The organism is Colwellia asteriadis (assembly GCF_039523295.1).
In the GTDB taxonomy this organism is placed as follows: domain Bacteria; phylum Pseudomonadota; class Gammaproteobacteria; order Enterobacterales; family Alteromonadaceae; genus Colwellia; species Colwellia asteriadis.
In genome coordinates, this window is the sequence record NZ_BAAAFA010000004.1 from 1 (window position 1) to 57,671 (window position 57,671).

At 37.1% G+C, this 57,671-nt stretch carries 53 protein-coding genes and 2 pseudogenes (1 of these 55 running past the window's edge); 27 read left to right on the plus strand and 28 right to left on the minus strand.

Annotated elements, in window-relative coordinates; genetic code table 11:
- The first annotated feature begins 679 nt into the window (after window positions 1–679).
- Window positions 680–2,641: a molecular chaperone HtpG gene (gene htpG, locus ABD005_RS06475; RefSeq protein WP_343816400.1), complete on the plus strand. Its 1,962-nt coding sequence runs from the start codon at window positions 680–682 to the stop codon at window positions 2,639–2,641.
- Here htpG and ABD005_RS06480 read toward each other — a convergent pair.
- A pseudogene (locus tag ABD005_RS06480) lies at window positions 2,634–2,858 on the minus strand (hypothetical protein). The gene htpG and the pseudogene ABD005_RS06480 overlap by 8 nt on opposite strands.
- A gap of 285 nt (window positions 2,859–3,143) precedes the next feature.
- Here ABD005_RS06480 and adk point away from each other — a divergent pair.
- Window positions 3,144–3,788, plus strand: a complete 645-nt coding sequence (gene adk / locus ABD005_RS06485; RefSeq protein ID WP_215978610.1) for an adenylate kinase — start codon at window positions 3,144–3,146, stop codon at window positions 3,786–3,788.
- Window positions 3,789–3,879: 91 nt separating this feature from the next.
- On the opposite strand, the gene ABD005_RS06490 is transcribed toward adk, so the two are convergent.
- The 12 genes from ABD005_RS06490 to ABD005_RS06545 form a co-directional block, all read right to left on the minus strand.
- Window positions 3,880–4,359, minus strand: coding sequence for a GNAT family N-acetyltransferase (locus tag ABD005_RS06490; RefSeq protein ID WP_343816403.1), 480 nt, complete (start codon window positions 4,357–4,359; stop codon window positions 3,880–3,882).
- A gap of 9 nt (window positions 4,360–4,368) precedes the next feature.
- Complete coding sequence (locus tag ABD005_RS06495; RefSeq protein WP_343816406.1) at window positions 4,369–4,668, minus strand: DUF6559 family protein; 300 nt, start codon at window positions 4,666–4,668, stop codon at window positions 4,369–4,371.
- Between the two features lie 104 nt (window positions 4,669–4,772).
- Window positions 4,773–5,576 carry a hypothetical protein gene (locus tag ABD005_RS06500; RefSeq protein WP_343816408.1) on the minus strand — a complete coding sequence of 268 codons (804 nt, stop codon included), beginning with the start codon at window positions 5,574–5,576 and terminating at the stop codon, window positions 4,773–4,775.
- Window positions 5,577–5,914: 338 nt separating this feature from the next.
- A complete protein-coding gene (gene hisIE / locus ABD005_RS06505) occupies window positions 5,915–6,538 on the minus strand; it encodes a bifunctional phosphoribosyl-AMP cyclohydrolase/phosphoribosyl-ATP diphosphatase HisIE (RefSeq protein ID WP_343816411.1) in 624 nt (207 codons plus the stop codon).
- A 71-nt stretch (window positions 6,539–6,609) separates the two neighbouring features.
- A complete protein-coding gene (gene hisF, locus ABD005_RS06510) occupies window positions 6,610–7,395 on the minus strand; it encodes an imidazole glycerol phosphate synthase subunit HisF (RefSeq protein WP_215978605.1) in 786 nt (261 codons plus the stop codon).
- Entirely contained in the window at window positions 7,377–8,114 is a 738-nt protein-coding gene (gene hisA / locus ABD005_RS06515; RefSeq protein WP_215978604.1) for a 1-(5-phosphoribosyl)-5-[(5-phosphoribosylamino)methylideneamino]imidazole-4-carboxamide isomerase, read from the minus strand. Before hisA ends, hisF begins: the two co-directional genes overlap by 19 nt.
- Window positions 8,111–8,779 (minus strand): imidazole glycerol phosphate synthase subunit HisH, encoded by a 669-nt coding sequence (gene hisH / locus ABD005_RS06520; RefSeq protein WP_343816417.1) that lies wholly within the window; start codon window positions 8,777–8,779, stop codon window positions 8,111–8,113. The genes hisA and hisH overlap by 4 nt, the downstream gene beginning before the upstream one ends.
- On the minus strand, window positions 8,779–9,861 hold the full coding sequence (hisB, locus tag ABD005_RS06525; RefSeq protein WP_343816418.1) for a bifunctional histidinol-phosphatase/imidazoleglycerol-phosphate dehydratase HisB: 1,083 nt from the start codon (window positions 9,859–9,861) through the stop codon (window positions 8,779–8,781). Before hisB ends, hisH begins: the two co-directional genes overlap by 1 nt.
- A 78-nt stretch (window positions 9,862–9,939) precedes the next feature.
- Window positions 9,940–11,061, minus strand: a complete 1,122-nt coding sequence (gene hisC, locus ABD005_RS06530) for a histidinol-phosphate transaminase (protein ID WP_343816420.1) — start codon at window positions 11,059–11,061, stop codon at window positions 9,940–9,942.
- 1 nt (window position 11,062) lies between these two features.
- Window positions 11,063–12,394 carry a histidinol dehydrogenase gene (gene hisD, locus ABD005_RS06535; protein ID WP_343816422.1) on the minus strand — a complete coding sequence of 444 codons (1,332 nt, stop codon included), beginning with the start codon at window positions 12,392–12,394 and terminating at the stop codon, window positions 11,063–11,065.
- Between the two features lie 160 nt (window positions 12,395–12,554).
- On the minus strand, window positions 12,555–13,457 hold the full coding sequence (gene hisG / locus ABD005_RS06540; RefSeq protein ID WP_215978599.1) for an ATP phosphoribosyltransferase: 903 nt from the start codon (window positions 13,455–13,457) through the stop codon (window positions 12,555–12,557).
- 491 nt (window positions 13,458–13,948) lie between these two features.
- A complete protein-coding gene (locus tag ABD005_RS06545; protein ID WP_343816424.1) occupies window positions 13,949–15,058 on the minus strand; it encodes an NADH:flavin oxidoreductase in 1,110 nt (369 codons plus the stop codon).
- Window positions 15,059–15,178: 120 nt separating this feature from the next.
- Here ABD005_RS06545 and ABD005_RS06550 point away from each other — a divergent pair, with 120 nt between their 5' ends.
- From ABD005_RS06550 to tsaB, 5 genes are all read left to right on the plus strand, one after another.
- Entirely contained in the window at window positions 15,179–16,072 is an 894-nt protein-coding gene (locus tag ABD005_RS06550; protein ID WP_343816425.1) for a LysR family transcriptional regulator, read from the plus strand.
- A 237-nt stretch (window positions 16,073–16,309) separates the two neighbouring features.
- A complete protein-coding gene (locus tag ABD005_RS06555; protein WP_343816427.1) occupies window positions 16,310–17,581 on the plus strand; it encodes a peptidase MATCAP family protein in 1,272 nt (423 codons plus the stop codon).
- 327 nt (window positions 17,582–17,908) lie between these two features.
- The gene (locus tag ABD005_RS06560; protein ID WP_215978595.1) at window positions 17,909–18,313 is read left to right on the plus strand and encodes a hypothetical protein; all 405 of its coding nucleotides are present in this window, start codon (window positions 17,909–17,911) and stop codon (window positions 18,311–18,313) included.
- A 58-nt stretch (window positions 18,314–18,371) separates the two neighbouring features.
- Window positions 18,372–20,351 (plus strand): DNA repair helicase YoaA, encoded by a 1,980-nt coding sequence (gene yoaA / locus ABD005_RS06565; protein WP_215978594.1) that lies wholly within the window; start codon window positions 18,372–18,374, stop codon window positions 20,349–20,351.
- Between the two features lie 132 nt (window positions 20,352–20,483).
- Entirely contained in the window at window positions 20,484–21,182 is a 699-nt protein-coding gene (tsaB, locus tag ABD005_RS06570) for a tRNA (adenosine(37)-N6)-threonylcarbamoyltransferase complex dimerization subunit type 1 TsaB (protein WP_343816429.1), read from the plus strand.
- 24 nt (window positions 21,183–21,206) lie between these two features.
- On the opposite strand, the pseudogene ABD005_RS06575 reads toward tsaB, so the two are convergent.
- Window positions 21,207–21,479 (minus strand): annotated as a pseudogene (locus ABD005_RS06575) (hypothetical protein).
- 99 nt (window positions 21,480–21,578) lie between these two features.
- Between ABD005_RS06575 and ABD005_RS06580 the strand changes: the two are divergent.
- The 20 genes from ABD005_RS06580 to ABD005_RS06675 all read left to right on the plus strand — a co-directional run bounded on the left by ABD005_RS06580 (window position 21,579) and on the right by ABD005_RS06675 (window position 43,187).
- Window positions 21,579–22,019, plus strand: coding sequence for a hypothetical protein (locus ABD005_RS06580; RefSeq protein WP_343816432.1), 441 nt, complete (start codon window positions 21,579–21,581; stop codon window positions 22,017–22,019).
- 188 nt (window positions 22,020–22,207) lie between these two features.
- Entirely contained in the window at window positions 22,208–22,900 is a 693-nt protein-coding gene (locus tag ABD005_RS06585) for a M50 family metallopeptidase (protein WP_343816435.1), read from the plus strand.
- Window positions 22,901–22,910: 10 nt separating this feature from the next.
- Window positions 22,911–23,900 (plus strand): alpha/beta fold hydrolase, encoded by a 990-nt coding sequence (locus tag ABD005_RS06590; RefSeq protein WP_343816438.1) that lies wholly within the window; start codon window positions 22,911–22,913, stop codon window positions 23,898–23,900.
- A 336-nt stretch (window positions 23,901–24,236) separates the two neighbouring features.
- Window positions 24,237–25,892, plus strand: coding sequence for a long-chain-fatty-acid--CoA ligase FadD (gene fadD / locus ABD005_RS06595; protein ID WP_343816441.1), 1,656 nt, complete (start codon window positions 24,237–24,239; stop codon window positions 25,890–25,892).
- Window positions 25,893–26,443: 551 nt separating this feature from the next.
- Window positions 26,444–28,285 (plus strand): hypothetical protein, encoded by a 1,842-nt coding sequence (locus ABD005_RS06600; RefSeq protein ID WP_343816443.1) that lies wholly within the window; start codon window positions 26,444–26,446, stop codon window positions 28,283–28,285.
- 209 nt (window positions 28,286–28,494) lie between these two features.
- Window positions 28,495–29,208 (plus strand): DsbA family protein, encoded by a 714-nt coding sequence (locus tag ABD005_RS06605; RefSeq protein WP_343816446.1) that lies wholly within the window; start codon window positions 28,495–28,497, stop codon window positions 29,206–29,208.
- A gap of 158 nt (window positions 29,209–29,366) precedes the next feature.
- Complete coding sequence (gene gspG / locus ABD005_RS06610; RefSeq protein WP_343816449.1) at window positions 29,367–29,777, plus strand: type II secretion system major pseudopilin GspG; 411 nt, start codon at window positions 29,367–29,369, stop codon at window positions 29,775–29,777.
- Window positions 29,777–31,441: a GspE/PulE family protein gene (locus ABD005_RS06615; protein WP_343816452.1), complete on the plus strand. Its 1,665-nt coding sequence runs from the start codon at window positions 29,777–29,779 to the stop codon at window positions 31,439–31,441. The genes gspG and ABD005_RS06615 overlap by 1 nt, the downstream gene beginning before the upstream one ends.
- Complete coding sequence (locus ABD005_RS06620; RefSeq protein WP_343816455.1) at window positions 31,438–32,628, plus strand: type II secretion system F family protein; 1,191 nt, start codon at window positions 31,438–31,440, stop codon at window positions 32,626–32,628. The genes ABD005_RS06615 and ABD005_RS06620 overlap by 4 nt, the downstream gene beginning before the upstream one ends.
- Window positions 32,612–33,025 (plus strand): prepilin-type N-terminal cleavage/methylation domain-containing protein, encoded by a 414-nt coding sequence (locus tag ABD005_RS06625; protein WP_343816458.1) that lies wholly within the window; start codon window positions 32,612–32,614, stop codon window positions 33,023–33,025. The genes ABD005_RS06620 and ABD005_RS06625 overlap by 17 nt, the downstream gene beginning before the upstream one ends.
- Window positions 33,009–33,425: a PulJ/GspJ family protein gene (locus ABD005_RS06630; protein WP_343816461.1), complete on the plus strand. Its 417-nt coding sequence runs from the start codon at window positions 33,009–33,011 to the stop codon at window positions 33,423–33,425. The genes ABD005_RS06625 and ABD005_RS06630 overlap by 17 nt, the downstream gene beginning before the upstream one ends.
- The gene (locus tag ABD005_RS06635; RefSeq protein WP_343816464.1) at window positions 33,422–34,114 is read left to right on the plus strand and encodes a type II secretion system protein; all 693 of its coding nucleotides are present in this window, start codon (window positions 33,422–33,424) and stop codon (window positions 34,112–34,114) included. The genes ABD005_RS06630 and ABD005_RS06635 overlap by 4 nt, the downstream gene beginning before the upstream one ends.
- On the plus strand, window positions 34,098–34,952 hold the full coding sequence (locus tag ABD005_RS06640; RefSeq protein ID WP_343816467.1) for a type II secretion system minor pseudopilin: 855 nt from the start codon (window positions 34,098–34,100) through the stop codon (window positions 34,950–34,952). Before ABD005_RS06635 ends, ABD005_RS06640 begins: the two co-directional genes overlap by 17 nt.
- Complete coding sequence (locus ABD005_RS06645; RefSeq protein WP_343816470.1) at window positions 34,936–35,922, plus strand: hypothetical protein; 987 nt, start codon at window positions 34,936–34,938, stop codon at window positions 35,920–35,922. Before ABD005_RS06640 ends, ABD005_RS06645 begins: the two co-directional genes overlap by 17 nt.
- Window positions 35,915–36,460 carry a hypothetical protein gene (locus ABD005_RS06650; protein ID WP_343816472.1) on the plus strand — a complete coding sequence of 182 codons (546 nt, stop codon included), beginning with the start codon at window positions 35,915–35,917 and terminating at the stop codon, window positions 36,458–36,460. Before ABD005_RS06645 ends, ABD005_RS06650 begins: the two co-directional genes overlap by 8 nt.
- A complete protein-coding gene (locus ABD005_RS06655; protein WP_343816475.1) occupies window positions 36,457–36,951 on the plus strand; it encodes a hypothetical protein in 495 nt (164 codons plus the stop codon). Before ABD005_RS06650 ends, ABD005_RS06655 begins: the two co-directional genes overlap by 4 nt.
- Window positions 36,948–38,987, plus strand: a complete 2,040-nt coding sequence (locus tag ABD005_RS06660) for a secretin N-terminal domain-containing protein (RefSeq protein WP_343816478.1) — start codon at window positions 36,948–36,950, stop codon at window positions 38,985–38,987. Before ABD005_RS06655 ends, ABD005_RS06660 begins: the two co-directional genes overlap by 4 nt.
- 147 nt (window positions 38,988–39,134) lie before the next feature.
- The gene (locus ABD005_RS06665; RefSeq protein ID WP_343816480.1) at window positions 39,135–40,445 is read left to right on the plus strand and encodes a lipopolysaccharide biosynthesis protein; all 1,311 of its coding nucleotides are present in this window, start codon (window positions 39,135–39,137) and stop codon (window positions 40,443–40,445) included.
- A 9-nt stretch (window positions 40,446–40,454) separates the two neighbouring features.
- Entirely contained in the window at window positions 40,455–41,669 is a 1,215-nt protein-coding gene (locus tag ABD005_RS06670; protein WP_343816482.1) for a polysaccharide pyruvyl transferase family protein, read from the plus strand.
- A 108-nt stretch (window positions 41,670–41,777) separates the two neighbouring features.
- On the plus strand, window positions 41,778–43,187 hold the full coding sequence (locus ABD005_RS06675; protein WP_343816484.1) for a hypothetical protein: 1,410 nt from the start codon (window positions 41,778–41,780) through the stop codon (window positions 43,185–43,187).
- 106 nt (window positions 43,188–43,293) lie between these two features.
- Here the strand turns inward: ABD005_RS06675 and ABD005_RS06680 are convergent, their stop codons facing one another.
- From ABD005_RS06680 to ABD005_RS06745, 14 genes are all read right to left on the minus strand, one after another.
- Window positions 43,294–44,499 carry a glycosyltransferase family 4 protein gene (locus ABD005_RS06680; RefSeq protein ID WP_343816487.1) on the minus strand — a complete coding sequence of 402 codons (1,206 nt, stop codon included), beginning with the start codon at window positions 44,497–44,499 and terminating at the stop codon, window positions 43,294–43,296.
- A 26-nt stretch (window positions 44,500–44,525) separates the two neighbouring features.
- Window positions 44,526–45,770, minus strand: a complete 1,245-nt coding sequence (locus ABD005_RS06685; RefSeq protein ID WP_343816490.1) for an oligosaccharide flippase family protein — start codon at window positions 45,768–45,770, stop codon at window positions 44,526–44,528.
- Window positions 45,771–45,780: 10 nt separating this feature from the next.
- A complete protein-coding gene (locus tag ABD005_RS06690; protein ID WP_343816493.1) occupies window positions 45,781–46,863 on the minus strand; it encodes a CDP-glycerol glycerophosphotransferase family protein in 1,083 nt (360 codons plus the stop codon).
- Window positions 46,864–46,954: 91 nt separating this feature from the next.
- Window positions 46,955–47,419 (minus strand): FAD synthase family protein, encoded by a 465-nt coding sequence (locus ABD005_RS06695; RefSeq protein WP_343816496.1) that lies wholly within the window; start codon window positions 47,417–47,419, stop codon window positions 46,955–46,957.
- Window positions 47,416–48,561 (minus strand): non-hydrolyzing UDP-N-acetylglucosamine 2-epimerase, encoded by a 1,146-nt coding sequence (gene wecB, locus ABD005_RS06700; protein WP_343816499.1) that lies wholly within the window; start codon window positions 48,559–48,561, stop codon window positions 47,416–47,418. The genes ABD005_RS06695 and wecB overlap by 4 nt, the downstream gene beginning before the upstream one ends.
- A 286-nt stretch (window positions 48,562–48,847) precedes the next feature.
- Window positions 48,848–49,486, minus strand: a complete 639-nt coding sequence (locus ABD005_RS06705) for a glycerophosphodiester phosphodiesterase (protein WP_343816501.1) — start codon at window positions 49,484–49,486, stop codon at window positions 48,848–48,850.
- Window positions 49,487–49,515: 29 nt separating this feature from the next.
- Window positions 49,516–51,396, minus strand: a complete 1,881-nt coding sequence (locus ABD005_RS06710) for a hypothetical protein (RefSeq protein WP_343816504.1) — start codon at window positions 51,394–51,396, stop codon at window positions 49,516–49,518.
- Window positions 51,397–51,604: 208 nt separating this feature from the next.
- Complete coding sequence (gene rfbD, locus ABD005_RS06715) at window positions 51,605–52,462, minus strand: dTDP-4-dehydrorhamnose reductase (protein WP_343816507.1); 858 nt, start codon at window positions 52,460–52,462, stop codon at window positions 51,605–51,607.
- A 59-nt stretch (window positions 52,463–52,521) separates the two neighbouring features.
- Complete coding sequence (gene rfbB, locus ABD005_RS06720) at window positions 52,522–53,583, minus strand: dTDP-glucose 4,6-dehydratase (RefSeq protein WP_343816509.1); 1,062 nt, start codon at window positions 53,581–53,583, stop codon at window positions 52,522–52,524.
- A gap of 36 nt (window positions 53,584–53,619) precedes the next feature.
- Window positions 53,620–54,168, minus strand: a complete 549-nt coding sequence (rfbC, locus tag ABD005_RS06725; RefSeq protein ID WP_343816512.1) for a dTDP-4-dehydrorhamnose 3,5-epimerase — start codon at window positions 54,166–54,168, stop codon at window positions 53,620–53,622.
- Complete coding sequence (gene rfbA, locus ABD005_RS06730; RefSeq protein ID WP_343816514.1) at window positions 54,168–55,046, minus strand: glucose-1-phosphate thymidylyltransferase RfbA; 879 nt, start codon at window positions 55,044–55,046, stop codon at window positions 54,168–54,170. The genes rfbC and rfbA overlap by 1 nt, the downstream gene beginning before the upstream one ends.
- Before the next feature lie 26 nt (window positions 55,047–55,072).
- Window positions 55,073–56,131: a DUF1972 domain-containing protein gene (locus ABD005_RS06735; protein WP_343816515.1), complete on the minus strand. Its 1,059-nt coding sequence runs from the start codon at window positions 56,129–56,131 to the stop codon at window positions 55,073–55,075.
- Entirely contained in the window at window positions 56,124–56,840 is a 717-nt protein-coding gene (locus tag ABD005_RS06740; RefSeq protein WP_343816517.1) for an acyltransferase, read from the minus strand. The genes ABD005_RS06735 and ABD005_RS06740 overlap by 8 nt, the downstream gene beginning before the upstream one ends.
- Window positions 56,837–57,671, minus strand: the 3' portion of a protein-coding gene (locus ABD005_RS06745) for a glycosyltransferase (RefSeq protein WP_343816519.1). Its footprint extends 344 nt past the window's final position; 835 of the gene's 1,179 nt are visible here — the last part of the coding sequence; its start codon lies beyond the right edge, outside the window — the gene reads right to left on this strand; its stop codon occupies window positions 56,837–56,839. The genes ABD005_RS06740 and ABD005_RS06745 overlap by 4 nt, the downstream gene beginning before the upstream one ends.

Sequence of the window (57,671 nt, forward strand, 5' to 3'; positions counted from 1 at the left end):
AGTGAAACGCAGTAGCGCCGATGGTAGTGTGGGAGTTCCCATGTGAGAGTAGGACATTGCTAAACTTCTATTAAGAAAAGCCCGATTCGAAAGAGTCGGGCTTTTTGCTTTGTGGTTTTTAAAGAATGTGTAAAACACAGTAGTAGGATAATAAACGATAGTAGCGCCGATGGTAGTGTGACTTATATTGCAGATAAGCCCATGTGAGAGCGCAGCGAGACATTGCTAAATTTATATTAAGAAAAGCCCGATTCGAAAGAGTCGGGCTTTTTGCTTTGTGGTTTTTAAAGAATGTGTAAAACACAGTAGTAGGATAATAAACGATAGTAGCGCCGATGGTAGTGTGACTTATATTGCAGATAAGCCCATGTGAGAGCGCAGCGAGACATTGCTAAATTTATATTAAGAAAAGCCCGATTCGAAAGAGTCGGGCTTTTTGCTTTGTGGTTTTTAAAGAGTGTGTAAAACGCAGTAGTAGGATAATGAAAGACAGTAGCGCCGATGGTTGTTGACTTATGTTGTAGGTAAGCCCATGTGATTGTAGAGCATGTCTGTACTTCTATTCATTTTTAAATTAAATTTCTGCAATATTTTTTATTTGTATCCTTGAAATATTCTTCATATGCCCAACATCATTGATAAGTTATTTTTTCCCTTATTTAGATAGGAGATGTTTCAGATGTCTGAAGCCAATCAAGTAGAAACTCACGGTTTTCAAACCGAAGTAAAGCAATTATTACAATTAATGATCCACTCTCTTTATTCTAATAAAGAAATTTTCTTACGTGAATTAGTTTCAAATGCGGCAGATGCGGCAGATAAGTTACGCTTTAAAGCATTATCAGACGATAGCCTTTATGAAAATGATGGTGAGTTACGTGTACGTGTAAGTTGTGACAAAGAAAATAATACGGTTACGATTTCAGATAACGGTATTGGTATGAACCAACAAGATGTTATTGAACATTTAGGTACTATTGCTAAATCAGGTACTGCGGAGTTCTTCTCAAAACTTTCAGGTGACCAAGCGGCTGACTCTCAATTAATTGGTCAATTTGGTGTGGGCTTTTACTCTGCATTTATTGTTGCTGATAAAGTAACGGTAAGAACACGTAAAGCGGGTGACGATGCGAGTAATGGTGTTGAGTGGGTTAGTGCAGGTGAAGGTGAATTCACTACGGCTAAAATAGATAAGAGTACTCGCGGTACTGATATTATTCTTCATTTAAAAGAAGAAGAGAAAGAGTATGCTGATGACTGGCGTTTAAAGTCTATTGTAACTAAATACTCAGATCATATTTCAGTATCTGTTGAAATGCTAACCCCTGAAGTTCCTGCGGTTGAAGCTGTTGCTGAGGTAACAGATGCAGAAGGTAATGTTACTTCTCCAGCTGTTGAAGCAAAAGATGCTGTTCCTGCTTTATGGGAAGCGGTTAACAAAGCAACTGCTTTATGGACTCGTGAGAAATCTGAAGTATCAGATGACGAGTACAAAGAATTCTACAAGCACGTATCTCATGACTTTGGTGACCCGCTATTATGGGAACATAATAAAGTAGAAGGTAAAACCGAATACACGTCACTTTTATACGTGCCAACTAAAGCACCATTTGATATGTATAACCGTGAGAAGCAACACGGTTTAAAACTGTTTGTTCAGCGTGTATTTATTATGGATGATGCCGAGCAGTTTATGCCAACCTACTTACGTTTTGTTAAAGGTTTATTGGACTCAAACGACTTACCATTAAACGTTTCTCGTGAAATATTACAAGATAATAAAATCACCCAAGCAATTCGTAAAGGCTGTACTAAACGTGTTTTAAAAATGCTTGAAAAACTTGGTAAAAAAGATGCTGAGAAATACCAAGGATTCTGGGATGAGTTTGGTCAAGTGTTAAAAGAAGGCCCAGCTGAAGATCATGCGAATAAAGAACAAATAGCTGGCTTATTACGTTTTGCTTCAACTAATGAAGATACAGCAACACAAAATGTATCATTAGCTTCTTATATTGAACGAATGAAAGAAGGCCAAAATAAAATTTATTATGTTGTAGCTGACAGCTTTGAAGCCGCTAAAAATAGCCCTCATTTAGAAGTTTTCCGCAAAAAAGGCATTGAAGTATTATTAATGTCAGACCGTATTGATGAATGGTTAGTGAGTCATTTGACTGAATTTGATGGCAAGCAACTACAATCGGTAACACGTGGTGGTTTAGACTTAGGCAATATGGATGATGCTGAAACGAAAGAAGCACAAGAAAAGCTTGAAAAAGAATACGACTCAGTTGTTAAGCGTATTAAAGACTCACTTGCAGGGAAGGCTAAAGACGTTAAATTATCACAACGTTTAACTGACTCTCCAGCATGTATTGTCGCAGATGAAAATGATATGAGTAGTCAAATGGCAAAATTAATGGCATCTGTTGGTCAAGAAGTGCCAGAGTCATTACCAATATTTGAAATTAACGGAGAGCATGAGTTAATTAAACATATTGCTGATGAACAAGATGATGATAAGTTTGGTCAATGGGTAAACGTATTATTTGAACAAGCAACATTAGCTGAGCGTGGTAGCTTAAAAGACCCTGCGAGTTTTGTAACACGTTTAAACAAATTAATGCTGAGTTTAACTAAGTAGTACTGCTACTTATGATAGGGGCTGTTGAGCTTTCGAGATTGTTTTTGCAGCTTTTTGTTGGGTATTTATACAAGGCAGAGCCTTTGTCGTGTGGTTATTCCACATAAAAAGGTGATAACGCAGTAAAAATGACCAACAAACGCTGTCCGAAGGATTCGGCTAAAAGCGTTTTACGCTTTGTTGAACAGTATTTGCTTAGAATGACTAGGCAACACACTGTTCGCCGCGATTAAAACGCTTTTAGCTCGAACAAAATTTAACCGCGAAAGATCAACAGCCCCTAGTACTTTAGTCTGAAAAAGGAGGTTTTCGTTACCGAAATCCTCCTTTTTTGATCATTGGCTCTTATCACTACTTGTGTGACCATTGGCTAACTTGTATAGTGTCTTCCGCATTGTTCTTTCGATTAAGAATGATTACATTTAGATGATCAAACAATGAAAACGGATGTTCTAAATGTAATCATTGTTTTATTTTAACGCTCAATTTAAGGTTTCATATTATGCGCATTGTTTTATTAGGTGCTCCTGGTGCAGGTAAAGGTACACAGGCACAATTCTTAATGGCTAAATTCGGTATTCCACAAATTTCAACTGGCGATATGTTACGTGCAGCAATTAAAGCAGGTACTGAGTTAGGTAAACAAGCTAAAGCGGTTATGGATGCAGGTCAATTAGTATCTGATGAATTAATTATTGGTTTAGTGAAAGAGCGTGTTGCACAAGATGACTGTGCGGCTGGTTTTTTACTTGACGGTTTCCCTCGCACTATTCCACAAGCTGATGCGATGAAAGAGAGCGGCATTGTAGTTGATCACGTACTTGAGTTTGATGTACCTGATGAAGTTATTGTTGAGCGTATGGCTGGCCGTCGTGTTCACTCTGGCTCTGGTCGTGTTTATCACCTTGTTTATAACCCGCCTAAAGAAGAAGGTAAGGATGATGTTACAGGTGAAGAGTTAAGTATTCGTCCTGACGATGAAGAAGCTACAGTACGTAAGCGTTTAGCTATTTATCACGAGCAAACTAAGCCATTAGTAGATTTTTATCAAGCAGAAGCTAAAGCTGGCAACTGTTCTTATTTAACTGTTGATGGTACACAAGCTGTTGAAGCTGTTAATGCATTGTTATCTGAAAAGCTTGCTTAATAAGCAAAGCAGAAGATATATTATGTTAATAAAAAACTCGCTACGGCGAGTTTTTTATTGGGTAAAAGATATTAAGTTAACCTTTACTTAATTACGCTGTTACGTTTTTTAACATAGCGATATGCGGTATATCGTCTTCAAGGTACATATCTGACACGGTAACAAAGCCATGTTGCTGGTAGTAATCAGCTAAATGTTGCTGTGCTGATATTTTAATATCCGTATCAGGGAAGTGTTCTAAGCACAGTGTTATTGCTTTACTGATAAGATCATGTCCTAGCCCTAGACCTCTAGCTTTTTGTGCAACAGCAACTCGCCCAATACTGGCGTATTGAGCATAACTTTGACCTGGTGCCAGTATGCGAGCATAAGCCACTATTTCATCATTAATAGTACCCATTAGATGAATAGTTTCAGAGTGTCTATCTAAAGAGCCTTTAAGGCTATCTAAGTCAGGATAAAAACAGCTTTGCTCAACCACAAAAACATCAACGCGTAGTTTCAGTAAATCGTATAGTTCATTGAGCGATAGCTGTGAAAAATATTTACTAGACCAATAAACCGTTTGCATGAAAAGCCTCTATTTGCCTCTTAGTATTTCAAGACAGCCATAATACTTTCTTTGTGCTAAATAGTCTTTTATTTCTTCCTTATATTGTTGTATTGAAAGTTCAGGGTATTCACCTTTCAAGGTTACTAACAATGCTGTTTTATCTAAGAAAAGCAAGTAAGCTAAGGGTAAGTATGTAGGGTTGAAGTTGCATTGAAAGACGGTAGCGCGTATTTGTCTTGCACTATAAAACTCTTGTTCGCCGTAACGCTCTTTTAACTTAGCTGGTAAGCGATCTCCATACTTTTTTATGGCGTATTTTTTAAACATACTAACTCCCTGATAAAGTCTGTTAAGTCAATAAACATAACTATCATAACGGGCTAATATGAAGCTTAAATGAAAGGCTGAATATTTAAGTGCGCCACTTCAGTTTAAGGGTTGATGATGGTGAGGTTGTCGTTCTCTATAATAAAACCAGCATCAATATAGGCTTTTCTTATTGCTCCGCGTTGGCGTAATATTTTTAAGCCTTTATTAATCGCAATAAAGGCCTCTTCACCTTTTGGGTGTTTTTTACTAATGACAAAATTTCGAGAATCTTTAAGTAATACACCAATATTTTTTACAGGGACTAAATGAATTTTATCCATAGTAAAACTTTGATCAGGTGTCGAGTTAAAAGGCATTAATAAGAAGTCAATCCATTGTAAGTTCACCATTCGAGCCATAGAAAGCCACGAATCTTCTCGGGTTACCTTTTTAAGAGGGAGGGACTGTATTGTTTGCCAATCGGTGCGCCACAATGGGGTTGAAACAGCGGTTAAGTCTTTTAAATCATTGATACTTTTCACAGCTAAAGCTTTATGGTTATTAATGCTGGTATAGATACCAGCAATATATTCGCCATTTCTAATAACTGCATCAGAAATATAAACTTTATCTTCGATCGCTTTAGCGTCAGCAAGCCAATAGGTATCGAAACTTATTAATAGCTCACCATTTTGAAGCATTTTAGTATTTCGAAAATTGACTTTACCTGTGGCGTAATGGAATTGATGGGAAAAGCCACCTAATATAAGCGCCTGTTGAGCGATAATCATATCAACCACATCGCGACGTATGTGTTTACTTGCAAAGCTTTCAATTGACATGACATTTTTATCGACAACAAATTTTTGATAGTCGATATAAACATCATCACGAATATAAATGAGAATGTTATCACCTTTAGCCAATGCTGCTCCAACAAAGAAGAGAGGGCTAAATAGCAACAGTATTAGGTAAGAACAAAAAATTCTTTTTATGGAATATGCCATGGTTTGCCATATATTGTAGGGAAATTTTCCTGTACTTCGATTACTGCTTCCTTACCCTATTGAAGATAACAACAAACCTAAAATTAAGCAAAGATGTCGGGAGTTATGTTTCATTTAAATCATGGTGATTAAAAACCACTGAGGCCGTGATTAATGATATTGACTTGAAACAGGGAGGAGACCAAACGTCATCGCTAAATGGCTTATAATGAAAGTAAACAGACGGTTACACGCTATTTACTTTCATTTTAGTTGCGTTATTTTTTTTGATGACGAGTTTGTAATACTTCCATCACTTCAGATAATTCAATTTTTTGATCTTTAAGTAAAACCAAAGTGTGATAAAACAAGTCCGCACATTCACCTAAAAAGTCGTCTTTAGTTTCAGCCAATGCGGCAATAACAACTTCAACCCCTTCTTCACCAACTTTTTGTGCAACTTTATTGGTACCTCGAGACAATAAGCGAGCAGTATAGCTTTCTTCAATGGGGTCGTTAGCACGTTTATCAACAAAACGCTCAAGGTGACTTAAAAAGTTTTGCTGGCTAAGTTGCTCTTCAGGAAAACATGATGTGGTATTTAAATGACAAGTTGGGCCATTTGGATTTACTGCAATTAATAAACAATCTCTATCACAATCTGCTAATACTTGCATTACGTCGAGTGTATTACCAGAGCTTTCGCCTTTCATCCATAAACGCTGTTTAGAGCGGCTAAAAAAAGTCGCTTTTTCAGTATTAAGCGTTTTTGTTAACGCTTCAATATTCATAAATCCTTGCATCAGTACTGCACCGGTCGCAGAATCTTGAATGATTGCTGGTAAAAGGTTATCCATTTTTCCCCAGGCAAGTTCAGTTACGTTATCTATTGTTACAATCATGTAGTTCTCTTGTATTCTGTATGTTTAGGTTTAGCTCATTAGATATAACGGGTCAGGTATTTAGGTTACGCTTATGGCCTAATTGCAATGTTATTATCAATTAAGTACTGCTTAAGTTCATCTATAGGGATTATGCCTTTATGAAAAACAGAAGCGGCTAAAGCGCCATCAACATCAGCTTGTTGATAGACATCTCTAAAGTGCTCTATTGTACCAGCGCCACCAGAGGCAATTAATGGTACGTTACAAGCCGCACGTGCTTTTTTTAACTGCTCAATATCGTAACCCTGACGCACACCGTCTTGGTTCATACAGTTTAGAACAATTTCACCAGCACCAAGACTTACTACACGTTCAATCCAGTCAAAGGTCGTCCAACTGGTTTGTTGGGTACGGGTTTCATCCCCCGTGAATTGATAGACTTGATATTCACCTTGGCCATTATTGGCGTCTTTGTTAAAAAAACTATCAATACCGACCACAATACATTGCTGACCAAAAACGTCTGCTAAGCGACTTATTAGCTCAGGATCTCGCAGGGCAGGAGAGTTAATGCTAATTTTATCTGCGCCCATTAATAATATTTCTCGGGCATCGCTTTCGCTTTTAATACCGCCAGCAACACAAAAAGGAATATCAATTACCTGAGCGATACGGCTAACCCAGCTTTTATCAACTACGCGACCATCAGAGCTCGCGGTAATGTCATAAAAAACCAGTTCATCAGCGCCAGCGGCTGCATATTGCTGCGCTAAGGGAACAATGTCACCAATAATTTCGTGGTTTCTAAACTGTACCCCTTTAACAACTTTACCATCGCGAACATCAAGACAGGGAATTATGCGTTTGGCCAACATGCAATAGCCTCCTCGAGCGTGAATTTACCTTCAAGTAGTGAACGACCTAAAATAACACCGCTAACACCTGTTGGAATAAGCGCTTTTATATCTTCAAGGCTGCCAATACCGCCAGAAGCTTGCCATTGAATACTTGGGTAATTCTGACAAAGCTCTGTGTATAAATTAACGTTTGAACCACTTAATGTGCCGTCTTTAGAAATATCAGTGCATAAAATATGTTTGATGCCAGCATTAATGTAGTCGCTAAGTAAGTCTTCTAAATTAACACCGCTATCTTCAATCCAGCCATGTGTTGGTAGTGTCTTGTTACCTTGTTCATCAATTTTAATATCAAGGGCTAAAACAATTTTATCGCCGCCATAAGCTTTAACCCAAGCTATAACTAACTCAGGCTCTTTAATAGCAAGAGAGCCAATAACAACGCGATCTGCACCTAAAGCGAGTAATTGATCAACATCTTGTTGACAACGAATACCGCCGCCTACTTGAATGATCATCTCGGGATGATCCATAACAGTTTTCAAGGTAGATAATTGACGCTTAGTGCTGTCTTTCGCGCCATCTAAATCAACAAAGTGCATCACTTTAGCGCCAGCTTTAGCGTACGCTTGTTGTCGGTCTTGTACGGTATATTGGTAATTGGTCTTTTGCTCGTAATCACCTTGGTATAAGCGAACTACTTCACCATTAATTAAGTCGATTGCGGGGATCATCATAGTGAGATAAGTTCCTTGGGATCTAAGGTTAAAAAGTTTTCAATAATTTTACTGCCAAGCTCGCTTGAGCGCTCAGGATGAAATTGACAACCAATAAAGTTACCTTTGGCAATTGCTGCTGAAAATTCACTGCCGTATTCACAGCTAGCAATAGTGTATTCACTTAACTTTGCAGCGTAGCTATGAACAAAGTAAAAATAATCACCAACAGAAATACCCTTCATAATAGGGTGATTAGCTACCGATGTTAATGTGTTCCAACCCATGTGCGGTAAACGGTTACCTTGTGCATTTAATGGCTCGACACTGGTAGGAATTACACCTAAACAAGTGGTTTTTTCACTATCGTCACTGGCAGTATTAATGTGGGCACTCTCGGTTGAAGAGTTGGTCATTAACTGCATGCCTAAACAAAAACCGAGTACCGGTTGAGTTAGGTTTTGTAGTGTCGTAACCAGACCCTTATCCATAATATTTTTCATTGCGTGCTTAGCGCTACCAACACCGGGAAAAATGACTTTGTCGGCTTGTTGTATCAGTTCAATATTATCGGTTACTGTCACAGTAAAGCCTAAGCGCTCAATGGCAAATTTTACCGAGGCGATATTCGCGCAGCCAGTATCAACAATAACGTAGTTAGCTTGAATATTGTCAGCGCTAGCCATTACAAAGCACCTTTTGAACTAGGTAATACATCACCGTCTACTTTGATAGCTTGTCCTAAAGCACGGCCGAATACTTTAAATAAGCTTTCAACTTGGTGATGACAGTTACCTTTAGACGTTGATAAGTGTAGAGTGATCATCATTGAATCAGCGAGTGATCTAAAAAAGTGTGAGATCATTTGCGTTGACATAGTACCAACATTTTCGCTGGTGAATTCGGCATCAAACTCTAACCATGGACGACCGGATAAATCTATAGCACATTCTGCACGACACTCATCCATAGGAAGTACAAAGCCAAAACGACCAATACCACGTTTATCACCTAATGCTTGTTTTAAGGCTTGGCCTAAAGCTAAAGCGGTATCTTCTACGCTGTGGTGTTCATCAATGTGATAATCACCAGCAACTTGACATTGCATGCTAAAGCCACCGTGAGTGGCAATTTGATCAAGCATGTGATCAAAAAAACCTAAACCAGTATCAATATGGTTATTACCAACCGCATCTAAATTAACGGTGACTTTAATGTCGGTTTCTTTGGTGGTGCGAGTAACGCTGGCAAGACGAGGTTGTGAAAATTGCAATAAAATTTGCTCGGTAACTTGTGCCCAGTTTAAGGTTTCGCGGTTATATTTTATGCCAACAATACCCATGTTAGACGCTAACCCCATATCGGTTTCTCTATCACCAATAACGTACGAGTTAGTAAAGTCAACGCGACCTTGTTGTAAATACTCACTTACTAGGCCTAGATTAGGCTTTCTGCAGTGGCAATTATCTTCTTCAAAGTGCGGGCAAAGTAAAACGTCTTGAAATATCACCCCTTGTGATGCAAATAGCTCCATCATTTTATTGTGAGGAATATCGAAATCACGTTGTGGGTAACTGCTTGTTCCTAAACCGTCTTGATTTGAAACTATCACTAATTTAAAGCCTTTGGCTTGTAGTTTTAGTAACTGCGGAATAACGTTTGGTTCAAATACCAGCTTCTCTAAACTGTCAACTTGCTTATCGCTAACTGGCTCTTCAATTAATGTGCCGTCGCGGTCGATAAATAATATTTTTTCTTGCTTGCTCATAAGGTGCTCTTCTTTAATGCTTCAATTATTTTTAAGTACTATTTTTACGTACTGTTTTTTAATACTATTTATAGTACGTTAGCTTGCTGACAATAGCTGTTGTAACTGGTTTATTTCGTGCTCACTACCAATACTTATCCGTAAGCAGCTTTCTAATTGTGCTTGTTTAGATTGATCACGAATAAGTAGATTGTTTGCGACTAATAGCTCAAATAAGCGTGTTTTTTCTGCTTGGCTAGTACAGCGAAACAAAACAAAGTTTGCATCACTGGCAAACACTTCACTACACCAAGGCTGTGTAATTAACCAAGCTGATAATGACGCTCGTAAGTGGTTAACTTGTTCAACGCGAGCTTTCATTAGGGCTATATCATCAGTTAATGCTTTGCTCGCTAACTCGGCAACAGGTGCTGAAATAGGGTAAGGGGCAATCACTTTACTGAGCAAAGTAATGACAGGTTCATTCGCTAATGTAAAACCACACCTTAGTCCTGCTAAGGCAAAAGCTTTTGATAAGGTGCGTAAAATAATAACATTGTCGAAGTCAGCAAGTAATTTTGTTGTGCTTTGCTCAGGGCAAAACTCAATATAGGCTTCATCAATCACAACCATAGCGCTACCTAGAAATAAATCAATCGCCGCAAGTATTTGTTCACGCGGTAATATATTGCCTGTCGGGTTACCCGGAGAGCAAAGAAAAACCACCTTAACCTGACCAACTTGTTCAGCGAGCGCTGCTAAATTTAAGGTATTGTTAACCAATGGCACACTAATAATGCCTGCACCATGGTTTTCTGCACTAATAGCATACATGCCGTAAGTGGGTGGGCAAATTAAAATGCTATCTTGATAAGCACGACAAAAACTACGGATAATTAATTCAATACCTTCATCGGCGCCACGAGTGGCCAGTATTTTCTCTTTCGCTAGGTTGCAGTAATTGCTGTATGCATTGAGTAAGCTGGTTGGCTGAAAGTCAGGATAACGATTAATGTTTTCAGCGCTTAATTGGTATTCACCTCGACCCGAAGCTTCATTTGCGTTTAACCATATTTTTTGTTCAGCAGCATTGTTGCCTGTTTGACTTGTATCACCACTGGCAAATAATCGGCGTGCCGATTGATATGGCACCATGTCAACTAATTCTGGGCGAGCAAGCTTATCAGCAATGCTTAATGGCGTAGCGTTATTGTTGCTCATTTTACGCTCCTTGCTTATTACTTTGACTGGCACTATCGTCATCAAGTCGAATGGTTACCGCACGTTGGTGTGCATCTAAACCTTCAGCATCAGTTAACTCAATAATGCACTCTGCTAAACTAGCAAGGCCATCTTTAGTTAACTCTTGTACGGTAAAGCGACGAGAAAAGTCAGCTAGCGATAAACTCGATATTACTTTTGAATAACCGTAAGTGGGTAATACGTGATTAGTACCGCTGGCGTAATCACCTGCTGACTCAGGCGTGTAAGCGCCAACAAAAATAGAACCCGCATTACGTAGTGCTTTTAATAATGTTGTTGCATTGTCGGTTTGAATAATTAAGTGCTCAGGGCCGTAAAGGTTAGATACTTCAACAGCCTGTGCTAAATTTTTTGTTAAAATTAAACGAGATTGCTCCAGTGCTGCTAGGGCAATATCACGTCTTGATAAAACATCAACTTGCTTACTTAATTCAGCTGATACCGCATTAAGCAATAATTCACTATCGCTAAGTAAAATAACTTGGCTATCGGCGCCATGCTCGGCTTGAGAAAGTAAATCTGCGGCAATAAAAGCAGGATTAGCACTGGCATCACCAATGACTAACACTTCTGATGGACCTGCTGGCATATCAATAGCAAAACCTGCAACTTGCTGTGATAGCTGCTTTTTAGCTTCGGTGACATAACGGTTACCTGGGCCAAATACTTTATTGACGGCAGGAATACTTTGGGTGCCATACGCTAAAGCGGCAATCGCCTGCGCGCCACCTACGGTATAAATTTCATTAATACCACACAAGTCGGCTGCGGCGAGTATTTCATTAGCCAGTTGACCGTTTTTATCGGGTGGGCAGACTAATACTACGCGATCACATTTTGCTATTTGCGCCGGTACGCCCAGCATTAATACTGTAGACGGCAGGGGAGCTGAGCCTGCTGGAATATATAAACCAACACTTTCTATAGCTTCTGTTTTTAAAGTACAAGTAACGCCTGGACGAGTTTCAACGGTTATATCACTAGCCGTTTGTGCGCTGTGAAAAGCTTTAATTTGATCATAAGCGGTTTGTATTGCCGCTAAACGCTTGGGTGAAAGCGCCTTTTTAGCAGCAGCTACTTGCTCAGCACTTACCGCTAGAGTGTCTAAAGCAATACCATCAAATTGTTCTGTTAAGGTTAATATCGCTTGATCGCCTTTAGTTTTAACTTGCGTTAAAATATTGGCCACTTGCGTTGATAGTAAAGCACTGTCAGCAATCGCAGGACGTGCTAATACAGAAATTTTTTGCTGATCGCTTAATGTTTGCCATTCAATCAATTGATTAATCATTTGTTCAAAACTCTCTTCAATAACTTTTAGATACTAAATACACACAAGAATTGCTATTACAGCAAAGCTGCCAAGTTAAAGGTCGCCTGAGCTTAGTTTTTCTAAGTGATGGTGACGCTTAAAGACGGCAATGCCGATGTAATCTCAATTATGCCGTGTATTAGCCCATCATTTTTTCAATTGGCATAACGAGTATTGAATTACAGCCAAGCCCTTTGAGTTTTTCCATGGTTTCCCAAAAGAAAGTCTCAGTAGCTACTACGTGCACAGCAACAATGTCATCACGCCCCGCGAGTGGCAAAATAGTAGGGGTTTCTTTACCCGGCATTAATGCACTTACTTGTGCTATTTTATCTTTTGGTGCGTGCAACATAATGTATTTGCTTTCTTTTGCTTTCATTACACCGTGAATACGAGGTAAAAGGGTATCTAAAATACCTTGTTTATCTGCACATAAAGGATCTGCGCGTTGAATGAGTGACGCCTTTGAGTGGAAAACCTCAGCGACTTCTTTTAAGCCATTAGCCTCAAGCGTTGCGCCAGTAGAAACTAAATCACAAATGCCGTCGGCTAAGCCAACACGCGGTGCCACTTCAACAGAGCCTTTTAACAAACAAAACTCTACGTTAATGCCATTAGCTTTCGCAAAGCGGTTTAATAGTTGCGGATATGTTGTGGCAAAACGTAAACCGTTTAAACAATCTAAGCCTGTGTATTCAAACTCTTCAGGCATAGCAATTGAAAAACGACAGCCACCAAAATCAAGTGCGGTTGTACGAATATAGGCAGACTTATTTCCTTTTAATTGTCGGTCTAATTCTTCTTCTTCTAACGTATTGTCGCCAACAATGCCTAAATCACAAACACCGTCCATTACCAAACCTGGAATGTCACTACTACGCACGCGCATAATATCAATAGGCATATTGCTAACATGCGCTAATAAACGTCTGTCGCTCACATTAAGTTTTAAACCACAGCGCTTTAATAACGCTTGAGTGTCGTCACTTAAACGACCTGATTTTTGCATGGCGATGCGTAAACGTGGCTGAGATGTAGTCATAATATTATTCCTATTTTTTTGTTGTTTTGCTTAATTGTTAACGACTTAAATTTAAGAGATAACCAGCAAAACCATCATGTATATACAATTTCTTAAACGCTAAAATGCGAAAAACCCCCGAGAGAGGCAGACTCTTTCGGGGGTTTAGCAATGTAATATGCTTTAGGTAAATCCACTGAAAGGCCTGTAGCCCATCAGTGTCGGTTTATAAAACCTGAATGGGCTAATCGATGTAATGATGGTGATGTCGGCTATTCAGGTTAAAAAGCATTGTGTTACTCGCGTCTAATTAATTAACAGTAATTGTTGTACTAATTACACTACTGATTAATTGTGATAGCTGCAAGTAATAAATAGCTTATTTTTAGTGCTATTTGTTATATCTAACATGGTTAGGGTTATTACTCTAACTTTTGAGAAATACTCAAAGGCTATTTACAGCGATAGCTAACTTACAGCAACGATAACTTATTAACCTATTTAAATTAGAGCTATAATGTCTGTTTAAAGTACGCATTTGCTGTTTTTAAGTCGGCAATCGGGTTAAACATTTCAGCATTGAACGCTTTGAGCTGTTGCTGCGTTTGAACTGCATTAGGCCAATTTGGATTGGCTAAAGCTGCCTTTCCTAGCGAAACTATATCGGCTTGTTTAGCATCTATTAAGCAATTAGCATCATTCTCGTGAGTAATACCACCGTTGGCTATAACGGGAACTTTTCCATACTCTTTGGCAAGCTCTGCCAACGGTAAGCTATCTTTAAAGGCTGGCGCTTTAGCAATATATTCTGTGGTGTGAATATAATCAACGCCACAGCGACTGATAGACTCAAAGGTGTATTTTGCGTCAGCGGTTTGTTTAGGCCATTTGTATTCAGTATCGTTAACTTTTCCTTGAGAAAATCGTACACCAATAATCATGCTGCTTCCAACTGCAGCGCGAACAGCAGTTATGATTTCTTGATAAATTCTTAAGCGGTTAGCTAATTCTCCGCCATATTCATCCGTTCTTTTATTACTATAAACGGTAAGAAATTGGTCGAGTAAATAGCCATTGGCACCATGAATCTCGACCCCATCAAATCCAGCCTCTTTGGCTAATATTGCCGCGTTAACAAACCCTTTCACTACACACTTTATGTCTTCTGTGCTCATTTCTTTAGGGACTTCATAATCACCTTTACCGTAATATAATTTCATTTCTTCGCCTAACGGCTTTATTGCAGAGGGCGCACCACCATGACCACTATATTTATTGTATTGAGATAGCGCACCAGCATGCATTAATTGAGCGAAAATAAGCCCGCCACAACTATGTACAGCATCGGTAATTGTTTTCCAGCTGCTTACTTGCTTTTCATCGGTAAGCCCAGTTTGAAATTTATAACATTGGCTATAACGTTTATCTGTGTATATGCCCTCAGTAATAATGAGCCCGAAACCGCCTTGGGCAAAAGACTGGTAATAGTCTTTCATTAATGGTCCCGTTGTGCCGTCTTCGTTGCCACTGACGCGTGTAAGTGGTGCAACAGCTAACCTGTTTTTTAGGGTGATGTTTCTTATGTTATAACTTGAGAAAATTGTCGAAATGTTATCTTTCATTCTGCAACCTATGTATTAATTGATTAAGTGAAAATTTACTAAGTGAATGGTATTTTTACATAGGTAATAAACGCTGATAATATTGCTATAAATTGAATTACTATTAACTTTTTGTTGAATATGTCGAAAATAAACCAATTAGAAAGTTTGAAAGTGTTAAAAGCTGTCGTCGAAGGTGGCAGTTTTACCGCGGCGGCAAAGCGTCTTAATTTAACCGTTGCTAGAGTTTCTAAATCAGTTGAGCGCTTAGAAGCTGAGTTAAACGCAAAGCTTTTTATTAGAAGTACTCGGCACATGCAGCTTACCGATAGTGGCGAGCGTACTTATCATCATGCAATTAAGTTACTTGAGCAATGGCGTGGATTAACCGATGAGTTAACCGAAACGCTTTCTGAGCCGAAAGGGAGCATAAGAATAAGTATTCCGATGAGTTGGGGCTTGTGTGTATTTTCAAAACTGTTAGCACGGTTTATGCTTGAGTATCCCAAGATCACTATTGATGTAAATATGAGTGATCAATATGTTAATGTTATTGAAGGTGAGTATGACTTAGCACTTAGGTTAGCTCGTCAACTTGAAGATAGTTCTTTATTATGTAAAAAACTCAAAGCTTATCAATTTATAACCTGCGCATCGCCTGACTATTTAGCCAAATACGGTACACCATCAACTCCAGAAGAATTAAAAAATCACGCTGGTTTACTCTACTCCCAACAGGGAAGTAAGCTGAAGTGGCAATTCATTAAAGACAATAAAATAACGGATGTTTATATTAACCCCGACCTACAATCAAACAATAGCGCATTATTTAAAGAAACATTATTAGCAGGTAGAGGAATTGGACTAATTCCAGAATTCATTATTAAGGAAGAGCTCTTATCTGGAAAACTACAGCCTATTTTAAGCCAATATACTAACCCATCGCTAAATTTATATTCTTTAAGAGCACCGAGTAATATGCTTCCTATGCGAGTTAGGCTATTAATTGAGTTTATTGAAAAGCAATTACAATAACTGTTTACAGCGGTAGATGTGTTTGACGCTTTATGTGAAAGCGCTAAATATAATCTAGCAACAATACAGTGACTATCTGGAGATCTCGCGCTCAAATAGCTTTAATGACATGAGAGTACTTGTTTTTAGTGGCATTAATTTAATTCAACTTGTATAAGGTATAACTCGACCTTAAGATTAACAGCAGTTAATTGCTAAACTAGCTTACCTTCGTTGTTATCACGGAGTTTTACCTTAATGAATAAAATTGAAATAGAGAAAGCGCGCATTTGTCAAATTAGCTCTATTCTCTATAGTGCTAGCCAGCCTATTCGTATACTGTCTCATTTAGAGTGGAGTTCTGACGTTAAACGTCAATTTTTCGCTAATAAAGCGAAAGAGCTTCCTGCGATAAATTACCCAGTATTTGACCCTAATAAAACCTTGGCGTTACTGGCAGAAGCTCGTGCCCTAATGGGCAATTCTGATCTTGATAATTGGTTAGCACGCATTGCGAATAAACTTGAAAATGCTGCTTTTATGATGGCATTTGTTGGCACTAAAAAGTTTTATGAGTTCTCGGTAACCCTTTATGGCAAGCCGACTAATCACTTTGTTGACGGTAAATCGACCCCACTTGAATTAGCTAACATTTTTGACAAAAAAATTAGCAGTTATGCGGGATATGATTTTGGCGCGCCACCACCAATGTGTTATCTCGCTTCAGGTATTGCTGAGCAAATGGAAGTGGCAGTAAAAGAGATGTTTGGCAATGATGCCCCTAAAGTTCAAGTGGTGGATGAACTATCAGCGAATGCCCTAGCAAGTCCTAAGCTTATCCGTATTAGAAAAACCGCATGCTTTACCGACTTAGATGCACAGCAACTGATTAACCATGAAGCACATATTCATGTGGCAACCTCTATCAACGGCTTGAATCAACAACACCTTAAAATATTAGCAGCAGGTCATCCGGGCACCACCAAAACACAAGAAGGCTTAGCGGTATTTTCTGAGTACATTACCAATTCAATTGATTTGGACCGATTACGTCGTTTAGCAGACCGTATTATTGCTATACAAATGGCGATTGAAGGCGCTGATTTTTTAGATGTTTATCACTACTTCTTAAATCGTATTGGTAGCGAATCACAAGCTTATGAAAATAGCCGCAGAGTATTCAGAGGTGGCGTATTAACCGGTGGCGCCCCTTTTACAAAAGATGGGGTTTATCTTGAAGGGCTTATTCGAGTACATAACTTTTTAAAAGCAGCTGCGGTTAATGGCAGAGCTGATTGTTTAAAGCTTCTTTTCTGTGGCAAGCTCGATATAGAAGACATTCCTGTATTATATAAACTTGAAGCAATGGGGCTATGTCAACCTGCCAAATACTTACCACCTTGGATCAAAGATGCCCGTTATTTATTAGCCTACTTAACGTGTTCTGAATTTTTGAATAAAATGGATATTGACAAAATTTATCAGCATTATGACGAACTACTCCATAGTATTCCTAAAAGCTCAATTTAGTATCAGCTATTAAATCGAGTTTAGCGCTGAGTAATTTAGGTTAGGTCTTGTTATGTTAAGCTTTTTTATTTACGGCCGATAGCGTTAATAGTACTTAATAATAAATCGGTTTAAGAGATATTTAACAAATTGAAATATCAGCAAAAATTACTTTCTCAATCGCTAACTTGATAGTTTTTCTTAATTTAACGAAGAGGTGAGGAAAATAGCTGCTAGAGAAACATTTGTTAAGCCGAGCTCAGGTTACTTAGTGTTTTTAGGGGAGTAGCTTGGTACTAGTAGTTTAAATGAGACTATTTTAACGATTGGAGATTAAAGGCTATTGCTATGGATATTTTTACGACTCAATTAACACGCGTTGTACCTGTGCCGATTAAACCTACTCAGCTTAAAGTAAAGGCGCTAGTCAAAGATGCCGCCTCACCTAAGCTCAAGGAAGACCCTGATCATCTAGAAAATCATGAGTACTATTTTAAAAAAGATGATAGCGGGGCTGAAAAGCGCGATTCACATCAATCGAAAAGTCAAAAAGATAAAGAGCAAAAGGATAAAAAACCACTACCAGAGCAAGGTTTGCTCGAACAGGACTTACTTAAACAAGAATTACTTAAACAGGAGTTACTCAATAAGACAACTCCAGAAGATACAGAGTATTGCCCTAATGGTAAAAAAGATCCTACCCCTGATGACGAAGATGAACATAAAGGAAAAAACTTAGATCTTTATGCTTGAGTAGAGGTTGAGTATACTGCGCAGTATAATCATTTCTAGCTTAAGTGTTTTTTACGTAATGTCGTCTGCAAGCTCTACACCCTCATCGTTAAATATTACGCAAGCATTTTCTCTTGATGGTGCATTAGCTCAAGCTATTTCAGGGTTCTCTCCACGTCAAGCGCAAACAGATATGGCACTTGAAGTAGGTAAAGCGATAGCGCAAGAGTCATCACTTGTTGTGGAAGCCGGTACAGGTACAGGTAAAACTTTTGCTTATTTAATTCCGGCTTTTTTATCATTAACTTATCAAAAAACTACTGATGAGAATGACACCACCGCCAATAAAAAAATTATTGTTTCTACCGGTACTAAAAACTTACAAGAGCAGCTTTTTCATAAAGACATCCCATTAGTGCGTAAAGCCCTTGCCAGTAATGCGCAAGTTGCTTTGCTTAAAGGTCGTGCTAATTATTTATGTACTTATCGTTTGGCGCAATATCAGCAAACTCGCGGTCAATTAGATGCCCAAATGTTGCAAGACTTAGTAAAGGTAGCTAGTTGGGCAACGGGTACGCAAACAGGTGATATAGGCGAGTTGGTTAATGTTGGTGAAGATTCTACTATTTTTCCTTTTGTTACCAGCACCTTAGATAATTGTTTAGCGCGCGATTGTCCCGACTATGAGAGCTGTTATTTAGTAAAAGCTCGCCAAAAGGCAATAGATGCCGACCTTATTGTGGTTAATCATCATTTGTTTTTTGCTGATATGGCATTAAAAGATACTGGCTTTGGTGAGCTTATCCCTAAAGCGCAAGTGATGATTTTTGATGAAGCACATCAAATAGGCGATATTGCCAGTGAATATTTTGGGCAAAGTTTTTCAACTCGACAATTATCTGATTTATGTACAGACGTTTTACAAATTTATCGTAGCACTTTAACCGATGTTAAACAGTTATCGCGCGCCGCCGAAAAACTGCAAAAAACCACGCAAGAATTTAGGTTATTGTTTAATTACGATCCTGAGCGTGGTAATTGGCGAGAAAAATGCCATCAGCCTCAGTTCACTCAAAAATTTCAATTACTAAAAACAGATTTAGATTTTTTATATCAAGTGATTAAGTTATGTGTATCGCGCAATGAAGCGATAGACAGTTGCTTTGATCGTGTTGTGAGTTTGCTGGCGCAATATGAAGTTATGGCCAATGTAGACGCACTAGGTATTAGCTTTTGGTATGAAACTACGCCGCGTCATGTGGTGCTTCACCAAACCCCTTTAACCGTTGCCGACAAGTTTAGCGAGTATGTGAAAAACTCAGGGGCAGGGTGGATTTTTACTTCAGCCACACTTGCGGTTGATAACTCGTTTGAGCATTTTATTAATCATTTAGGATTAACTGGGGCGAGCCAATTGCACTTAGAAAGCCCGTTTGATTATCAGCAACAGTCACAATTAATTGTGCCGCGTTATTTACCGCAGGCAAACGACAAAAATAGAGCACAAAGTTTAGCTGATATTGCTATACCATTAATTGCGGCCAGCAAAGGCGCTTGTTTTATGCTGTTTACCAGTTACCGAGTAATGAACCAAGTCGCTGAAATATTATCGCAAGCTATTGAAAACCCATTGCTGGTTCAAGGGCAAATGGCTAAACGTAAATTATTAGATGAATTTGTTGCTCAAGATAGCGCTGTTTTACTTGCCACGGCGAGTTTTTGGGAGGGGGTTGATGTTAGGGGCGATAAGTTAACTTGTGTGATTATTGATAAGTTACCGTTTGCCTCTCCAGATGATCCTTTATTACAAGCACGTTGTGAAGATGTTCGCCGACAAGGTGGCGACCCTTTTGCGCAAATACAATTACCGCAAGCGGTCATTGCCTTGAAGCAGGGAGTTGGACGCTTAATTAGAGACGTGAGCGACCAAGGTATTTTAGTTATTTGTGATGACAGGTTGGTTAATCGACCTTATGGTGGCACTTTTTTGAAAAGTTTGCCTGATATGAAACGCAGCAGAGATATCACTAAAGCCGCGCAGTTTTTAACAACAATATAAAGTGGCTATTGTTAGTAAAGAATAGGTAAAATATAGCAAAGCTATCTTCAGCTAGTGTAAAATTGCTGTCAAAGGTAATAGATATAAAACAGCGTGTAATACGTCACGTGATAAAATTTAAGGTAATGTATTGTGAATTATTTGGCCATTGATGCCTCAACAGAAGCTTGCTCTGTCGCCCTTCAAGTAAATGATAATGTTTATAGTCGTTATGAGTTATGCCCGCAGTCTCATAGTTTACGATTATTGCCTATGATTGATGAGTTGCTTAAAGAAGCAGACGTAACATTACAGCAATTAGACGGTTTGATTTTTGGCCAAGGCCCTGGCAGCTTTACTGGCGTAAGAATTGGCGTTGGTGTGGCGCAAGGTTTAGCTTTTTCAGCTAATTTACCCGTTGTAGGCGTTTCTAGCTTACAAGCAATGGCGCAAAGCGCGTTTGAGCAATATCAGCAAAAACAAGTGATTGCGGCGATAGATGCGCGTATGAATGAAGTATACAACGGTTATTTTATTGTTGATGATAACAACATTATGCAAGCGCAATGTGATGAGGCGGTAACACCACCAGAAAAGCTAGCGCAACATTTCGCGAACATTGCCCCTAATGCTGCTTACGGTGTTGGTACTGGTTGGGATGCTTATTCAGCGCAGCTCTCTGTATTGAAAAGTAATGACGGCAGCCCTGAAATTTTATTTCCTAATGCGGTCGCAATGTTAACTATTGGCGCTGCTAAATTTAGCCAAGGGCTCGGTGTTAGTGCTGAAGAAGCGCAGCCGGTTTATGTACGCGATACCGTTTCTTGGCAAAAATTACCGGGGCGTGAATAAAACGACTCCTTTTCGCCAGCTACTTTATAAAATAGCTGTTCTTTTCTTAGGGACTTTTGACCTTTCGAGATTATTTTTGCAGTTTTTTGTTGGGTATTTATACAAGGCAGAGCCTTTTTCGTGTGGTTATTCAGGACAATAAGCTCCTGCATTGTCTAATAAACTACATCCATGTAGCGTTACCTAAAAAGGTGATAACGCAGTAAAAATGACCAACAAACGCTGTCCGAAGGATTCGGCTAAAAGCGTTTTACTCTTTGTTGAACAGTATTTGCTTAGAATGACTAGGCAACACACTGTCCGCCGCGATTAAAACGCTTTTATCTCGAACAAAATTTAACCGCGAAAGATCAACAGTCCCTAGTCAAAACAAGTTTTTTTTGCTAAATTGAGCTTATGCAAATAATTAATTCATCTACTCACTTAGCCGCTAACGCTGGTGTTAATCGTACCGCGTCTAATTCAGAAAATGACGTAGCGTTTGACGCTGCCCGTTCGTTAGAGCATAGAGACAATCGGGCTCGACGCGACGCCATTAATCCAGATGAAAAAAGTAATCAAACAACAGCGAAGCAAGAGCAGCAAAACTTTGAGCTTAATGACAGCAAGTTAGCGATCATAGAAAAGCACCAAGCGAGTGAGCATAACTTTCATGCAGGTAATACCCAGTTAGCATCTAACTCAAATAGCGCTTCGTTTGCTCAAACTAACCAAGGCAGTTATAAAGAGCAAGTTTCTTCGCAAAACCATATAGCGGTCTCTACCTATTCAGCCGTTAACAATATAGCGCAACGTGAAAGCGTACAAAAGCTCTTTGGCGTCGACTTATTTGCATAATGCTATATCACTTATGTATAGCTGTTATGTATAGTTGTTATGGTATTAGCTCACTACTCATGTAGTATTTAAACAATATTTAACGTGCAGTTTTCGCTATACTCGTTCATATTATTCCATTAGCTTGCCTTTTTTATCGCTCTTTTCCTGTAATTAATTTTTATAACTTACTTTATAAATAACCTTATATGACCAACTACTCTACTCACAATTCAAACAATAAAACCGTTGGCTTTTGGCAAAAATACCAATTTTATTGGTTACTCATCGCCGCGATTATTATTCGACAAATTCCCTTTGTTGCTCTTCCTTTTAATTGGCTCGAAAGTTATTTTCATGAAATAAGTCATGGTGTTGCCGCTTTAATTACTGGCGGTAATATTATACGTATTCAGTTGTTTGCTAATGGTGCTGGCTTATGTACAACGCAAGGTGGTTTTAGTTTTTTAATTAGCTTTTTAGGTTATGCCGGCGCAAGCTTTTGGGGCTGGGGAATATATCGTTTAGCACAAGCTCACCAGCGTGTCGCACAATTTTTTTCGGGTGCTATTTTATTGCTGCTACTTTGCTCTGTTATATTTTGGAGTCGCGATTTATTAACCTGGGTTATTTTAGGGTGTTTAATCACTATTTTTGTGTTAACGATTAAAGTGCAACAGCTACGTTACTTACAAGTTGTTATGCAATTTTTAGGGATAAGTATTTTATTAAATAGCTTATTTAGCCCGTTTTATTTATTAGATGGTCGCCATGTCGGTGATGGTGCAACATTAGCCTCCATGACTTTTATCCCTGAGATTATTTGGGTTGCTATTTGGTGTTTAATCGCATTATTTGCGCTGTACGCACTCGCGCCTAAAAATGCTTCTTCGTTAAAATAGGTGGTAAAAAATGACTTCGCTAAACAATACCACACCAGTAGTAACCCCACTAGTAAAGCCAATCATAGCGCCAATAGCGTATCAATTAAATGCCTTAACCTTAGCAGGGTTAACGTGTGTTAATAAAAGCAGCCCTAATAACAATGTCACGCACAGCAATGACAACCACGCTAATGCCAATCACAGTAATGAGCGTATTGTTTTATGTTTACATGGTTGGTTAGACAATGCGGCGAGTTTTTTGCCACTGCTTGAGGCTTTAAATAAAACTGACTTGTTAAATACAAAAGTTATCGCAATTGATTGGCCTGGGCATGGTTTATCAGAGCATCGTAGCCCTGGGGCTCACTATCATTTTTTTGATTATGTTTATGATCTTCTTGAGTTACTTGAAATAAATCAATGGCAAAAAGTTGATGTGGTTGGTCACTCTATGGGCGGTATGATCGCCAGTGCTTTTGCTGCTGCTTTTCCTGAAAAAGTACGGACATTAACACTCATCGATGCATTGGGCTTTATTTGCGAAGATGAAAGCCAAGCCACGCAACAATTGCGCAAAGGTATGCAAGCACGACTTAAAAATAAGCAAGCACAACAACGTAATCCTATTCGATATTTTCCTTTATCTACTGCAGTTAAAGCGCGTTTGTTAGTGTCAGATTTAACAGAAAATAACGCGACGTTATTAGTTAAGCGGGGATTACTTGAAACAGAACAAGGCATGTGCTGGCGCTCAGATAATCGTTTAAGAATTTTATCACCTTATCGGTTAACCCTCGGTCAAGCACAGCAAATGATGCAAGATATACAATGCCCCGTTAAACTTATTTATGCAGATAGAGGCATTAAAATGGTACAAGAGCATTTAGCTACGGCAACTCAGCTTATTGCTAACTTTAGTGTTACCGAACTACATGGCGGACACCATATTCATATGGAAAAGCCTAGCGAGGTTGCAAAAATTTTAAATGAGTTTTGGTCGGTTCAGCATCAAGAGTAACACCAAGTCACGCTGGCGTTAAAGTGTACGAAAAAGTATTATTTATTTGTAAAATTAAAACACTCGTTTAAAAAACTGGTACATTGCAGATAAATTTGATAAAACTTCAGTGTTCATATAATTAAAACAATAAAAATAACTATAGTTGTTATAAAAAGTACAATAATCATTAAATTATTCAAAGAAATCAGTTCATCAAATGCTATGAATTGAGGCACAGTCATCACTCAGGGGCATGCGTCTTGATTAATTACAGGTATAATAACGATAATTAAATCTGCGCTATAGTTAAAACAATAACAAATAACAGTGAAACAGCTGTCGAGGAAAGTAATTGTGGAAAAAATCTGGTTAGAAAAAAGTTACCCAAGTGACGTACCGTTTGAAATCGATGCAGATAAATATCCGTCATTGGTGGCTATGTTTCATAAATATTCCACTAAATATGCCGACAAAACTGCTTTCATTAACATGGGCGTTGGTATTACTTACCAAGAGCTAGCGACACAAGCAACAGCGTTTGCTGCGTATTTACAACAAGACTTAGGACTTCAAAAAGGCGACAAGTTTGCCATTATGGTGCCTAATTGCTTGCAATACCCTATTGCTTTATTTGGTGCGTTACTCGCTGGATTGACCGTGGTTAATGTTAATCCGCTATATACCGCGCGCGAGCTTGAGCACCAATTGAAAGACTCTAATGCTAAAGCAATGCTTATTATTGAAAACTTTGCTAGCACCTTAGAAAAAGTTATTGATAAAACACCCGTAGAGCGTGTGATTATGACATCGCTTGGCGATCGCCTAGGTTTTGTTAAAGGCGCAATTGTTAATAGTGTTGTTAAATACGTGAAAAAAATGGTGCCAGCATTTCACTTACCTAATACTATACGTTTTAATAAAGCGGTAAGTGAGGGAATGAACCTTAACTTAAGCGCTGTTGAATTATGTGGCGATGATTTAGCCTTTTTACAATATACAGGTGGTACTACAGGCCCATCGAAAGGAGCTATGCTAACCCACCGTAATATGGTGGCTAACTTACAACAAGCTAAAGCGGCTATTTCACCGTTATTAAAAGAAGGGGAAGAGCTAATAGTTACTGCTCTACCGCTTTATCATATCTTTGCTTTAACCGCTAACTGCTTAACCTTCTTCACCTTAGGCGGTAGTAATTTACTGATAACTAACCCAAGAGATATGCCTAATTTTGTTAAAGAGCTAAGTAAATATCCTTTTACGGCGATTACTGGCGTAAATACTTTATTTAATGGTTTATTAAATACTCAAGGTTTTAATGAGTTAGATTTTAGTCACTTAAAAATGTCATTGGGTGGTGGTATGGCAGTACAGCGACCTGTAGCAGAGCGTTGGCAAAATATTACCGGTACACGTTTACTTGAAGGCTATGGTTTAACCGAGTGCGCACCATTAGTCACATTAAGCCCATATAATTTAACTGCATACGACGGCAGTATTGGTATTCCAGCTTCATCGACTGACATTAAAATTATGTTAGAAGATGGCAATGAAGCACCATTAGGTGAGTCAGGCGAAATGTGGGTAAAAGGTCCACAAGTGATGCGTGGTTACTATAATTGCCCTGAAGCAACCGATGAAGTACTTAAAGAGGGTTGGCTAGCGACGGGTGATATTGCCTTTATGGATGAAAAAGGCTTTTTTACTATTGTTGATCGCAAAAAAGATATGATTATCGTCTCTGGTTTTAATGTTTATCCTAATGAAATAGAAGAAGTGGCGGTAATGCACGAAGACGTACTTGAAGCTGCGGCCATTGGCGTTCCGCATGACGTTAGTGGCGAAATGGTTAAATTATTTGTTGTCGCTAAGAATGAAACCTTAGATGAAGCAACATTAATTAAACATTGCCGTGAAAACTTAACTAACTATAAAGTGCCTAAAATTGTTGAGTTTAGGAAAGAGTTACCAAAAACCAATGTGGGTAAAATACTAAGGCGAGAGTTACGTTAATTGTCAATAAATAGAAACACTTAATTGTTTTTTTAGAATGAGGATTTTGTCAGGTTATTTACTTTTTCACTGACTCAGTAATAATGACAATGAGCTACGCTAGCGTATAAAAAAAGCGAATGTTGTATTTGAAGATGTCTAGATAAATACTAACAGGTGAATGTTTTTTGTACTTATATTGATTTAGCTATGTTTTTTACAGTTATTATCAGTCTTTTTTTATTAATAGGTTGACAATAAGCGTGCTAACCATTAAATTTTGTTTGCATTGTATAGATAGACAAATGCTAAGTCAGTTTAGTTGTTTAGGTTACGAGCTAACCTTGATTGTTTTAAATTTACAATTTATTAATGAATAGGAACGGCATGCCAATTATTTCTGTTGTTGACGAAGCGGAGAAATAAAATAACAGGGCCTGGTAACTTATAACTAAATAAACTGGCTTAACGGCTAACAATAAGTACAATGAACAAAGTTTTAATTTAATGAAACGCGTTTGATAAGTCATGTTGTTATCAACATGATAAAAATAAAATGGAGTAAACTAAGAATGAAAAAATTTAATTTAGCAGCGTTACCTTTAGCGGTAGCTGGTATTTTTGCATCAACTTCTGCTTTTGCTGGTACAACAGGTTGTTTTGAAACATACCCTGTAGCTGCAGATGGTGCAGTTGTTGATTTCACTACACTTTTCACTCAAGCCGCTTGTAACGATGTTGCGGGTAACCGTTACGCAGGTTTACAAGCTAATGACCCAATTGGTATTGCATATGAGCTTACTAATGTTAACGCTGATGGCGAAAACCAGTACGTAATTGATTACGATAACACTGATTTAGCTATTAACGTTGCTACAGGTTTAGACCAACATATCGTTTATATCCCAACATCAGATATTCCTCCAGGTACGTTAATCGAATTTACCCTTTCTGGTTCAAATGCTCGATTTGCTGGTAATAATGATATTATCCACTTAGTTAAAGAAGATGGTGCTGGTGGTTTTGAAGCTATTTCTTCAACAGATGGTGATGTAGACGGTACTAATACTATTACGTTTATTACTAAATCAGGTCTTCAAATTGGTGCAGGTACTCGTTTAGTACTTTCTCGTACATCAGTGGGTGCTGCTGATGCTGCACTTGAGCCTATTGGTATTGATGTAGGTAACTCACAGTGTACTACTGCAGAGAGTCAATCTTCTGTATCTATCCAAGTAACTCAAGCAGTTACCGATGGTGGTACAGGTTACACTATTATTGGTGCTGAAACTGTTCCTGAAGTTATTGCTGAAATTTCTCCACAGTTTTATGCATTACACGGCGGTACTACAGCTGAAGGTTTAGTTAACGCTGAAAGCTCTGATATTGCAGGTACAGCTGTTGTTGCCCGTACTGAGTTTGTATATGACTCAACAACACCAGATGACAACTTAATTGTTCAACAACAACAAGTTATTTATAAAACTGCATTTTATAACCGTGCACCTTTATTAGACCGCAACCACACGTTACATGCTGATGACGACTTAGATACTAAGTTTGTTGTAGGCACTAACCCTGGTTCAGATGTTGAAATGGGTCTTTACAATGCTCAAAACCTTACAGCAAATGCTGAAGCTGCTTTAACTCAACAAGAAGAGTTAGAAGCTGCTACTTTATGGGCTGACTTTGGTTTAACTGAAGCGGATGCTCCAGTATATGATACTGATGCTGAAGATGTATTCACTCCTCGTGTAGATGTTAGTGTTGAAACTAACCCGTTCAATGCACCAGTTGCTGACCATGTATTAAAGAACGCGCTTTACAATGAAATGTTTTATGTTGTTACAAACGAGCGTACAGCAGATTCTGATACAAAAATCATGAACTTCAACTACGTTGTTGATACGCATTACACGTTAGACTTTTCAGACGCTAGCTTACTAGATCACTGTGCTCAAGAGAAGAAAACTCATGAAATCGGTGTTAACGGTGCGGTTCTTAAAGTTCCTTACGTAACAAGTGCTTCAGGTAACTTTGTACGTATTACTAACGAACATGACGAGTCTGCTGAAGTAACATTCGACATTTTCGGTGAGTCTGTTAACGGTACTGTTGAAAATCGTAAAATGACAGCTCTATCATTAGGTACTGTTCCTGCACAATCTTCAGTAGTGTACTTTGTACCTAAACTAGTTGAAGAAGCTGAAGCTGCTGGTTACTTAGGTCAAGACGGCGGTTACGCTGAAGGTGACTTAGGTGCTAACTTCAAGTCAAGTTCAACTCGTCACACAGTAACTTTCACTGTAACTGCACCACGTGATTCAGTTCACGGTGTTGCTGTACAGAAAGTTATCGGCTCTCCAGCTGACCGTGTAATGCCTGTACTTGACCAAAACGATTGGTCACAGTAATTTAGCAACGTAGTTAATTTTTACTACATGCTTTTTTACAATTATTAAGTGTTATTAAGCGTTTATATTACGTTTACTAATTGCTAAATAATGACTAAACAGTACAATAAAGCCCCCGCAATGCGAGGGCTTTTTTTTTGTATGTTGTATATTTTATTTTTGTATATTTATTTGTATATTCAATAGGGTTTTAATAAAGAGGAAATCACGTGAAAAAACTAATGATAATCGCGTTAGCGGTATTACTCAGTGCTTGTCAAACAACGTCTAACGATAATGAAATTAATGAGTTGAAAGCGCAAATTAAAGAGCTTAAACATATTCAAGCGCTTGTAGCTCAAAAGGTAGGTTTAGGTGAGCTAGTGCGCCCAGACGAAATATCAATTGCTGATGGACAACGCGTTGGCGACGATAGCGCGAGTATTGTGCTACTTGAATTTACCGATTTACATTGCCCATTCTGTGCACGTTACCATAAAAATATTTGGCCACAACTTAAGGCTGATTATGTTGATACTGGTAAAGTGCAGTTTGTAGGTAAAGAATTACCTTTGGCGAATATTCACCCTCGTGCCGCTTATGCTGCGGTTACCTTACGTTGTGCTGCTGCACAAGGCGCTTACACTGACGCTAAAAACTTTTTATTTGAAAAAGGCGCACAATTTAGCAGTAGTGATTTAGAAACCATTGTTAGCGATAATAACCTTGATAAAGACGTTTTTGATGCTTGTCTCAAAGATGTAAGCGTGCATAATAAAATTACTAGTTCACTACATGAAGCGAAAAAATTAGGCTTTGCTTCTACACCGACTTTTGTTATTGGCAAACGTCAAGGGAATGTTATTACTGATTATGAAATTGTAAATGGCACAGGCTCTGTAGAGAGCTTTACCGCTATATTTGATAAGTTATTGGCTAAGTAGTTTATTGACTTTTTTGTAGCTACCACGTTAACTAATGAGCTAAATAGTTAACGTGTTAGCTACAAGTATAGATAAATAAAGTATTATTTAAGCGACAAAATTAGTACATAATCAACACGGTAAAACAGAAATAAAAGAGATGTCACGATAAGGTTACTATGAAATATAATATGCGTAAAATATCAGGGTTTACTTTAGTTGAGCTCCTCATTGTTATGGTTATTTTAGGGTTACTATCAGCGATAGTAGCACCGCGAATGTTTAGCAAAGTTTCATCAGCTAAAGTAGGAACAGCAAAAGCACAAATGCAAGTACTTGCAACAGCTCTAGACTCTTATCGCTTAGATATAGGCTATTATCCTGAGAATTTAAACCAATTACTTTCGTCTGAAGATGAGTCGTGGGATGGGCCTTATTTTCCACAAGCTATACCTCAAGATCCATGGAAAAACGACTACGAATATAGCCGCACTGCTAGTGAACAAAGCGGTGAAGGCTTTTCATTAAAAAGTTTAGGCCGAGATAAAAAAGTTGGTGGTGAAGGCGAAGACGCTGATGTGGAATTCTAATGTGGAATGTTAATGTTGAAAACTATGTTCGTCAGCATAGGTTAATTGATAACGGTCGTTTAGACGAAGCAAAAAACTATCAAAATAGCTCAGGTCATAACTTAGAGCAAATACTATCTCATTCGGGTTGGATTGACGAAGAGCAACTGTGTGATATTTATTGTGAATTATTAGGTTTAGTGCGCTGGTATGATGGCTTTAACTTAAGCACTGAACAACTCGTGTTATTAAGTGATGTTAATTTTGATTTTTTAGCACAGTATAAGATGACCGCGGTGAATTTAGACGATAATACGCTAACAATTGCTATTTGCTCACCACACCATAAAGAAGCCTTTGATTACAGCCGTTTTTTGACTTACGACGTGGTTTTTGTTTGTGTTACTGAAAAAGACTTTGAGCTATTTCAAGAACAATATAAGGCTATGTTGCCTAATGCTCAGCAAGTAGATATTAGTGGTGATAATGTTGAAATGCTAAAAGAATTAGCTTTAGGGGCGCCGACTGTAAATTTAGTAAATAACCTCATTAATAAAGGGGTTAAGTTAGGAGCATCAGATCTACATATTGAACCGATTAATGGTCGCTACCGTGCTAGGTATCGTATCGACGGTATCCTAAAAGAAGCTGACCCTATCCCTCATAGTTTACAGCTCGCGGTTATTTCACGTATTAAAATTTTATCGAATATGGATATTGCTGAAAAAAGGCGCCCACAAGACGGTAAAATTGAGATGCGTGCAGGGAGCACTGATCTTGATATTCGTTGTTCTAGTTTGCCATTAGGGCAAGGTGAAAGTGTAGTAATGCGTTTCTTAATACGAAATGCAGTGAAATTTGATCTTCAAAAACTCGGTTATGCTGAAGATTTAATTAATAAAGTGAATGATGATTTAAAGCGTACTTCGGGGGTTATTTTAATGACAGGCCCTACAGGGTCAGGTAAAACCACCTCACTTTATTCATTTTTAAATCAAATTAATACCCTTGATATTAAAATAATTACCTTAGAAGACCCCATTGAATATCAGCTACCAGGTATTAACCAAGTACAAGTTAACCCTGATATTGGTTTTGATTTTTCTGCTGGTTTGAGAAGTATTGTACGACAAGATCCCGATGTGATTATGGTCGGTGAAATCAGGGATAATGAAACAGCCAAAATAGCGCTGCAATCTGCTTTAACCGGGCATTTAGTGTTTAGTACTGTGCATACCAATGATGCTCCGTCAGCGTATACACGTTTAATGGAGTTAGGTATTGAAGAGTACCTATTAAATGCAGGTTTAGTGTCAATTATGGCACAACGTTTAGCTAGAACTTTATGTCATCATTGTAAAAAACCAAGTGAAGAGTCATCGGTTTTGATTGATAAATATGATTTGACCGATTTAGCCAAGCGTTATGATATAGATGACTTTACTTTATATACCGCTGTGGGTTGTACTCATTGTGAACAGTCTGGTTACTTAGGACGGGTAGCTTTTTTAGAGTATTTACCTTGCGATATTCAAGTAAAGCGCTTACCTAAAGATGAAAAACTATTAGATAATTTGCATTTGTTAATGAAAGAGAACAACTTGCGCTCGTTAAAAGAAGATGGGTTTTTAAAAGCACTACAAGGTGTTACTTCAATAGATGAAGTGCTTAGGGTGGCTGGGTGAGTCAGTTATTTCGTTATAAGGCTTATGATCGCGCAGGCAAGTATGAAACTGGAGAGCTGAGCGCTCAAACTAAAGCTGAAGCAGAGAAAATGCTTGCTAAACGTAATTTATTAGTAACATCGATTAGTGTTGTTAAATTAACGTCGGTATCAACTAAAATATCATTAGCGGATATTGAACAATCTACTGAACAGCTTGCTATTTTATTAAACAATGGCTTGAAAATAGATAAAGCGCTAGACGTTTTATCTCGAACCAATACCAAAAGCGGTATTGGTCGCGTATGGACAAGCATTCTTGAGGAATTGAAAAAGGGTAAGTCGCTAAGTGAGTCAATTGAAACGCGAGTCGATATTTTTTCATCACTATATTGTGAAATGGTAAAAATAGGGGAAAGTACCGGTAATTTACCTAAGGTTTTTACCCGTTTAAGTGAAAATTTACGCTTTCAAATAGGCTTAAGAAGTAAGGTTTTACAAGCGATAAGTTACCCGTTTTTTATTCTATTGGTATGCGTTAGTGCTATTTGGGCTATTTTCAATTTTGTTGTTCCGAGTATGTCAACTATGTTTGAGTCTATGGAAGAGGTTCCTTCGTATACTCAATTTTTACTGGATGTTAGTCAAAACGTACAGCAATATCAAATTCATGCCGTAGTCGTTGTTGCCGCATTGATTTTTTTTGGTATTTATTTTTTTAATCAACCTAAAACTCGTAATCAATTTATTAGCTTTATGGTGAAGTTGCCTTTAATTAAAGGTATAACCAATAAGTCTGACAGAATACGTTTTGCTACCGCTCTACAACTAACCTTAGAAAGCGGCGTTAATTTATCTACGGCACTAAAGCTTGCAGGTGAAACGGTTATTGATGTATCGCTTAAACAAAAGTTATTGGCAATTGCAGGCCAAGTTTCTTCTGGTAGTCAATTAAGTGATAGCTTGCAAAGTATACGTTTATTTGACGATGTAGCGCTTTCGTTAGTGGCCGTAGGTGAAGAAAGTGGCACATTAGCTAATTCTTTTCGTGAAATAGCGTCAAGGTCAAGACAAAACTTTGAGACTTGGTTAATGAAATTTACTGCGTTGCTGGAGCCGTTATTAATTTTAATTATGGGCGGTGTTGTTGGCTCAGTTGTTATTATTATGCTGCTAAGTATTGTGTCAATTAATGATGTATCTTTCTAAAAAACAACCGCTACATAAAGCTAATAAAGGCTTTACTTTGATTGAGTTGTTGATTGTCTTAGTACTTATCGGCTTAAGCTCATCTATTGTTATGCCAGCAATGTGGCAACAACTAGAGCAAACTCAATATCGTGCTGAAATAGCTAAGCTAAAATCATTATCAAGTTATTGTCGTCATTATGCTTACTTTAAAGGAGCAACTTTAGAAGTTACCGTAGAGAATAATTTGTTTACGGTAAGCGACCTCAGCAGTGGTGATACATTAAGACAGCTTGAATTTAACAACTTGATTTTTGAAAAGCAGACGTTCGCTTTTGATAGTAAGGCTACGTTTGATAATAACGTATTAAGTATTACTAAAAAGAATGGAGGTCAAGTTATTGAACTATCCATATAAACAACGAGGTATGACCCTTGTTGAAGTACTTATTGCTGGCATTATTCTTTTTATTGCCATAAGCGCTATTAGTATGGTTGCTCGTACAAAAATATTAAATGAACAACGGTTAGCAAGAGCTGTAGAGCATGCTTACCTAACTGAGTTTTCTCATGGTCGTATCAAATATTACTTAACTCATACTGATATTCGTGAAGGAAACATTCGTATTGCTAATACGCAATATCAATGGCGTGCCTTAGCAAAAAACGCTAGCCCACCCATGATAGGTTTAGATAATGGAGAAGGTATGGCAGGAGCTTCATTGCATTTACTTACTTTATATAACGTTATTGTTAGTCATGTAGGTACCAATAAGAAAGTGTACGGCTACACAGAGTTAGTTTGGACTATGCCATGATCAAATGTAAAGGTTATACGCTGATTGAAGTGCTAGTCTCTATGGTGATCTTTAGCATATTAATTACGTTGGCTGTATCATCGTATCGTTATTTTTTTTCAGCCACAGCGAGTAAAAATAGCCAAGCTCATGCGTTGTCGTTGTTAAGTCAACGTAAAATTATTAATACGAGTATTAAAGCGCTTGAGCCTTATTATTATGTTGATTATGATAATAAGTCGAGGTTATTTTTTCTCGGAGAAAAAGAACGCTTATCATTTGTTTCGTATAACCCGAGTTACCTTAATGAGCCTTTAACTATCTCAACACTCTTTTTAGCAGAGTCAGGTAATGAATTGTATTATTGTGAGCAAGCGTTAGGTACTATTTCGTTGATGAATTATCGATTTAGAGAGCGTGACTGCTTAGAGAAAAAATTGTACTTAAAGGGAGAGAATATTAGGTTTTCGTATTTTAGTTGGAAAAATGCGCTAGAGCTTGATAGTTACTTTTCAGAGTACCTTAATGTTAATGTAAAACCCAAACCGCAATGGCGTTCTCAATATGATAGCGCTGAAACACTAGCTTTACCCTTGTATATCAAAATATCTACTAGTAATGCTCTAGGTTTATTACCTAATGAGTTTATGTTTGAGGTACCACAAGAATTACCAATAGCTAAACGAGATAAACATGGCTTTGCAGGTTAAGCAGAAAAAGCAGCAAGGTGCTGCTCTTTTAATTGTTATTATGATCACCGCGATAATGTCAGTTATTATGACGTTGATGCTTCATCAGAGTCGCTTAGATATGAAATTATCGGCTTTGGTTAAGCACAGGGCGCTTGCTGAGGTAGCTTTGCACAGCAGTCAATCAACCTTTATTTATAAAATGATGTCCACACCTTTACATTTAGTTGGCCCTAATTATGTGCTTAATGGTGTTGATTTTGAAACCTTAGTTCCTGACTTTAAAGGGGCGGTAGCAAGTTATGAAAATGTGAACTTATCCGTGCAAGATTTGAGTGGTTTAGTTTCGTTATTCCCTTTTGATGAGAAGTCATTTAATCGATTACTTATTGAAAACGGTTATAATAGCGAGCAATTGCTGGTTTTTCACGATAGATTGCAAGACTGGCAAGATGCAGACTCGTTAACGCGTATAGAAGGAAAAGAGCAGGGGGATTATCAAGAGTATCCCTTTTTTCCATCGAATAGACAGTTACAAACTGTACAAGAGCTCGCATATATTATTGAGCCTGATGTTTATCGTGCAATATCTCCTTGGTTGATACTTTATGGGCATGGGCATATCAATGGACAATATGCCCCCAAGCCTTTATACTCCGCCGCTGGAATTAATACAAAAAATAGTGAAGAGTATAACTCGTTCTCAACTGGAGAAGGAGGATATAGCTACCCCACAGGCGGGTATCTCGTTACATTATCATTCGAAGATAAGGGCGTGTCTTTACATAAACAATTTCTCTTAATGAGGGGGGCTGATACTTTCCAGCCTTTTTTCGTCGCTAATGAAAAAATATTTTAGTCGCCTTTTAAGTATCAATAGTATTTTTAGTATTGATTACACTTTTAATGCTAAAGAAGGTTTAAGCTCCTTAACGAATAAAGAAAAAAAGCGTAGCTTTGCTACTGTTTGTTTGCTTGAACGTGATGTTTATTGGCGAGCAGAGCGTCAATACTCTAATGTTACGCTGTTTGATTTACCTAAAATAATTAAAGCAGAGTTGAGAAGCATTGCTCCTTTTTCTGGACATGTTTTTTGGCGAGTTAAACAATTAAGTACATCACAAATAACCGTTGTTTATTTTGCATTACCTACCGAATATATCGATAAAATTAGGACACGATGCCAATTTATTTATCCTTTAGGGGAAGACTTTCAAGAAGAATCTCAAACAGAGCAACAGGTTAATTTACATGAAAATATTACCGACACGGTAACACCAGTAAAAAGTGAAATAGAGAGAATATCACAAAAAAATATAGTTAATTTAGTCGGTTTTTATCTGCCGAAACTAAAAAATGAGACGTTGAGTATGCAGCGCCTCTCATTTAAAAAGTTAGCCACTTTATGTGCCTTTGGCGTTGCTGCTTTTACTGTTATATCGTCAGCTTACCTTCACTTTAGTTTAGGGTATTATAAAAGTGAGGTTGCAGGTAACGCTGTTACTGTTGAAAATGCATTAAAAACTCAGCGAGAGTTAAGAGCTAAAGCTCAGTCCAAGTTAGACTTTGACACTTTCGGGCAAGAAAATCCTAATGTGCTAGCAATATTAAGTAGCTTAAGTTTTAATGAAGAAAAATACTTCATTCAGCGTATTCACCTTCACCCTAAAGGGGTGAAAATAACAGGGACCGCTGAAACATCTGCAACTAATTTACTCACTCTTTTACTAAATCACCCTGCGGTGAGCGAAGCTAAATTTGCTCGCGCGTTAGCTAAAAATAGAGCCGGCGAAGAAGTTTTTGTTATAGAGGTGGTTTTTCATGAGTAAATTTACATTCAATATTAAATCTGTTGGGCTCATCGCTATTGGTGTTATATTGCTTGCTGAGTATCTTATTATCCCTTGGTTTGAGTGGGTTGATAATACTCAGTTGTCTATAATTTCACAGCAAAATACATTAATTAAGCAAGAGAAATTAATTGAGAGAGCTCAATTATTAGAAACACAGCGTGATGAGTTGGCGACTAAGTTTACCGACACGCTTGCTAACTTAGCTATTGTTGCTAAAGGAGAAGACTCTGCGATTGTTTGGCTTAAGGAAGTGGAAACACACTTGGCTAAGTACGACGTTGAAGTGAATCAAAAATCACCGTTACGAGAAATTCAAATAAATGATAGCTTTGCCGTTTTTGCAGGTAGAGTGAATATAAAAGGAAATTATAGTGAAATTTTGAATATTATTGGAAATTTTGAAAACTATTCCGTGGGAAACAGGGTTAGGCAATTACGATTAAATAGCAATAAAGCAACTCCCCATAGAGTAATTGCTGATATTGAATTTATAAAGGTGTTTAAACGATCATGAGAAATGTAGCAATTGCTGTATTGGTTTTTTTCGGGTTGATTTGGCTATTCTTTAGTTATATTTATGTACCTAATAACACAGATGCATCGCTAGAAAAAAATGATGTAATTGCTGTTAAGGAAGTAAAAAAACATGTTGTAGACGTGGCCGACATTAAAAACTTAGCACTATTACTTAATGTTGAATACTTAGAGGAAAAAGAGCAAGTTGAACAGGAGCAGTTACCTAGCACTTTTGATGTAATAATTGAGCTTGTTGTTATTTATACCTCAGAAAATAATCACAAACTACGCATAAGCACTGAAGCTAGAAATGAGAAAAAACAATTTGATATGATTGTAGGAGATAAACTCTATGATTATACCTTAAGTGCTATTAACCCTAATTCTGCAAAGCTGGATAATGGTATACAAGAGGTCACTTTAAGTATGTTTAAGACCGCGACTATTTCAGTTACTGATTTACCGAAGGAAGTATCAGACTCACTATGAAAACCTTTGACCAAAATATAAAAAAGATAATCATCACTTTTGCTTTATTGTCTCTGGTGGCATGTACTACAACCAAAGATAATAAAGCTCCACTTGAAAAGAAAAACTTAAGAGATTCTGAAATACTGGTTAAACCCTCTATTTTACGGACTAATATTAGTGAAGAAGCGGAGCCTGAAAATGGTTTACCTGAAAGTGATGTTACTGGTACGTTTAGTGTAACGGAAGTTTCTGATTTAGGTGGGCTTAATGAGTCAATTGATAAAGCTAAAAAAGAGCTACAACTTGAAGGTGAACCAATTACTTTTGTTGCCGACCAGTTAACGATTAAAGAGTTTTCAAATAAAGTATTTAATGAGTTACTTAATATGAATTATGTTTTAGCGCCTGAGTTAGCGGCTTCTAAAACCAGTTTAACCTTAAATATTTCTAGCCCTATTTCACGTACTGCCTTTTATGCTTCAGTGAATGAGATATTAGTTCAAAACAGTATTAGCACCTACAGAAAAGACAATATTCTATACCTAGCGAAAGCGTCTAGTAGTAATAAGAAAAATAGTATTACTTTAGGTATTGGTGTTAATGAAGAGGATGTACCAGATATTAGCGGTCAAATTACGCATATAGTGCCTTATACTTACAGTGAAAGTCGTAATATAACTAGTATTATGAAAAAACTTTCTACAGCTAAAGTCACGATCAACTCAGCACAAAAGTTAATTATTTTAGAGGGTGAGCGAGAAGAAATTACTCGCGCCTTAAAACTTATTAATATGTTAGATGTGCCTCGTGCTTATGGTCGAAAAATACGTTTGTTTGAGTTTGCACATATGGCACCTGAAGATGCTATTGAGCAAATTACGGGTTTATTAAAGGAGGATGGTTTTTCTCTTAATAATCCTGCAGATATTTCGTTTGTTCCTATGACTCGAATTAACTCCTTTGTGGCTTATGCGGCAAGTGAAGCCGTGATTAATAGGATACATTATTGGGCTAAGAAACTGGATGTACCATTAGCTGGTGATCAAAAGCAATATTTTGTGTATAAACCTAAGTATGCTAAAGCGGAGGAAATGCAATCAGCGTTACAGACTTTACTCAATGACACTGCTAGTAATACGCCTGTGAAAAAACCAGGAGAAGCAATTAACAAAGCAGATACTAATAATGCAGGCGGAACAACAACCTTCAGTTTAGATAAGCAACAAAACGCATTGATTTTTAATGTTACTCCAATGAAGTACAAGCAGATATTATCGCTATTAGAAAAAATAGATGTACTGCCTGGACAAGTTATTCTGGATGTGACAATTTTAGAGGTGACGCTAAAAGATGATATGAAGTCAGGGATTAATTGGCTGTATGATAATTCACAAACTAAGCCTAATGTTTCTAAAATAGATTTTTTAAGCTCTGGCTCTATTGGGGCATTATTTACATCGGGTAATTGGCAAGCTGATTTAAATTGGAGTGAGGAGCAAGATGATGCAAGGGTTATCTCTCGACCTTACTTGATTGTTCGTGATGGCGAGTCGGCCTCTATTAGCTCTGGCGATCAAATTCCTATTATTACTCAAGTGGTAGAAGATGTTGGTAATAATGGTTCTGTTTCCAATTCTGTGCAATATCGTTCAACGGGTGTAAATGTATCATTGACGCCAACGATTAACTCAAATGGTGTTATTTCGTTAAGTGTTTCGATGTCAGTGAGTAGCAGCAAGGCGAGTGCTAATACGCAAGTTCAAACGCCAACGATTACTAATCGTGCGATTAATACAGAAATTATTGCTCGAAATGGACAAACTGTGGCGTTAGGTGGCTTAATTCAAGAGAATAAAAATGCGATAGATAATGGTGTTCCCGTAATAGGTAGTTTGCCTATTGTTGGTAAGCTGTTTTCAAGTACTACTGATACCTTTACACGAACAGAGTTAGTTATGTTAATAACCACTAAAATAGTTCGTGACTCTGTTCAAGTTGATGAGTTTAGTGAAGCGATGTCAGAACTTTATAGTGCGCCTATTGTTATTAAATAATAGCCGTTAGCTAACGACAGTTTTTTAATGAGCCAATATATGACTATATTGGCTCATTTTTATTTTATATACCATTAAAGTGCAGCGTTAACATTCACTAAGTTTCCTTGTAATATAGTTTTATCACAAACGAGAAGTTATAAAAAATTGCTCCCTTTTATACATTCAATTAAGCAGAACAAATTAATCCGAAATATTACAATTATTATTGGTGGTACTGCGGGAGCACAATTAATTACTTTATTTGCTTCTCCTATTATAACTAGGCTTTATTCTCCTGAAGCAATAGGGATATTAGGTAGCTTTATTGCATTGCTGAGTATTTTTTTGCCTCTAGCTGCACTTAGTTACCCCATGGCAATAGTCCTTCCTCAAAAAAATAAAGATGCAACAAAGTTAGCTAACCTATCGTTAGTGATTGTCACTTTGTTTAGTTTATTTATTTTGTTTTTGTTTCTTATGTTTAAAGATGAAGTAATAAGTCTTTTTCACTTAGAGATAAACAATGGCTTATTTATTGTTGTAAGCCTGCCTTGTGCGGTATTTATTAGCACGATATTAACTATTTTTAGTCAGTGGGTGATTAGGTATAAGCTATTTGCTTTGAGTGCAAAGGTGATGATATTACAGTCCTTGATTGCCAATAGCTTAAAGGTATTGTTTGGTGTGTTTTTGCCGTTAGGAAAGACTTTAATATTGCTGAGTATGCTTGCTGCGCTTATTCATTCATTACTTTTATTTTTTCAGATAAGGTTCAAAGCAAAAAAAAGGTACTGGCTCCGGATGAGCTGGCGTTATGATAAAAAAATGGCGAGTGAGTATAAGGATTTTCCGAGCTATAGAAGCCCTCAAGGGGTATTAGCGAATATAAATCAAAACGTACCGGTAATATTATTGCTTAGTTTGTTTGGTCCTGTTCCAGCAGGGTTATATACACTTTGCAAAAGCACTTTACTTATTCCAGTGACATTAATTGCGAAGTCTGTGAATGATGTGCTTTTCCCACAAATTAATGAAGCCTATATTAATGCTAAAGCAATTAGTCCTTTAATTATTAAAGCGACCTTAGGTTTAGCCATATTAGCGTTACCACCATTAATTTTATTTGTTTTTATTGGGCCCGAGATTTTTAGTTTTGTTTTTGGCTCTAACTGGTTTGAAGCGGGTATATTATCTCAATGGTTAGCATTGCGTTTTTATTTTGGTTTTATTAATCGCGGTTGTGTGGCTGCTATTCCTGTATTGCGATTAGAGCGCTTTTTATTAACTAATAGCATTATGAGTTTGCTCTTATCTGTTAGTGGTTTTTATTTAGGGGTGTATTGGTTTGATAATTACATTTACGCCATAGCAATGCATAGTTTAGTGAGTATTATTCCTCAATTACTGCTAATTACATATGTTATTACAAGCGCTAAAAAACATGATAAAAGCTTAATGTGTAATGATAGAGCCTAAGGAAAAGAATTGAAAAAAATAGTGTTGTTCGGCGCCTTTGATAGGTATAACTATGGTGACAATTTAATGCCCGTACTTTTTCAGTTATTTGTTGAAAAGTATGCAAAACATGTTCTAAGAGAATTTGAATTTGAATATGCTGCAATTAGTTCGTCGAATCTTGAAAAGTTCTGTTGTTATAAAACTAACAGTATTAACGAAATAATAGATACGTTGCCTGGTGGATCCGCTGTTGTTGTAATAGGCGGGGAAGTGTTATGTGGTAGAAATCAGTCATTGTTTTTGCATATGCAAGATAATTTTATTCACCATTTCAGTTTGAAAGTTTTTAAAAAGCTATTACCAAGACTGTTTAATTACTATGCTAAATCTCAATATTCCACCAAGTGGGAGTTTCCTTTTATTCCTGCAAATAAGTTTTTTACCAATGATGTTAAAGTTATTTTTAATACGGTTGGTGGTGATGTCAATAACTTAACTCCAACAGAGTTACTTGATGTTAAAGATCGAATTGTAGGCTCGGCGTATTTATCAGTAAGAGATAAGCGTACCTTCAATAATCTTCAAGTGTTAGGGAAAGAAGCTGTATTGGCGCCAGATTCAGCTTACATAATGTCTGCTCTTATTGATAAAGCGACTTTAGCAAAGCAAGTAAGACAGAAGTTATTTGTAACATTACCAGACGATTACTTTGTCTTTCAAGCAGCACCTAATAAGGTAGGTAGTTCAGTCAGTGATTGTGTGAACTATATTTTGGCGCTTAGCCAACAAAGTAACAAGAAAGTTGTACTATTGCCTATAGGTTATGCATCAGGGCATGATGATTTATATTTACTACAAAAGATACATAAAGCAATACCTGATAATACCGCCTTGTTTCATAATTTGACCCTTTGGGAAATTATGTTTGTGATTACAAACTCTGCAGCGTACTTTGGTACTAGTTTGCATGGGGCTATTACTGCGATGTCATTTGACATACCGCACTTTGGTATTAATAAAAATATAACTAAGTTAAATGCTTTCCTGGATGATTGGAGTGTTTCACCATTTAATCAGTGTTATTCAATTGAAAATATCGCGGGTTTACCTTCACTTATCACAGCAGAAAGCTTAGCCAATCTAAAGGCTAAAACAGCTTTGAATATTAATAAGGTTAAACATAATTACCAAGAGATTCTAAGCTGTATTGATAATAACTATCAAGCTGATAACTTAAGTTAATACATGATTTTATTTGCGTTTTTTATCACTCTTGATTTGGTATTTTAATGTTTAGTATTGTGTTCTAGTGAAGCTGTGTTTAGTAATAAGTATTTTGGAAAATGGTAAATGGAACATAAAAGACAATTTTTGATTTGTAAAAAGCAGTTGTCCTACCCTAGGTTTAAAAGTTTAGCGTTGAATGATAACCTTTTTCTCTATTACCATGATGACTTATCTATTTTGGTAAGCCATTGTAAGCAGAATATATTGATTGGTAGTGCCTTTAAGAGTGTATCTGGGACTATTCTCGATGATCTGAATAATATGACGGATAATAACTGTCATATGTTAACTGCCAATTGGAGTGGGCGCTGGATCATACTTGTGGGTAATAACCTTTATACTGATCCTGGAGGTATGTTGGGCTGTTATTATTCAGATCTGCTAGAGGGGGCGGTTATTTCATCAAGCTTAGCGCTACTGAACGAGCAATTCCTGTTTGAAGAAGAAAAAGACTTTAAAAATATTGAGTACGGTAATGCTATGAATTGGTTTCCGCCACCTTTAACAAAGCTTAAAGGTGTCCGAAAACTACTGGTTGGACAGAGTCTCAATATCGACGAGTTAACGATTGATAATAGACCTTACCTTGAAAATAAGTTTGTGCATTTAGCTCCCGATGAACTTTATATTACGTTAGCTAAAAGGTTAGCGGAAATAATAAAAAATGTTAGCGCTGAGTATGGTGATGATGTTTACCTTCCCTTAACAGGAGGGTTCGATTCAAGAACTATTTTAGCGGCTTTACTGCATAATAAGGCTTCATTTTCAGCTTTTTTATTTGAGCATGATAATTTATCTCATGCTGATAAAAGCTTACCGCCTATATTAGCGACAAAATATGATTTTTCTCTTCAATTTATTAAAAGAGAGAATGCTTTTGATGATAATAAATATGCCGAGTATGTAGCAAACTCGTCAGGACAAGCTGCCGACGCAGGCGTATTATTTTATTCGTATGGGCAATATGAACCATTAGAGCAGAGCTCTAGTAGCCAGAAAAAAATTATATTAAGAGGGGGAGTTTGGGAGGTCGGTAGGAAAATTTATTCCACAGCGCTAATTAATGACTCTTTATCGTCAGAAGCCGATATTATGGAAAACTTAAAACAGTGCTTTCCTATTTTAAAAGAGTCTAAATTGCACGAACAGTCGATTAAACTTTGGATTAAACACACACAAGAAAATCGTTCAAACCTAAGCTTTAAAGATCGTTTTTATTTAGAACAGCGTGTTTCTGGCTGGTTGTCCGCACTTGAACAAGCAAGTGACTTAACAGGGTTTGATCGTATACACCCTGCTAACTGTCAGGACATTCTGGATCTGCTCTCATTAACCACTGAGCATCCTCAACCGAAAATTATGAGTTATTTACAACCAGATTTACTTGAGACTCCTTTTAATTGCAAGTCGTTAAATGAACTACCTAAAAGGTTTTATAATTATATTAGTCAAAAAATTAAGCGCTGGTGTTGATTGCTAGTTAACCATAGTCATTTTTTGATTTTGATACGCTAAGGTTAAACGATGTAGCACCTTTAATATCGCAATAGGTCTTGTATTAAGGTGCATTAAGCTGGCGCTATTTTTTTCTGAAAAATCGATGAAGATCATAGGCTAAGTAGTAGATATACCTAAAGCGCTCAAAATAAGGTAGTTTATATTGATCAATTTGGTTGGCAGCATCAACACTATTTGTATTTATGTCTAATGATTCGCATGTTGTAACAAGTGAACCTAAGCTTTTTGAGTTCTCATGCCAAGATAAATTATTAACAGCATAAGCTCTAACTTGCTCTTTTAGTTGTACGAAATCTATATCGTTTACATAACTAGACATCTTTTTTGCTAAATCTTTATACGACGCAATAGATTGAGGCCAGTAATAACCATCAGCTCTAGCGTATCTTTTCTCGACATTAACCGTTTGGCAGAAAGGGCTAGAAAACTCATTCATTGGAGCTTCATCTGTGACTATTGTTGGCAATCCTACAGACAGTGCTTCAGCAATAGTTAACCCAATCCCTTCGAGCCTAGATGGGTATACGTAAACATCACCTAAATGATACAAACCGGGGGCTGTAACAGTTTCACATACAACCGATAAAATGCTTTTTTGTTCAAGGCTTTTTATGTCATCTGCAAGTTTAGGTAAGCTTTCGATTAAATCGACTTGTGAATGGATTAACACACGAAAGTTAGTATGTGTTTTTGCTAACTCTGCGGCTGCTTGAATAAATATATCTGTGCCCTTTCTGAAAGGACTCATTCCTGCAGAGTGAAAGAAAGTTACCTGTTCATTGTTGTTTTCTTGAGGAATAAAGGTGTTGGTATCGGTTCCCCAGGGGATATATTTTGCTTGCGGGAAATGCTCAAATACCGAAAAGTGCCTCTTGGTATTACACCAAATTTGGTCGTAAACCCCAAACGCCTCTACGGTATTCTCTTTATAATAGTCGACATAAGCAACCACTTTAATGCCTAATTCTTTTGCCCATAGTACAGGTTGCCAGTAGTGCTGTTCGTTAAAAATAATTAACTCAATACTTTCTTTTTTTATCCAAGCATAAAACTCTTTTTTATTTATGTCTGTTGGCATTGGACTTTCTTGTCTTTTTGCACGCGTAACAAAACTTTCATTCCATTTTTCATTACTAGGTATGACAGGGCAGAAGTGTCGAGAAAAAATAAAAACGTCATGCTGCTGTTCAACAAGTACATCTCTAATTTGCTTACTAACGTAAGCGGCACCACGTTCAAACCAGGTGGTAACTATACCTATTTTCATAAAACCTCTTTAGCTTTCAAGCTTAATTAAAATAAGCTGAATATTTTTATATTTAATTTATTGGTGACGGCTCGGCTTGATAAATAACAAGTTAGTATAACGCATAGACCGCTTATTATAACAGCTCCCCATAAAGGGTAGTAGGGCACGATAATACAGCCTAAAACACTTGATAAAATGCTAGCAATGATTACATTATTTCTATGAGTTTTCTCTTCCCCTGTCATTATTAGTAAATATGAAACTGACCCTACCCAAACAGAAAAAAATTGAATTAATGCTAATACTCTTAGGACTGGGGCACTTTCTTTGTATTCACTACCGAACAAGGAAAGTACAAACTCAGGAAAAATTAATAAAATGCATATTAGAGGGGAGGTGGCTGCTAGCATGATTCGCTTGGATTGGGTTACGGCTTTTTGCAATCCTTCCATATCATTTTTTGCGTAGAGTGAGGCAAACTTTGGGGCAACTACTCTATTGACAGCAAACATAATAAAACTTGTTAGCGTAGCAACTTTGATACTAACTGCAAATAGCGCAACTTCAGTGTTACTTCCCCAAACACCTAGGAATAACTGGCCAATTACCGTATTGAATTGTTGAAATACTTGAAATATTAGTAAGGATGAACAGCTTGCGAGCAACACTTTTGAGTCAAAGTTTATCGTGAATATGAATTGACTTCGTCTTAGCCAGAAGACAGCACTGAATATTAACGCAATAGTAACGCTGATCAAATAGCACTCAGCGAGTGTGGTTATGTCCTTGGGTTCACGATAAAAATTGATCAGTAAAAAACTTAAGGGTTGTATAAGCCCTGCCATAATCATTGATACAGCAATATTCCCTTTTGCCTGAATAGCATGAGAAATAAGCGCTATAATTGCCAGGCTGGGTATTGTTAACAGAAAATAATATTGATACGTAAGTGGTTGCTTTGAAAAGGGTAATAATAGTGATAATAATGCTAAAATAGTAATAACTAAAAGGCTAAAAGATATACTCCATAATACTGATTTGTTGACTACAGCATTCAGTTTATTATTGTCTTTTTGGCTGTCGTAAATGGCAACATGTTTTAATACGGTGTTATTTAACCCTAAGCTACATACACTCACTACAAGCACAATTAGTGATGTTGCATAGAAGTATAAACCTGCTTGCTCAGTACCAAGGTTTCTTGTGATACTTGCTGCAACCACAAAGCTAATTAATGCAGATAATACTCTTAGTGCTAGAGCTACGGCACTCCCTTTTAATAAATTCATGGGCGTCTTTCTAATTAAACCTGTCGTATAATGCTTTGCAAGAATTGGGGACGTGAAGATTGAGTTGAGTATTAATACTTGAGCTTTTCAATTTTTTCTGCCAAGTTGAATTTAATTCACTGTTATTAACGTGAACACAACCCTGTATAATATCATTGTAATTAAAGTAACTGCCTCCTCGATTAGCAAAGTAGTTATCTTTATCAGGCGTATACAAAATAATTGGTCTACTTAGTATACTGAAATCCAAAATAATACTAGAGTAGTCAGATATTAATACATCTGCGATTAACAACTCTTCTTGAACATCACTTATCAGGCTTAATGCTACATTGCTAGGAAGCGCTATGCCTGATACTAATTCTCGCTCTTTAGGATGCAGCCTAAGTATGAGCATATCGCTCTCTTGAGCATTTTTAGAGAATGATGTAATCAAGTCGCGATATATTAATAAAGAGGTATCACCATGATCTCTAAAGGTTGGCGCATATACAAAAACTTTACTGTTATTTTTTTCGGAATAACAGGCTTTTAACTTGTTAATTAAGGCATCATTATTTTTATTCTGATACAAAAAATCATTCCTTGGTTGCCCTAAAGGGAGTACTTTAGCGCTCTGTATGTTCATACAAGAAACTAAAAATGGCTTGGTTGCTTCTGATGATGATATTACAAAGTCGTTAATGGTGTATGGGTTTGAATAGTTTAAAGAAAGCAGTGCTATATCATTGTTAGAGTCGTATCCCATTTTTTTTATTGGGATCCCATGCCAAAGGTTCACTACCGGGCAGCTTTTAACCGAAAAAACGGCTAAATCAAAGAGCGAGTGCGTAACAAAAATATACTTAGCTCTTGCGAGAATGATTAATAATAAACCAGAGTTTCGTTTAACCACTTTAGAATGCGGGGAGTCTTTAATTATATACTTAACGTCTTGATAACAAGTTTGATCAGAAGAAACCCAAACACAATGATGACCTTGTTTTAGGTAGTATAAAAATAAATATTTAGTGTTATCTGTAAAGCCATATTTAGAAGAAAAAATATAATACTTCTTTCTGTGAGGCACTTTAATAAGTAACCAAGTAATCATAGCCGATAGAATTTTGAGTAATTTAATCAGGTTGTTTCGCACAGTTTCTCCATGTGTGTTATTTACTTTGTATATTGAAAGCGATGGTAATTTATTTTAAAGATAAGCTTCGTACAATATTGATAACATCATGTAAAGATGACTCTATTTGATCTAAGTTTTCACTGTTGACATTAGATAATGCTTTTTTTATTTCGGTTGTCGATACATCTTCTGTGCGAGGAAGATATATTACTTCACAGAGATCACGTAAATCATCAAATTCGCCATGCCAATCATCCCCCATTGCGAAAATAGACGCGCCATATTTTATTATATCATCTCTTTTTTGTGCCCAATTATGCTCAGGAAACACCTTAGATACAAATTTACAACTTTCAAGTATTTCTGCTCGCTCTTCATAGGAAAAAAACGAGTTTTTGCCTTTTAATAAATTAAACTCATCAGATGATATACCTACAATAAGCTGGTCTCCCAGCGCACGGAGTCTTTTTAATAATCGAATATGGCCAACATGAAATAAATCGAATGTACCGTACGTTATAACTGTTTTCATTTTATTCCTAAGTCACCTTCGTTATTGTGAGTGATTAAACTGTTTAGTATTCGCTGGCAGGTTTGTCCATCACCATACGGATTATGAGCAATACTCATTTTTTGATAAATAGCCGGCTCATCCATTAACTCATTAATAGCTGATGTTATTGTTTCTATATTCGTACCTACTAATTTTACGGTGCCTGCCTCAACCGCTTCAGGTCTTTCTGTAGTGTCTCTCATCACTAATACTGGTTTACCTAAACTTGGCGCTTCTTCTTGAATACCACCGGAGTCGGTTAAAATGATATGAGCTCTGTCCATTAAATAAATGAAAGGCAGGTACTGTTGAGGATCTATTAGAAATATGTTGTTTATTCCTTTTAATATACGGTTAACAGGCTCTCTTACATTTGGGTTTAAGTGCATAGGGTAGAGAATTTGAGCTTCAGGGTATCGTTTGGCGGTAATGGCTAATGCTTCACATATACGTTCAAAGCCGCCGCCAAAGCTTTCTCGTCTATGACCTGTGACTAAAATGAGCTTTTTATCAACGTCGAGCATAGAAAATTGTGCATTTAACTGTGCATTTAATTGTTCATCTTGATTGATTTTATGCTGAACCATTAAAAGTGCATCAATAACGGTATTACCCGTTACGTACACGTTGCCAGATGGGTAACTTTCATTAAGCAAGTTTTGCTTCGAGGTTTCTGTTGGGGCAAAGTGAAGTTTAGCTAAAGCGCCGGTTAATTTACGATTGCCTTCTTCTGGCCAAGGAGAATATATATTGCCTGTGCGAAGGCCTGCTTCTACATGACCAATCGCTACTTGTTCATAATAAGCTGCTAAACTTGCGGCAAATGTTGTTGCGGTATCACCATGAACTAAAACGATGTCGGGTTTGAAATCTTGTAATACAGGTTTTAACTCTAGTAGTATTTTGGCTGTCACGTCATTTAATGTTTGCCCAGCTTTCATCAAGTTTAAGTCATAATCGGGCGTTATTTCAAATAACTCTAATACTTGGTCTAGCATTTCTCTGTGTTGCGCTGTTACGCATACTTTTGCTTCAAAGCGAGAGTCTTTCCTTAGTGCATGAACAAGAGGAGCCATTTTTATAGCTTCAGGACGAGTACCAAATACGGTTAAAACTTTCATTATTATATTCTCATTGAAATTTTTTTGAATCACACAAAATCACAAAATAATTGCTTAAATGGTTAATATGCTCAGTGAGGCTTAGAAGAAACAAAGCTATTTGTTATTATGTAAGTTTAATAACTATTTACTCTATTTACTTGGGAAATATGAGTATTAATATAAATCGAACGTAATTATACTTAACTCAGTTAATTATTGCAGTAATAAGTTGTGACTATTATATTTTAATGACGTATTTATTTTGCATCATAGAAGGTTAGCTTTGCGATAATAAAAATAGGTGTTAAAAATTATCAATTATGACGTAATCAACCTTGTATTTGACTTTATCAAGTTGATTTTGGTTGGATACATCAAAAGCGACACATTTAATTAATGCGAGGCATTTATCAATATAATTACGGTTTATTATCAGGTAATCAATAGAGGGTAAGTTCTCTAAATTAAAATGTTCATTTGTGACAAAGCCTAGGCTGTGATTGGATATTGCATTTAAGTACTTTAAATGTTCAGTTTGAAAGGAAGTTAACACAATATCAACATTATATTTATTAAGTAGCTCAAGTGATATTTCTATCGCTTCAAGCTCTTTGAATTCGATAAATAATGTAATGGCTTTATTTTGTGCTAAATCCAGTAGTTCAATGAGTGTTGAGCAATTAGCACAGTCGATATCATCATGGAGTAAAACTGCTTGTCCGTTTCGTAGTCTGACATCGACTTCCAGACGGGTAAAGCCGTCTTTAATCGCACTATAAAAGCCATTTAACTGATTGTTATTATATCCTCTATGTGAAATAAGTTTAGCAACAGAGCTGCTTTCTATGTATCTCTTAATTATAGGTTCTGTTTTATCACCTCCACAGCTACTTAATAGTAACAACAAAAAAACAGTGGTGTATTTTATTATTTTGTTATTCATATTTAATAGCTGCCCAAATCTACCTATTGTTATAATACTAACTTAAATAAACTCTCTTTAATTACCATAAACCAAGTGTTATTTTGATAGTAGATTGTCCCCAAATCCACAGAGCCTACTAGAAATATATCTCCATTTGGTTTGCTTAAATAGCGTTGCCCATTGTAGCTAAGCATTAGTTCACCATTGTCGGCGAGGTGTACGATGCCCACATGACGACCATATATATCATGTACAGGTTGAAAGTGTGTTCTTTGTAGAAGGTTGCCCTGCGGGTCTCGAGTCCACAATTGATTTGCTACTGAGTCAGAGCCATCTATATAGCTAATCCAGCCATTGTTAATACTATAATCCCGCCCTTTATCCAGAGAAAAAATGTTGGTAGCTCCCCAATAAAAGCTTGGTGTTATTGCAAAAAGCATATTGTTGCCATCATGCAATATAATTCTTCTAGCATTTAGGTTAGCTCCCGTTTCATGGTATAAAATAAGAGAGTTATCTATAAGAGGGCCTTCAGATGTACCAGAGCTTTCTGGCTGTAAGTTAATACGGGTTGTTACTCCTTCTTTTAGAAGTAGTAGGCTCCAATCATTTTCTCCGACTATTGAGCCATCATCAGAAATTTCGGCATCACTGATAGATACATTTATTTGCGTATTGGCTTGTGTAGATAATTGCCTCCTAAATAACTCTGTTGCCGTTTGAAATAAAACAAAATCACCCGTTCCTCTGACTTTACTTATAGCCCCTAAGTTTAGTAACTCATCATGATTCCAGTCATACGTTGAGCCTGTTGATGCCGAAAATATTGCGCCTGTAGGGGTTAATAAGCTTTTGTCAGCGTAAATTTTGTGTGCATTATTAAATGCAATTACGGTGATATCATCATTCGAAGTGTTGGCTATTTGCAGTTGTTTATTTTCCGAAGGTACATCGTTGTAAAGTAATGCTCGCTCGCCATCAAAATCTATAATTTCATCTGAAAATGTTTTTATATGATTAAGAGTAACATCGCCATTATTCACATAAACGGTGATGTTTTTAGTCGCTATTTGACCAGCATTGTTATCGCCTTCAATCGTCAATATAACTTCTTCGCCAATAAAGTCAGATAAGTCAATTGTTTGGTTGAGTTGGTTGGTTGCTGAGGCAACGGTGGTATCTTGATTCTTTACAGATATTAAGCACGATCCCGTGGCTTCATCACTACATGCAATATCTAAAGGAAGGTAAGGGTTGGCAAACGCATAACTAGAAGGTTCGGAGATGATAATTTCTGGTAAGTTATCTACTGTTACTTGTTTTTGAATGGTTACCGTTCTTGCTAAATAATCTCGTGCGGTAATATCTAATATGTAGTCGCCATCAGCTAATCCGGTAAATGAAAAGTAACCTGAAATCCTTTGAACATTACTATTCATGCTACCACCTTGACTTGTTAGCTTACCACTACGCCCTTCAGTTTCAATAGTTACCTGGTTAAGCCCGTCCATAGCAACAACATCCACGGAAATATAAGCATCATCATGTACTGAAGCTCCATCTACAGGAGACGTAACGCCAATAATTTTCAGGCGTACAATGTTTATTGTAATTGCGCTGGTCAGTTTAACCCCAGCAGAATTCTCAACAGTCAGTGTGTATGTTGTAGGAGTATTGGGCTTTACTGTTCTTGAGTCGCCGGAGTTAATGCTACCAACACCTACGTCTATACTACCTTGACCATTACTGAAAATGGCCGTTAGCTTAACTGATTCCCCTTCGGTGATTTCAGTCGTTGAGGCCGTAAAGCTAATTATTTCAGGCTTGGCAGCGGGTATAGGTTTATCGTCACCACCACAGGCTGTTAAAAGAAATGCAACGCTTATTGCAAAGCTAAAAAATAGTTTTTTATACATGATAATACTCATTGTTAACGAATCCTTGTTTGGTTTAATGAATGCTATCAATAATTAACTAGAAAAGAAAAGAAAAGAAAAAAATGGTTATAAAGTGTTAGTGGGGGGACTTGATTAAATCAGCGACAGTATTTTCATTGATGTTGTAAATACTGTCGCTGACTTTATCGTGGCTATAAAAGAGGCTTGTGAGTTATTTAAAGCTATGTTCGTGCTGTTTTTATACCAGGTTTGTTAAGCATTGCTCTAACTGTTCAGCCCAGTGATTGCTTGTTTTTATTTGGTATGATTCATTAGCATTAAGTAAACTAAAAGTAGGCCTAGTTGCCGGAGTAGGGTAACTGCTAGCAGGAATAGGTTTAATGGTTATCTTTTTAGTGAGTAGACCTTTGTTAAAGGCAGTATTTTGAATCGCTACGGCAAAATCATACCAAGAGGCAACACCATAGTCGCTCCAATGATAATGCTGGTTAATAACATCTCGTGAAGTAAGTGACCATAAAAACTGTGCTAAGCCTTTTGCATAGGTAGGGCAGCCTATTTGATCGCAAACAACACCTAACTCATCTCTTTCTTGCATTAATTTAATCATGGTTTTAACAAAGTTATTACCAAAAGAGGAATAAAGCCAAGAGGTTCTAATAATGGCACTGTTTTCAGGATGAAGCGTTAATATTTCCTGCTCTCCTGCTAATTTAGAAGCGCCATAAACACTGGTTGGGTTGGTTGTGTCATCAACCAAGTAGGCTTTATTGTTATTGCCGTCAAATACAAAATCAGTTGATACATGTAGCAATCTTACTTGGTGTTGTTTAGCTGATTTGGCTAAGTTAGTGACTGCATGTTGATTAAGGCTATAAGCGGATTTTTGATCTGACTCTGCTTTATCAACAGCGGTATACGCTGAAGCATTAATAATCACTTGGGGCTGAAAGTCGCTGATAGCTTTATTAATAGACTCGTACATTGTAATGTCTACATCGGCTCTACCTAAACAAAGGATCTCTATAGTATTTGGTTTCTCGGTAAGTAGTTCGTTAGCAAGTTGACCACTTTTACCGATAATTAGTACTTTCATAAAAATTAATTCCTAAAAAAGGCAGCGTAGTAGCTGCCTTAATAAATAGATGACAAGGTTTAATTACCTAAACGCTCTCTTTGGTAATTCCCGCTTTGTACGTTTTTACACCATTCTAAGTTAGCTAAATACCAAGCAACGGTTTTCTTTATACCTGATGAAAATGTTTCTTCAGGATTCCAGCCAAGCTCTTTGCTGATTTTATTGGCGTCAATGGCGTAACGCACATCATGCCCTGGTCGGTCGGTAACGTAGGTAATTAACTGATTAAAATCGCTAATACCTTCGGGTTTATTGGCTACTAATTCATTTAAGTGATTACAAATAGTATTTACCACTTCAATGTTTTGCTTTTCGTTAAAGCCGCCAATATTGTAGGTTTCACCAACTTTGCCAGATTCAACAACACAGAACAATGCTTTGGCATGATCTTCAACGTACAGCCAATCACGTACCTGTTTACCGTCGCCATATATAGGTAATGCTTTACCTTCAAGGGCATTTAAAATAACCAGAGGGATAAGTTTTTCAGGGAAATGATAAGGACCATAGTTGTTTGAGCAGTTAGTAATTACCACAGGTAAGTTAAAGGTTCTACACCAAGCTCTTACTAAGTGATCTGACGCTGCTTTCGATGCAGAGTAAGGAGAGCTTGGATCGTATGATGTTTCTTCGGTAAACAAGCCAGTTTCACCTAAATCACCATAAACCTCATCGGTTGATATATGATGAAACCTGAAATTTATTTTATACTCATCATTTAATGTTGAAAAGTAACTACGTGACGCTTCGAGTAAAGCGTAAGTACCGACTATATTCGTTTGGATAAATTCACCAGGGCCATCGATTGAACGATCAACATGGCTTTCGGCAGCTAAATGCATTATATAGTCTGGCTTAAACGACTCAAGCGTTTTAGTGACTAACGTTTGGTCGCAAATATCGCCTTGAACAAACTGATAACGCTCATTATTTTCAATAGGCTTTAATGACTCTAAGTTACCAGCGTAAGTCAGTTTATCAAAATTTAAAACATTACAGTCGGTTTCGTTAATTAAGTAGCGGATTAGCGCAGATCCTATAAAGCCAGCCCCACCAGTAACGAAGATTTTTTTACTCATAATATGTTTCTACTTTTAAATTCATTTACATCGTTGCTAAAGGTAATACTCAGCATCTTTAAATAGTTTACCTACTTCATCTTTAGCGGATAATAATGGCTTCTCATTTGCTGGAATAGGCCAATTTATAGCTAATGTAGGGTCATTCCATAAAAGGCTTTGTTCAAACTCAGGAGCATAATAATTAGTACACTTGTAAACAAACTCTGCTGATTCTGACGTAACATAAAAGCCATGAGCAAACCCAGCAGGTACCCACATTTGTCGTTTATTTTCTGCTGAAAGTAAGGTGCCAAATGATTGTCCAAAACTGGGGCTATTTTTACGCATATCTACTGCGACATCATAAACTTCACCAGAGATAACGCGTACTAACTTTCCTTGAGCTTGTTTAAGCTGGTAATGCATACCACGTAAAATGCCATGAGATGATTTACTGTGATTGTCTTGCACAAAGGCAACATCGGCAACATTTTCTTTAAACCAATCATCACGAAAAGTTTCTAGAAAAAAGCCTCTGTTATCCCCAAATACTTTAGGAGCAAGAATTTTTACATCGGGTATTGTTGTTTCAATAATGTTCACTAAAATATTTTCTCATCAAGTAAGTTTAAGAGGTATTCACCATAACCACTTTTGCGTAATGGTTGTGCTATTTCTTTGAGTTTCGTGGCTGATATCCAGCCATTCCTAAAAGCTATTTCTTCTGGGCAGTTTACTTTTAATCCTTGGCGCTTCTCTACTGTGGCAATAAATTGTGCTGCCGCTAATAAGTCATCATGAGTACCAGTATCTAACCAAGCAGTACCTCTACCCATTATTTCGACTTTTAATGTACCTGCCTGTAAATATTGATCAATAACGTCGGTTATTTCTAATTCACCTCGTGCAGAAGGTTTGACTTTTTTAGCAAACTCAACAACATTAGCATCAAAAAAGTATAAACCTGGTACAGCGTAATTTGATTTTGGCTCTACAGGTTTTTCTTCAATAGAAATAGCGGTACCAGCATCATTAAACTCAACTACGCCATAAGCTCTAGGGTTGGAAACATGATAACCAAAAACTGTACCGCCAGACTCTTGCGCACAAGCATTTTTTAATGATTTTGTTAAGTCGTGCCCATAAAACATATTATCACCAAGGACTAATGCAGCAGAGCTGCCAGCTAGAAAGTCTTCAGCAATAATAAAGGCTTGAGCTAGCCCGTCTGGATTGGGTTGAATAGCGTAAGATAGCTTGACGCCAAAAGCCTCACCATTTCCTAGTAGGTTTTCGTATCTATGAATTTCTTCGGGTGTTGATATGATTAATATCTCTTGAATACCCGCTTGCATTAGGGTTGCTAGTGGGTAATAAATCATTGGTTTATCGTAAACCGGCATAAGTTGTTTGCTAACAACTTTTGTAAGTGGGTAGAGGCGTGTACCACTACCTCCGGCTAAAATGATTCCCTTACGCATGGTTTACACCTTATTCATTAATAGTATTAGTTAAATAGAGAAAAGTACTGTTGTTTAACAATTTCCCATGTATATCGACGTTGTGCTATTTCAAGCATGCTTTGTGCATTATTAATGTCACTTGATACGTTGATATGATGAGTTAACTCTTCTGTATTTGAAAAGTACGAAGCAACATTTTCTGTGGATGCTCTATTATAGTTACAATCAAATGCGATGACGGTTTTATTAAAATGCATCATTTCTACGAGTGAGGGATTAGTACCACCAGCAGAGTGACCGTGTACGTAAAAAGAGCAGCTTTTTCGTATTTCAAATAATGCTGAAAGATCATATATAGGTGCAATTATATCTATATTTTTTATGTTTTGATACTTAGCCTTCATACGGCGACCAAAATCACTGTTATCCCAATTACCAATGAATTTTAATGGTTTATTTGTATGGCTAAAACTTTCTAAAATCATTTCAACATTATTTTCAGGTTCTATGCGGCAAAGTGCCAGAGCATAGTTTTCATCTGAAAGGGGAATATCAGCGGTCAGTGCATGGTCACCACCATAAGCAATAACTTCTGCACTTACGCCATACTCTTGCGTTACATAATCAGCAATTGCTTGGTTATCGGCAATTACCTTATCAGAAAACTTAACGGCTATTTTCTCAGAAAATTTCAGAAATCTCTTAGTTAAGCTGCCCCATTTACTTCTGCGCCACTCAAGACCATCAATATTAGTAACTATTTTAGTACTGGAAAAAGCTTTAATAAGGGGTAAACAGATAGCACCTGAGACACCCAACAATAAAATATTGTCTGCTCTTTTTATGATAGCGGCATGAATAAGGGAAATAATGTCATATGGAATACTTTGAACGCCATTTGCATTGAGTGGGATATAACGTAAATTGGCGTTTTTATAATGTTTGGGTTGTTCCTTGTAGCTCTTGCTTGAGCAATAGACTGTAATTTTTTTATCAGGTACTTCATTTGATGTTACGTCATCAAGTAGGTTTTCTACTAATGTTTCAAAACCGCCGTAACAAGCAGGAACACCAACGGTACCTAAAATTGAAAGTTTATTCATTATTACTATTTTCTCTTTTTTTTACGACTCTACAAGGTATACCTACTGCAATAGAAAAATCAGGAATCGATTTTGATACCACACTACCAGCCCCAATAACACAACCTTTTCCTATAGTTACGCCATCTAAGATAGTTACGTTTGCGCCAATCCATACATCCGATAGAATTACGATACCTTTTCTTGTTACACCTTGATTTCTTATCGGGATATTTGAGTTGGTGAATATGTGGTTCTCCGATAAAAATTTAACATCAGGACCAACAATAACATCATCACCAATGACTACTCCCCCTTGACCGTTGATGAAGTTGTTGTGACCTAAACCCGTGTTGTTACCTATTTTTATGCCTATACCTAAGTCAGAAATAACACCTGTGCAACGTATAAAACAATTGTCAGGTATATTAACATTATGGCCTAATTCAATGCCTTTGGTTCCAAGGCAATCTATAGTCACCGCCGAGCCAATGGTCAGTGTGCCATGAAGCTTTAACATAGCACTATGCTTAACAATTACACGACTCCCTTTAAACATACAATAAGGTTTACGGAGCCTTATAATTTGAAATAAGAATCCACGCATAAATGCCATTAAACGAGAAAATAATAGAGAGCAAAGAACTATTGAAGTGATTTTTTCATCTAGTCTATAGTTAGGATCACTTTTTATTTTTTGAATGATAAAGTTAGTAAAATGGATTATCAATTTTTCGCCTTACTTAATTCAAACATGTGACTGGCTTTATATTGCCATGACATATGTTCAGGAATAACTCTATGGGTATTATTGTTAGGGTTACTTAAAGCTCTCTTAAAAGAAGATAAGAACTCACTCCTATCAACAATAAATACATCGCTATTGTTATGATACTTTTGAATATCACCAATAAGCGTAGAAACAATTTTATTACCCGAAGCTAAGTATTCATAAAACTTAATAGGGTCGCCTCCATGCTGTTTATTTACTAAATAGGGTATTATACATATGGTAGCGTGCGTAATATAAGCAGGAAGTAAGTCGTAATGTACATCACCAACAAATATAACATTCGTTAAATCTGCTAGGTCTTTATCTGGCTCACCTTCAAGAATTTTTCCAAGAAAATAAAAATCAACATGTTGATTAGCAGTAGCAAGCTCTCTCACAAGGTTGACATCAAACATTGATTGCATTTTGCCAGCGTAGACAGCTATATCTTTATTACTTTTTTTACTGGCATTATATAATTCAGGGCAAGTATGTTTTGCTTGAAAACGCTGGTAATCTACACCGTTCGCCATAAACTCTACGTTTTCATTTTCTTTACAATTAAAATAAGTTAAGGAGTCTTTACCGTTGAAAAATATCTTATCGTAGCTATCTATTATTTGAAAGTATTCTGCTTTTAAATGTTCTCTTAATGGTGCATATGAGTCATGCTTACAAAAATTATCGACTCCATCAAATACTTTTGTCTCAGGAGATAAAAAATTTACAGTTTCTCTAGTTAAAGGAGATGACTCATAACTAGTAAATGAGTGACAGTCTAGAAAGTTT

What these genes read in the sequence shown, in the direction of transcription:
- htpG (WP_343816400.1), top strand. Translation starts at nt 680, where the DNA reads ATGTCTGAAGCCAATCAAGTAGAAACTCACGGTTTTCAAACCGAAGTA.
- adk (WP_215978610.1), top strand. Translation starts at nt 3,144, where the DNA reads ATGCGCATTGTTTTATTAGGTGCTCCTGGTGCAGGTAAAGGTACACAG.
- ABD005_RS06490 (WP_343816403.1), bottom strand. Translation starts at nt 4,359, where the DNA reads ATGCAAACGGTTTATTGGTCTAGTAAATATTTTTCACAGCTATCGCTC.
- ABD005_RS06495 (WP_343816406.1), bottom strand. Translation starts at nt 4,668, where the DNA reads ATGTTTAAAAAATACGCCATAAAAAAGTATGGAGATCGCTTACCAGCT.
- hisIE (WP_343816411.1), bottom strand. Translation starts at nt 6,538, where the DNA reads ATGATTGTAACAATAGATAACGTAACTGAACTTGCCTGGGGAAAAATG.
- hisF (WP_215978605.1), bottom strand. Translation starts at nt 7,395, where the DNA reads ATGTTGGCCAAACGCATAATTCCCTGTCTTGATGTTCGCGATGGTAAA.
- hisA (WP_215978604.1), bottom strand. Translation starts at nt 8,114, where the DNA reads ATGATGATCCCCGCAATCGACTTAATTAATGGTGAAGTAGTTCGCTTA.
- hisH (WP_343816417.1), bottom strand. Translation starts at nt 8,779, where the DNA reads ATGGCTAGCGCTGACAATATTCAAGCTAACTACGTTATTGTTGATACT.
- hisB (WP_343816418.1), bottom strand. Translation starts at nt 9,861, where the DNA reads ATGAGCAAGCAAGAAAAAATATTATTTATCGACCGCGACGGCACATTA.
- hisC (WP_343816420.1), bottom strand. Translation starts at nt 11,061, where the DNA reads ATGAGCAACAATAACGCTACGCCATTAAGCATTGCTGATAAGCTTGCT.
- hisD (WP_343816422.1), bottom strand. Translation starts at nt 12,394, where the DNA reads ATGATTAATCAATTGATTGAATGGCAAACATTAAGCGATCAGCAAAAA.
- hisG (WP_215978599.1), bottom strand. Translation starts at nt 13,457, where the DNA reads ATGACTACATCTCAGCCACGTTTACGCATCGCCATGCAAAAATCAGGT.
- ABD005_RS06545 (WP_343816424.1), bottom strand. Translation starts at nt 15,058, where the DNA reads ATGAAAGATAACATTTCGACAATTTTCTCAAGTTATAACATAAGAAAC.
- ABD005_RS06550 (WP_343816425.1), top strand. Translation starts at nt 15,179, where the DNA reads ATGTCGAAAATAAACCAATTAGAAAGTTTGAAAGTGTTAAAAGCTGTC.
- ABD005_RS06555 (WP_343816427.1), top strand. Translation starts at nt 16,310, where the DNA reads ATGAATAAAATTGAAATAGAGAAAGCGCGCATTTGTCAAATTAGCTCT.
- ABD005_RS06560 (WP_215978595.1), top strand. Translation starts at nt 17,909, where the DNA reads ATGGATATTTTTACGACTCAATTAACACGCGTTGTACCTGTGCCGATT.
- yoaA (WP_215978594.1), top strand. Translation starts at nt 18,372, where the DNA reads ATGTCGTCTGCAAGCTCTACACCCTCATCGTTAAATATTACGCAAGCA.
- ABD005_RS06580 (WP_343816432.1), top strand. Translation starts at nt 21,579, where the DNA reads ATGCAAATAATTAATTCATCTACTCACTTAGCCGCTAACGCTGGTGTT.
- ABD005_RS06585 (WP_343816435.1), top strand. Translation starts at nt 22,208, where the DNA reads ATGACCAACTACTCTACTCACAATTCAAACAATAAAACCGTTGGCTTT.
- ABD005_RS06590 (WP_343816438.1), top strand. Translation starts at nt 22,911, where the DNA reads ATGACTTCGCTAAACAATACCACACCAGTAGTAACCCCACTAGTAAAG.
- ABD005_RS06600 (WP_343816443.1), top strand. Translation starts at nt 26,444, where the DNA reads ATGAAAAAATTTAATTTAGCAGCGTTACCTTTAGCGGTAGCTGGTATT.
- gspG (WP_343816449.1), top strand. Translation starts at nt 29,367, where the DNA reads ATGAAATATAATATGCGTAAAATATCAGGGTTTACTTTAGTTGAGCTC.
- ABD005_RS06615 (WP_343816452.1), top strand. Translation starts at nt 29,777, where the DNA reads ATGTGGAATGTTAATGTTGAAAACTATGTTCGTCAGCATAGGTTAATT.
- ABD005_RS06625 (WP_343816458.1), top strand. Translation starts at nt 32,612, where the DNA reads ATGATGTATCTTTCTAAAAAACAACCGCTACATAAAGCTAATAAAGGC.
- ABD005_RS06635 (WP_343816464.1), top strand. Translation starts at nt 33,422, where the DNA reads ATGATCAAATGTAAAGGTTATACGCTGATTGAAGTGCTAGTCTCTATG.
- ABD005_RS06640 (WP_343816467.1), top strand. Translation starts at nt 34,098, where the DNA reads ATGGCTTTGCAGGTTAAGCAGAAAAAGCAGCAAGGTGCTGCTCTTTTA.
- ABD005_RS06645 (WP_343816470.1), top strand. Translation starts at nt 34,936, where the DNA reads ATGAAAAAATATTTTAGTCGCCTTTTAAGTATCAATAGTATTTTTAGT.
- ABD005_RS06650 (WP_343816472.1), top strand. Translation starts at nt 35,915, where the DNA reads ATGAGTAAATTTACATTCAATATTAAATCTGTTGGGCTCATCGCTATT.
- ABD005_RS06655 (WP_343816475.1), top strand. Translation starts at nt 36,457, where the DNA reads ATGAGAAATGTAGCAATTGCTGTATTGGTTTTTTTCGGGTTGATTTGG.
- ABD005_RS06660 (WP_343816478.1), top strand. Translation starts at nt 36,948, where the DNA reads ATGAAAACCTTTGACCAAAATATAAAAAAGATAATCATCACTTTTGCT.
- ABD005_RS06675 (WP_343816484.1), top strand. Translation starts at nt 41,778, where the DNA reads ATGGAACATAAAAGACAATTTTTGATTTGTAAAAAGCAGTTGTCCTAC.
- ABD005_RS06680 (WP_343816487.1), bottom strand. Translation starts at nt 44,499, where the DNA reads ATGAAAATAGGTATAGTTACCACCTGGTTTGAACGTGGTGCCGCTTAC.
- ABD005_RS06685 (WP_343816490.1), bottom strand. Translation starts at nt 45,770, where the DNA reads ATGAATTTATTAAAAGGGAGTGCCGTAGCTCTAGCACTAAGAGTATTA.
- ABD005_RS06690 (WP_343816493.1), bottom strand. Translation starts at nt 46,863, where the DNA reads ATGATTACTTGGTTACTTATTAAAGTGCCTCACAGAAAGAAGTATTAT.
- ABD005_RS06695 (WP_343816496.1), bottom strand. Translation starts at nt 47,419, where the DNA reads ATGAAAACAGTTATAACGTACGGTACATTCGATTTATTTCATGTTGGC.
- wecB (WP_343816499.1), bottom strand. Translation starts at nt 48,561, where the DNA reads ATGAAAGTTTTAACCGTATTTGGTACTCGTCCTGAAGCTATAAAAATG.
- ABD005_RS06705 (WP_343816501.1), bottom strand. Translation starts at nt 49,486, where the DNA reads ATGAATAACAAAATAATAAAATACACCACTGTTTTTTTGTTGTTACTA.
- ABD005_RS06710 (WP_343816504.1), bottom strand. Translation starts at nt 51,396, where the DNA reads ATGAGTATTATCATGTATAAAAAACTATTTTTTAGCTTTGCAATAAGC.
- rfbD (WP_343816507.1), bottom strand. Translation starts at nt 52,462, where the DNA reads ATGAAAGTACTAATTATCGGTAAAAGTGGTCAACTTGCTAACGAACTA.
- rfbB (WP_343816509.1), bottom strand. Translation starts at nt 53,583, where the DNA reads ATGAGTAAAAAAATCTTCGTTACTGGTGGGGCTGGCTTTATAGGATCT.
- rfbA (WP_343816514.1), bottom strand. Translation starts at nt 55,046, where the DNA reads ATGCGTAAGGGAATCATTTTAGCCGGAGGTAGTGGTACACGCCTCTAC.
- ABD005_RS06735 (WP_343816515.1), bottom strand. Translation starts at nt 56,131, where the DNA reads ATGAATAAACTTTCAATTTTAGGTACCGTTGGTGTTCCTGCTTGTTAC.